This is a genomic window from Chryseobacterium gotjawalense (assembly GCF_030012525.1).
Taxonomy (GTDB): Bacteria; Bacteroidota; Bacteroidia; order Flavobacteriales; family Weeksellaceae; genus Kaistella; species Kaistella gotjawalense.
Genome location: NZ_CP124855.1, coordinates 2,306,512 through 2,364,182, shown reverse-complemented (window position 1 = coordinate 2,364,182; position 57,671 = coordinate 2,306,512). Strand labels below are relative to the sequence as shown.

Here is a 57,671-nt window from a genome sequence, read left to right as displayed (position 1 = left end):
AATATCTGATGAACTTCGGCTCCGAATTTTTTGAGTCGGTTTTCACCTTCCAGATCTTTTAGACCGATTAAGAAACTGAACTGCGAAACAATTCCGCCTTGCTTTTGAACTAGATGTGCTGCCGCTTCTGTTGTTCCTCCGGTGGCCAATAAATCATCGTGAATCAGAATTCTTTGTCCGGGTTGCAATTGCCCGGTCCGCATTTCTATTTCTGCTGAACCGTATTCCAGGTCATACTTCTGACTTACAAATGGTGGCGGCAGTTTCCCCTGTTTCCGGATCAAAATAAAAGGCACATCCAAGGCCACGGCAATGGCAATGCCGAAAAGATAACCACGGCTTTCGATCCCGCACACGGCGTCGATTTTACCACGGCTGAAATTCGCCAGGTCAGCAATGACCTCTTCATAGAGTTTTGGATTGAGAAATATCGGGGTAATATCTTTAAACTGAATTCCCGGTTGCGGAAAATCTGGAACATTCTGAATGGTATTTTTTAAATCCTGAACAAGTTGCTGATTCATTTTAATTGATTTTATAACTTGAAATTTTCCAGTCGCCATTGACATTTTTTAATCCAAAAGTCACCTGTACGGCTGTTGTTCTGCCTTCTTTATCGGTAATATCATAAGTGGCATTTACGCTGGCTGCATTTGCACTGGCATTGTTGGTCGTCATATTCTTCACCGTAATACTTTTCACCCCACCAAAACCTGAAGTAGGATTAGAGAAAGTTTCATAAGAACCCCAGTTCGGATTATCGGCCACATCATAAGCGCCCCGAAGATTCTGAGCAGACAGATTGTTTAAAAATTTTGAAACGCTCGCTTTAGGATCAGCCGCAGGCACTTTGGTTTCTGGAATGACTCCGGAAGCGTCTGGTGTTATAACCTGATCCTCAATGACTTCATTTGCAGGATTATCCGCTGGATTTCCGGCAGGCATTAACAATGCTTTAGGGTTTACCGGTACTCCTATTTTTGACATTTTAAAGGTTTTCTTTGTCGTTTTTACCGTCACGGTAATATCAACACTTTGGTCGATAATTTTTTGTCCAGGCAGTGACGCAAATCTCACATTAAATCCTTTGAAGTTGTTATCCAACATCAGGTTCTTTGCAGTAGAAATACGGTTGCCGCCGCTGGAAACCTCCAGAATGACTTCTAAAGCGGCGCCTTCAAAGACAATTGGTTGCCCTTTAGCATCTAATAATCTTGGGACAACCTGCAATGATTGTGGACCTAAAACGGCATCATTTCCCATGCTGTTCACATCAACACTCAAGGAACTTGCCTGAATGTCGTTCGCATCGAATTCTTTGGCCTGATCATTTCCGAAGATATTCATATTTCCTAAAGAAGGAGGTCCGGTGCTCGACCACTCGACTCCATTCTTTTGAGCCACCTGATCTGCGAGTGAAAATATTTCGGGAACTTTCTTTCCGTTGATTAGAACGCCCAGCGCTTTCAGTTCATTGGCTTCTCCCTCGGCCTCAACACCAAAAGTCTTTAAAATATAAAGCGCTTCATTGAATTTAACCTGCTGCAACGTATTCAGGCCAGAAGCCATATCATTGATACTGGACTGCAGAGTCTGTGTTGTAGTAGCATCGACGGCGTCTTTTTTGCAGCTCACAAAAAACAGCAATACCGCGAACACAAAAAATCTGCTTATTTTAAAAAAAGAAGTTTTCCCGGTTGTATCTTTAGTTCTATTCTTACTCATACTTATGTTTTGGTTTCGAACAAATTTATAAAAAAATCCCGACAAAGACGGGGATTCCATTTAAAACTAAGCCTGATACCCCAGTAATTTTCTGATCTGATAAAAGAAACGTTCAATCAATCTTAAATCTCGGATAACTATTTCAGCATATCCTTTAAGGCAGGCCAAAAAGTTTTTCACAATTTTAGGCCCCAAAACTAAAAAAACCATCTAATTCTTTAAGAAAAATTGTTGAAGATTGGGTCGCACTGTATACCTGTTTTTTTATCAATTACTTTAATAATTACTCTTAATTAACATCCAATCTTTAGCATATCGGTATTGTCTGTCAAAAGCGGGCTTAGCTTTTAATTTATTTTTGTCATATGCTTCAATAAATTTTAAAATATCTGGATTACCTTTCAAAGGCGGAAAAAAAAGATATCTGACACCACCTTTAAAACCGGTTTCGGTATTGATTGATTCACCAGTTTTTGTAAAATCTAGTATTTTAAAGGTCATAAAATAAATTAATGGAATTGCAAATGCCAGAAGATATTTTTTACTAAAATTAAAGTTTTCCAAACCTTTTGCCATAATTATTAAAACCAATAAATAAGGCACTAAATGAAAAACATAAGAATCTGATACATCATGTTTTAGAATAAAAAAAGCATAGGGCAGAATTGCAATAATAAAATACTTTTTAAATGGCACTTTATTTAAGCCACGAATGATAAAGTACGTGAAAAACAAGAAATTATACAGTAAAAAAACTAAATTTCTTCCTAAACTTTTTATAAATGTTTTAAAATCTAAATGAAAAAAAGAAGAACCCCACGCATCATCTGTAAAAATTGCAGTAAAACTATTTTTTCCCTGAATTACCGGAATCAGAAGAACTGAAAAAAGTACAGTGGGTATAAGAAGACCTTTTATAATATTCATTTTATTACTCTTGAAGTTTTCGTATAAAAAATACAAATAAAAAGGCACAAGCAATATGGTTTGAATGTGAATCAAGAACATTAAACCGAATAATATGGAGCTCCAGTAAAAATTAATACTCCTTTTCTCTTTTATAAATAAAAAAAATTGGTGTAAAAATAATATAACAAACAATAGGTAAAAACTGTAAACCTCCGTAATAATAGAAATTCTCCAAAAGGTGAAAGAAAAACCGAAAAATAAAATTACAACGTCTACAATATCTTCCTTAACATCAAATAAAAAAAGAAATTTTCTTAAAAAATACAATGTTAATATTGAACATCCTATACTGAAACCTACAAATAAATAATGTGGATTAATAAAAGGAACTATCTTATGTAAAACCGCCAGCGAATTAATGTACAGAAAATGATTTGTAGCATTTGTTGCTAAATCGAAACCCTTGGAAGCCACTACGGTAAAGGCTAAGCTATCGCCCAATATCGGATCAGGTCCTATAGAAAAAAGATAGATTAGGAGAAAAATAAAAAGAAGTAAAACATTTTTATTCATGCTGTTATTAAGTTTTTTAAGCATACTTATGCATAGTTAGTTTTCTAGTTTTTGTATATAATTTCTAAATTATTAGTCACAAACAAAAATATAATAACTTTTGTATTTAAAACAATATCGTAGTTCCAAAGGATTACCAACTTCCTATAGAATTTTTACCCAAAAAAAGGCGCTCATCCTGAAACCCATCCACTTGCTCAAAAAACAATCACAAAAAAAAGTCCTGACAATTAAATGATCAGGACTTTTCTATTTATTTAAACCTTTAAACTTTAGAAAGGATATTCGTAAATTTTAGATTCGTGTAAGAAAGGATTTCCTTCCGGAATTAATTTCAGTTTAGCCAATGTTGTCATTACAACAAAGATGAAAGATCCTAAACCAAACAACACGGCACCAAGATTGGTTAATAAACCGGTGATGTTTTGCCAGAAAGGTCCTACTGTACCAGGCATTACCATATTATAATACACCAACCAGTGTCCGGTAATAACAATTACTGCCATCGTAGTCATCACGGTGTAATTTCTCTTGATACTTGAACTTACCATTACCGCTAAAGGAATTGCAAAATTGAATAATAAGATTGACCAGAAAGCCCATGAATAATATTCAAATCTACCGTAGAAATAATTTACTTCTTCAGGAATATTGGCGTACCAATACAACATGAACTGCGCAAACCAGGTATAAGTCCATAACATTGTAGATGCAAAAAGGAAAACTCCTAAATCGTGCAGGTGGTTATCATTGAACTGAGGTAAAAATCCTGCTTTCTTCAGATAAACACTGATCACCATAATTACAGCAATCGACGTTGCCAACGCACTTACCATCGCATACCAGATATACATCGTAGAATACCAGTGCGGGTCAATAGACATCAACCAGTCCCACGCCCAGGCTGCCGAAGCGAACCCGAAGAATGCAATATAGCCAACGCTCCAGCTGTAATAGCTTGCGTATACTTTTCTGCTTTTTGTTTCATCAACTTTTTTAGAAAGTGATTTCAGTTTCCAGGCAAAGAATGATGCTCCCAACACATAGATAAGCGTTCTTACAACATAAAAAGGAATATTAAGGAAAGTCTTCTTTTCAAAAAGAATCGGATCAAAATTAACGCTTTTCGGGTCAGTTAATTCAGGATCCATCCAATGGAAAAGATGTCCGATATGACTAACGTTCAACAGCATTATAATAATAATAACTGCACCTGCCCAAGGGATAAATGACGCGACCGCTTCCATAACCCTAAGGATAATAATGGACCATCCTGCGTGGGACGCGTTTTGAATACTGTAGAAAAACAATGCACAGCAACTTAGAGCAAATAGGAACACTGCAACCGTATGAACTGCTGCCAAAGGCTGATTTTTGAACTGCATTGTAGCATGCTCCAAATGCGCTGCGTGATCTTGTGGCCCCAACAATTCGCTGGAATTGGAGGGAGTATTATTTCCGCCGGCATGAACCGCCTCCATCATATGTTCAATCTGGGCATCATCAGCTCCACGGTTCATAAAGTAACCTGCTCCAAAAAGAACTGCTCCCAGGAGAATGAATACGATTGAATATAATCTTAATTTAGGTGAAAAACTATACATTTTTTTACTCTTTTTTATTTTTTAGGACTCGTACTAGGTTCTGCTGTTTTCGCAACGGGTGTCGCATTTTCGGCAACTGCGGTTGGAGCAGCAGTAAGCCCTCCTTTAAATTCATTCATAATATACAGGGAGACTCTCCATTGGTCGCCTGGTTTTAACTGACCAGCATAAGATCCCATCGAGTTTCTGCCGTGTGTCAAAACATAATGTACTGAACCTATGGTAATTTCTCGATCTGCATATTTCGGAACTCCTGAATAAGCACCACTTGCAACGATGGATCCTTGTCCATCACCACCGGTACCGTGACAAGCCGAACAGGTTTTATTGAAGAGATCTTTCCCTCTTTCTAAATCTTTTGCCTGATTCGCAGGATCTAGTGGAGAAGCAGTTACTAATTTAGAAGCATCATATCCTTCATTATATTCAAGCACAGTCATTGCGGTATTTGCGGCTGCATCTGCAAGTCCTTCCGGGTTTTGTGCTACCGTTCCGTCTACAGGTCCTAAGCCCGTACCACCTTCTTGTTTAACAAATGCCGGGATTTCGTTCTCATGGTCAGAATAGGCAATGTCAGCTTTCATCAGGGGGTCATAAGCAACCGGAAAATACATGTCGGGGAAATAGACCAAAGGTGGATTTCCCTTGCTGCAAGAACTTAAAGCAATTGCGGCAAATCCTAAGACAGCTGTAATTTTAAATATATTCTTTGTCATTTTAAGCATCTTTTACAGTTATTTCTTCAACTCCGGTATCAATCAGAATTTGTTTTACTGCATCTACATTATCGGTAACAAATTCCATCATAAATTTATCATCGGTTGTTCTTGGATCAGGATTCTGAGGAGGACAGCCGGGATACATTTTATTTCTCGCCAGGAAAGTAAGCGACATCATGTGCGCTGCACAGAATACCATTAACTCAAACATCGGTACCACGAATGCCGGCATATTGGTTCCCCATTTGAAAGCGGGTTTACCTCCGATATTCATCGGCCAGTCATGGTTCATGGTATACCAGGTCACCAAAATTCCAATTGTTAAACCGTATACTGCATAAATAAAAGCAGCATCAGAAAGTCTTGTTTTTCTTAGACCTAAAGCAGTGTCCAGACCATGTACAGGAAACGGCGTGTAAACTTCGTTTATTGCAATTCCTTTATCATTGAACGCTTTTACGCCATCTAACAAATCATCGTCATCGGCATAAATACCGTATATTATTTTAGTGGTGCTCATCTTCTTCTTCTTTTGCTTTATAGGTTTCACCTGATATTTTCAAGATAGTCTTCAATTCAGCCTGTGCAATGACAGGGAATGTTCTTGCGTATAATAAGAACAGTACTCCGAAGAAACCAATTGTTCCTAAATAAACACCTACATCAATGATGCTTGGTTTAAACATAGTCCATGAACTTGGCAGGTAATCTCTCGCGATGTTGATAACGATAATATCAAATCGTTCAAACCACATTCCGATATTAATAATTAAAGCAATGATAAAAGTTGCCATAATATTTGTTCTCACTTTCTTGAACCAGAATAATGCCGGTACTACTAAGTTACAAATAATCAATGCCCAGAATGCCCACCAGTACGGACCAGTTGCTGCTCCTGGAGAAAGATATGTAAAGTCTTCATATCTTGAACCGGAATACCATGCGATGAAATATTCAGTTGCATAAGCTACCGTTACCATACCACCTGTTACGATAATTACAATGTTCATAATTTCGATATGATACATGGTAATATAATCTTCAAGGTGAGCCACTTTTCTTGCTACCAATAAGAGCGTCTGAACCATTGCAAATCCGGAGAAAATTGCTCCTGCAACGAAGTACGGTGGATAAATAGTTGAGTGCCATCCTTTAATTACTGAAGTAGCAAAGTCAAAGGATACCGTTGTGTGTACCGAGAATACCAGTGGTGTTGCTAAACCTGCCAAAACCAAAGATAATTCTTCAAATCGCTGCCAGTGTTTTGCTTTTCCACCCCAACCGAAGGAAAGGAAAGTATAGATTCTTTTGGTCCAGGGTGTTTTTGCCCGGTCTCTGATCATCGCAAAATCCGGAATCAATCCCATAAACCAGAATACACTGGATACTGAGAAATAAGTGGAAATTGCAAATACATCCCAAAGAAGCGGCGAGTTAAAGTTGGTCCAAAGTGAACCGAACTGGTTTGGTAAAGGGAATACCCAATATCCTACCCAAACTCTACCCATGTGAATAACCGGGAAGATGGCTGCCTGAACTACCGCGAAAATGGTCATCGCCTCAGCAGAACGGTTAACAGACATTCTCCATCTTTGTCTAAATAATAAGAGTACCGCAGAAATAAGAGTACCGGCGTGACCGATCCCTACCCACCATACGAAATTGGTGATATCCCAACCCCAGTTGTTAGTTCTGTTTAGACCCCAAGCACCAATACCGGTACCGATGGTGTACGCGATACAGCCGAATCCATAAATGAATAGAGCAAGTGCGATCCAGAAAGAAACCCACCATAGTTTTCCTGCTCTTTCTTCTATAGGTCGCGCGATATCGTTTGAGATATCATGATAAGTCTTGTGACCAATTATTAAAGGTTCCCTTATCGGAGCTTCGTAATGTCCTGACATTTTTTACCTATTTATTATTTAAACAATATTTTCTTTTCTATTTCTCACTTTGGTATGGTAGAATACGTTTGGTTTAGTACCAATTTCTTCCAGCAAAGTATATCTTCTGTTGGTGCTGAAAAGCGCTCTTACTTCAGAACTCTTATCATTCATATCACCAAATTTCATTGCTCCTGTAGAACATGCATCCACACAAGCGGTAGAGAATTCACCGTCTCTGATGACTCTTCCTTCTTTCTTAGCTTCCAGAATCACATTCTGTGTCATTTGAATACACATAGAACATTTCTCCATAACCCCTCTTGTTCTGACAACAACATCTGGGTTCAAAACCATTCTTCCTAAATCATTATTTTGATTAAAGTCGAATTTATCATTGAGGTTATAAGTAAACCAGTTGAATCTTCTTACTTTATAAGGACAGTTGTTGGCACAATATCTTGTACCGATACATCTGTTATAAGCCATTTGGTTCTGTCCCTGCTTACCGTGAGAAGTTGCTGCCACAGGGCAAACAGTTTCACATGGAGCATGGTTACAGTGCTGACACATTACCGGCTGGAAAATTACATCTGGATTAGTAGCAGGATGGTTTAATATTCCACTTTCTTTGTCCATGAAATGACCATACATTCCCGGTACGTTAAGGTCTGCAGTAACAGCTTCTTCCTGAGAAAGTTTACCGTCTTTATTTAAATCAATATGAGCAGGAATATCAGTCGTATAGTAACGGTCAATTCTTAACCAGAACATATCTCTAGACATTCTTACTTCATCTTTACCAACAACAGGTACGTTATTTTCTGCCTGACAGGCGATAATACATGCACCACAACCCGTACAGGAGTTTAAGTCGACTGATAAATTAAAGTGAGGTCCATCGGTATCATCAAAAGCATCCCAAAGGTCAATTTTACCGGCAGCTGTAGCTTCTCCTCCGATGGTATGATATTCCAATGGTTTGTTCCATCCTAGTTTTTCGTCATCAAATTTTACGTTTAAGAAAGTATCCAAAAGAACCTCTCTCGCGATTTCATAACGACCCATCAGGGTATTTTGAAGCTGCATTCCTGCAAACTCATGCTCTTTGCCAGTTTTCTCAATTTTAACATCTGATAAAATTAAGTTGGAACCGTCAAATATAGGATATGCATTTACACCGGTTTCGGCAACTTTTCCTGAATTCTTTTTACCGTATCCTAATGCAAGTCCCACTGCTCCATCAGCCTGACCCGGTTGGATATACACAGGAACATCTTTAATGGTAACACCGTTTACAGTAAGGTTGACCACCGAACCATCCAGCTGCATTCTTCCGTTAAGATCGTTTTTGATTCCTAATCTTGCAGCGTCTTTTGGGGAAATGGTTAAGTAATTATCCCAGGTCATTCGGGTAATCGGGTCAGGCAACTCCTGTAACCAAGGGTTGTTCGCCTGAGTTCCGTCTCCTATTGCTGTTTTGGTGTATAATACCAATTCTAAATCAGAGGCTTTGAAACCAGTCAATTCAGAAATTGCTTTTGCAGCGTCTCCGCCTGCATAAGAAAGCGTTGTGGTATTGCCGCCATCGACAACACCGCTATAAAGCGCTTTATTGAAAGGAGTACCGCCAATTAAAGTAGCGGCATTTGCCTTCAAATAGTCATAATAATTATTGTCCGGGCTGTCTTTTCCATTCATCCAAACCAATAGAGATTCTTCAATCTGTCTTGATTTAAAGATTTTTTGAATAGTCGGCTGCATCAAAGTATAAACACCTGTTTGAGGTGCCATATCTCCCCAGCTTTCCAACCAGTTTGCTACAGGAATAACAGCTTTCGCTGCTTTGTACATTTCGTTCTTCTTATCGGCTACTGCGATAACATAAGGTACTTTTTCCAGAGATTTTCTGAATTCTTCTCCCTTAATATTAGAATAAATCGGGTTTACATTATTGGCGATCAATACACCAACCTGTCCCGAATTCATCCATCCTAAAAACTCCTGATATCTTGCACCGTCAAACTCTTTTAAGAAGTTCGCTTTTCCGGTGAAAGCATTGGAAGCTAATTTTTGATTAATTAAATTGGCTAAAACATGAGCTGCTTTGGAACCGTCAGCAAAAACAACAGCGTTGCTTCCTTTTGCCTGTAATTCTTTTACAATCTCTCCAGCTTCTTTGCTTACGCTACCACCATTAAGTCCGTTATAAACTTCTACTAAAACTTTATTTACAGCACTTGGCTTTAATCGAACTCTTGTATCAGCATTGGCTCCGGTCAAAGTCATGTTGGACTCCACCTGAATGTGTCTCAACATATCCGGACCTGGTTTTCTTGCTGCGGCGTAAGAAGTTTCTAAAGAACCTCCATTAAATTCACCTAAGAAATCCGCCTGGAAAGAAACCACCAATTGGGTTTTCGATAAATCATATACCGGCAAAGTTCTCTGTCCGAATACTTCCTGCGCTGCATCTAAAGCCGCACTGTGTGGAATCGCATCGTACGTTACGAGTTCTGCCGTTGGATATTTTGCTTTGAAATCACCAAATAACTTTTTGAAAGTTGGTGAAGGGAATGAATGCGATAAAACAACGATTTTCTTTCCTCCCGCTTGCGCTTCAGTTAAACCCTTTAAAACGAACTCATCAACTTTATCGAAAGTCTCATCTTTACCGTCAAATTTTGGCTGTTTAACTTTATCGTTATCATATAATGAAAGAATTGCAGCCTGAGCTCTTGCACTTGTTTTACCTAAATCTTTTGCAGACGGATTCGGTTCAATTTTAATTGGCCGGCCTTCTCTGGTTTTAACTAAAACACTGGCAAAATCGAAACCGTCGAAATAAGTGGAGGCATAATAATTAGGAACCCCCGGAATAATTTCGTGTGGCTTTACCACATAAGGAATCGTTTTAATTACCGGCGCTTCACAAGCTGCTAATGTTACCGCCGCCGTAGAGAATCCTAAAAGCTTTAAGAAATCCCGTCTTGAAGGTCCTGATTCAGTTGATTGATTTCCGCCCGGCTTTTCACCCACCGGAATTTCAGTCTGAAATTCTTTTCGAGCCAACTTACCGTTTAAACTCGGATCCTTCAGTTCTTGAATACTTCTGAATTGTATTTTATTTGAAGCCATTGATACTTCTAATTTTTGTTATTAATAATGACATTTACCACACTCAAGACCTCCAATTGCATCTACAGTGATTTTCGCACCTGACCCATACTGTTTTTTCAGTTTGTCATGTAGATTTTTGAAGTACTCTTTATTATAACCATTGTTCATATCTACCTCCGTAGTTCTGTGACATTCTATACACCATCCCATGGTGAAATCATTGGCCATCTGCACCACATTCATGGTATCAACCTGTCCGTGACAAGCTTTACAAACGATATCTATTTTCGCATTAGGATTTTTCTGGTTGTAAGAATTAAGGATGGCTTGTTCTCCTACCACCACGTGTTGAGCGTGGTTAAAGTAAACAAAGTCCGGCATATTGTGAATTCTCGTCCATTCTACAGGCTGTGTTTTACCGGTATATTTCTGCGAAGAAGGATCCCATCCGGTCGCGGCGTAGATTTTCTGTATCTCTCCATCGTAGAACGCTTTGTCTTTTCCTGGCTCCATATACTTTCCGTTATATTCGGAAATCGTTCGGTGACAGTTCATACACACATTCATAGAAGGAATTTCGGAAACCTTACCGTATTTCGCGGAAGAGTGACAAAGCTGACAGTCAATTTTGTTTTCACCTGCATGGATTTTGTGAGAGAAATAAATCGGTTGTTCCGGTTTATACCCTTTGTAAACACCAATCCACATCAACCAGTTCCACAATCCGTATGCAGCAAATATGCCTAAAAGCACTAAGATTCCTTTACCGATGTAATCATATTTTCTGTAGAGATCCCCGAAAGAAACCGCACGGGTCGCATTCAATCCTGTTAATTCGTCTGTTTGTTGCAGCTTAACTAATTGTTTCAGTTTCAAAAGCAGCCAAATCAAAAGACCGCCAATCGCCAAAAGGGAAAGCAGAATAATTTTTGAATTCATCGACTGCATTTTTGCCGCCTCTAAAGCAGCAACCGAATTGGTATCTACCGCTCCTGCTCCAGTCGCTTCTGCTGCTGGTTCCGGCGCCGTTGGATTTGAGGTATACGCTAAAATATCATCAATTTCCTGATCCGTCAGATTAGGAAATGCTGTCATTTCAGTTTTATTGAATTTTTCGAAAATTTCGTTTGCGTACTTATCGCCTGATGCTCTTAAAGCTTTATTGTCTTTAATCCACTTATGTAGCCAATCAGTGTCTAAATTCTGCTCCTTTTTAATCAAGTCTACTATACCTCCTAAAGCCGGACCAACAAGCTGTTTGTCCAGTGCGTGACAGGCGGTACAATTTGCTTTAAAAAGCTTTTCACCATTCTTAGCATCTCCTTGAGCGTAAATAGAAGCACTGGTCGACAGCAATAGACCTATTGCGATGAGACCTCTTTTGTAATGCTTTCTCCAACTAATCATTTATAAAATCTTGGGTTAGTAAATTATATTGAGTTTACTTTCAACTTGGCAAAAATAAGGTTTTTAAGATAAATTTAACAGCCGTTGTAATTGCCATTATGTCATTTTGTCTAATTTGTAATGCTTCTAAATAACAAATGTTGGTATAATTTTTATTTGTTTTAAATTTGCTGAAAATAATATTTAATGAAATCATTTTTTAAAATAATTGCGCTCTTTACCTTATTGTCAACAAACATCTTTGAAGCACAGCAAGTTGTGACCAAAGATACCATCTCCGGAACACCCCTTTCCATCATGATGGACCAGAAAGTAAGTGATTTATTGCGAAGTGTTGAAGATAAGTGCACCACCAATACAAGCGCATCCCCGACAAATTCGGAAAACGATTACTCCGATAATTCTGGAAAAACAACAATTCCAAAAATAGCGGTACCCGAAAAGGAGCTTACCAACGCAGAAATCTGCCGTAAAAACCCAAGAATCATGGGTTTCAAAATTCAGCTCGCAGTCGTGAAAAGCAATGAAGAAGCCAGAGAAGTCGGAATGTTTTTCAGAAGAAGATTCCCGAATATGAAAGTGGAAACAGATGCTTCTTTACGACCAAACTATAAGGTGCTTGCCGGAAGTTATTTCACTAGACAAAGTGCCGCCGGTGATCTGGCACAGATCAAAAAGTTTTTCAAAGACGCAGTAGCGGTTCAGTACCGCGTTTTCTGTGTAGAAGCAAAATAACATGATTACAATAAAAAAAGCCGCTTTCAATAGAGAAAGCGGCTTTTTTTATTTAGAAAGGTTTTCACACCAGTCCGGTGTTTGTATTTAGTTCTTCACCAACAAACGGAATCCTTCTCCGTGTACGTTGATGATTTCTAAACCATCGTCTTCTTTCAGCAATTTTCTAAGTTTGGCAATGTAAACATCCATACTTCTGGCGGTGAAATAATTTTCTTTCTTCCAGATTTTTCTTAAAGCCAAATCTCTCGGCATAAAATCATTTCTGTGCTGACAAAGCAATTTCAACAGTTCGTTTTCTTTTGGCGAAAGCTTGTACTCATTGTCATTCACTCTTAATTGACGCAACATCGAATCGAAGAAAATATTACTGATCTTAAACTGTTCCTGCTCATCATTTTCTGCCGTAGCACTTCTCTGCAGAATCGCTTTGATTTTATATAATAAAAGCTCTGTATCAAATGGCTTCGTGATATAATCATCAGCGCCCAACTGATATCCTTTCAAAATATCTTCACGCATATTTCTTGCGGTAAGGAAAATAATCGGTATGTTTTTATCGATTCTTTTGACATCTTCTGCCAAACTAAATCCATCTTTCTTCGGCATCATCACATCGAAAATACAAATATCGAATTCGTTTTCCGTAAATTCCTTTAGACCCTGTTCGCCATCTGTAGCCAAGGTTACTTCAAAATTATTTATCGATAAATAATCTTTTAAAACCGCACCAAAACTTTGGTCGTCTTCTACTAATAAGATTCTGTTGCTCATAATTTTTTGTATTTACTGTTCTAAGGTTCTCACCTCAATTTTTTTTTTAAGAATATCCTGCTGAGTTTATATGTATTTTAAACATTCATCGGCAGTTTTATCGTAAAGGTACTTCCCTTATCTTTTTGAGAATCTACGATAACAAGGCCTTTGTGTAATTCCACTATTTTTTTCACGTAGGAGAGGCCAAGCCCCTGCCCTTTCACATTATGAATATTGCCGGTTTCTTCCCGAAAGAATTTTTCGAAAATCCGCAACTTATTCTCCGTTTCCATTCCCATTCCTTTATCAGAAATTTCAATCACGTACCAGTTGCCCTCATTTCTGGTCATTACTTTAATCTCAGGAGCATCAGGCGAATATTTATTGGCATTATCTAATAAATTGACCAGCGCATTGGAGATATGAAACTCATCAATTCTGAACTTGTACCGTTCGGCATTAAATTCCTGGGTTAAGGTTCCGTGTCTCTGAGCCACGATCAAACCAAAAGACTCTGTTGTTCTCTTGATTAAGGCCCGGACATCAGTCTCCTTTAAAAATAAATTGACTTCATTCCGTTCCAGTTTCGACATATTCAAAACGTTCTCGACCTGCTTTTTCATCCGCAGATTTTCTTGCTTGATCAGACCGGAATAGTATTTTACTTTATCGGGATTGGTCGCAATTTTATCGTTCGCCAAAGAATCAGTCGCCACAGAGATTGTTGCCAAAGGAGTTTTGAACTCATGCGACATATTATTAATAAAGTCAGTTTTGATATCTGCAATTTTTTTCTGCCGCATCATATAATTAATAGAGATAATATAAATCCCCAAAATCGTCAGCAAGGACATAAAGGTCCCCAACAGCATGGGTAAATTATTTTTCGCCAGGGAATAGTCTTTCCGCGGGAAAACTACTGCCAAAGTATATAACGGCCTTTCCTTACTATCCGTAAAAAGTGGATAGGTATAATTGTTTTTTTCTTTTTGATCAGCGAAAGTAGCATTGACAACTTTTGTCATTTTATTGTTTCGATCCATCACCGCAAATCCAAAACTCGTATCGAGACCATTTAATTTCAACTCTTTGGCCAAAACAGAGTCTAAGGTTTTTGCATCAACCCTTTTATCAATCGGCAGATTCGAGGCACTCAGTTTTGCAAATTCCCGTAAAGCGTACGTATTATTATTAATATCCTTGCTCATCTGCGCCGTGAGCGGCTCTGAGCTGTTCGGCCCTTTATTGATTTTCAGAATCCCTTCATCGGTGTACAGTTTCGTTAATTTCAAACTGTCGCCTTTCTGCGAAATGGGAAAGTTTTGATTTTCTACAATGCTTTTCTGAAATGTAAGAGTTGACGTATTGGCAGAATCAGAGTTCTGCTGAATATAGGTTTGGGTAGGCTGATTGCTACTGTCAACAACATTTTTACCGAAATTTTTAAAATCCTGGTTCAGATATTTATCTACTTCAAGCTGCGAAACTTTTAAGGCAGAAGATTCCAAAGAAGAATATACCTTATTGGAAAAATCCTGATTGAGCGCGCTGTATAATTCCTTGATCCAATACAATTGCAAAGTGACGAAGACGATCATCGAAATGGTCATCAATACAGATATGAATGGAATAAACTTATTGTTCATTATTTCTTTTTAAAAATGAATTGTTAAAATTAGTCATTTTATGAATATAATAACAAAAGAAAGGCCAAAATATTGTGTTTAATTTCACAAAACACTTTTATTTAACGAAATATACTGAATCCGCTGTTTTCTATTCCATTTCACGGCTTTTCTATTAAAAAACAATATATTTGATAAAAATCAAATAATGAAAACGAAAATAATTTTTAATAAAGATGACAATTCTGCTTCCATTTATATCATGAAGATTTTTCATACATCTGTTGATAAAGTCTGGAATCACTTTACGCAGGCCGAATTACTCGATCAATGGTGGGCGCCAAAACCCTGGAAATGCAAAACTTTGAAAATGAATTTTCAACAGGAAGGAATTTGGAACTACGCGATGATCAGTCCAGAAAATGAAAAAAGCTTCAGTGGAGTGCAGTTTCATGAAATAAATTTCCACCGCTGCTTCGACTATTCTGCTTTTTTTACTGATGAAAATGGATCGGTAAACAGCAGTTTCGCGCCAAGCAATTGGTTAATCGGTTTCACCGGCGTGGAAGAAGGAACGAAATTAACGGTAAATATTCATTTTAAAACCACGAAAGACATGGCAGCCCTTTTAGAAATGGGTTTTGAAGAAGGTTTTAAAATGGGACTTCACCAATTGGAAGAATTATTAAATAAGAAAGACTGATTTCAAAAACCAGTCTTTTATTTTTTTTAAAAAAGTTCTTCGTCAATAAAATATTGAATAATCGCTTTCTTCATGAGGATCTGTTGCTCATTCGGTTTTAAGTCGGGAAGCGGAGCAACTTCATCGAAATGCGGATATCCATCATCGTCATAATCCCTGAACTTGTAGTAACCAAAAGGCTCCAATAAACGGCAAACTGCTATATGCAGAATGTTCAGTTTATCATCTTTCGTATATTTCTGCTGGCCGCTGCCCAATTCCTGAACCCCGATCAAGAATAAAATCGTGTCGATCTGCGGATGTTTATCGGTATCGAAAGTTTTTACGAAAAACTCTTCGACTTCTGTCCAAAGCTGGCTCTCTGATTTACTTTCCATCAATTTTATTTTCTAATTTCATTAAAAATGCATATTCAAAAGCGTCTTCTTTTAAAGATTCAAACCTTCCGCTGGCTCCACCGTGACCGGAACTCATATCGGTTTTGAAAACCAGCATATTGTCATCGGTTTTCAGTTCCCGAAGTCTGGCCGTCCATTTTGCAGGTTCCCAATATTGAACTTGCGAATCGTGAAGACCCGTTGTAATTAAAATATGGGGATACTGCTTGGCCTCAATATTATCATAAGGCGAATACGATTTCATATAATGGTAATATTCCTTCTCTTTTGGATTTCCCCATTCATCAAATTCACCGGTGGTTAAAGGAATTGTTTCATCTAACATGGTGGTTACCACATCCACAAATGGAACCTGCGCCACAATTCCGTTGAAAAGTTCCGGCTCCATATTGATGACCGCTCCCATCAAAAGTCCGCCGGCACTGCCGCCCATCGCATAAAGATGTTTTTCAGAGGTATAATTTTCTTTCACCAGAAACTTCGCAGCATCGATAAAATCAAAAAATGTATTTTTCTTTTGAAGCATTTTCCCGTCTTCATACCACTCTCTACCCATATATTCTCCACCGCGGATGTGGGCAATCGCATAGATAAAACCACGGTTCAGAAGCGAAAGCCGCACATTTGAAAAGCTGGCATCGATGGTAAGTCCATAACTTCCGTAGCCGTAAAGCAATAAGGGAGTTTCTGAAGATTTCACGGTGTCTTTATGATAAACCAAAGAAATCGGAACCTTTTTACCGTCTCTCGAAGGTGCCCAAATTCTTTCTGAAATATAATTTTCCGGTAAAAAATCACCGCCCAAAACTTCCTGCTGTTTCAGGAGTTTGGTGGTTTTTTCTTTCATATCATATTCGAAAGTAGAACTTGGCTGAGTTAAAGAGGTATAACCAAAACGCAGTTTCTCGGTATCGAATTCCAAATTCAACCCGATATAAGCCGTATAAGTAGGATCTGAAAAAGGCAGATAATGGAAATCATTATTATGGGTATCGATAATTTTCAGTTGCAAAAGTCCTTCGATCCTTTCTTCAAGAACCAGATAGTTTTTGAAAATCTCGAAACCTTCCAGCAAAACTTCTTCCCGATGCGGAATCACTTCAATCCAGTTTTCAATTCCCGGATGAGCAACTTTAGTTTTTACAATTTTAAAGTTGGTTGCTTCATCTGCATTGGTAATAATGTAAAACTCATCTTCAAAATGTTCTACCGAATATTCCAGATCATCAATTCTCGGCTGAATAATCTGCCAATCAGCCATGACATCATCTGCAGGAATAAACCGCTGCTCATCAGAAATCGTGCTTGAACTGGAAATGAAAATATATTCTAAAGATTTGGTTTTAAAAACATTCACATCAAAAGTGTCATCTTCTTCGTGAAAAATCAACACATCCTGTGAAGAATCGGTTCCCAACTGATGCAGAAAAACCTGGAAAGCGCGCAAACTCTCATCTTTTCTAATATAGAAAATATGCTCGTTATCATTGGCCCAAACTGCTTTTCCTGTCGTATTAGGAATTTGATCCTGCAGGATTTCGCCAGTTTCCAGATTTTTGAAATTAATAGTATAAATTCTTCGTCCCATATTGTCAGAAGAATAACTCATTAATTTATTATTCGGAGAAACTGCTACACTGCCAACTTCGAAAAATTTTTGACCTTCTGCCAAAACATTTACATCCAGCAATAATTCTTCTTTATTTTCTAAAGTCTGAAATTTTCTGGTAAACAAAGGATGTTCTTTTCCTTTCTCATATCTTACGATATACCAGTATTCATTAAAAAAATAAGGAAGCGATTCATCATCTTTTTTATATCTGGCTTTCATTTCATCAAAAAGCTGCTGCTGAAAATCTTCGGTGTCTTTCATCACCGCATCAGCATAAGCATTCTCTTCTTCCAGATACTGTATCACTTCGGGATTCTCTCTTTCGTTCAGCCAAAAATAGGGATCGTTTCTCAGGTCATTATGGATTTCCAGAGTTTTCGGTATTTTTTTAGCTTTTGGAGGAAGCCTGCTTGCGGGGATTTGTTCTTTATTGATAGGATCAGGATTGCTCATCGTAAGTTTTCATTAAAATATAAAAACCGACTTAATCTTAGAAAAAGGCGGTTTTTTGATTATGTTATTTAAATCAGAAGAAATTATTTCTCCAAATTTCTGATGTATTTTTCAATTGCCATGGTCATTGATGGCGTTTCTTTGCTGGGCGCCATTACATCAACTCTTAATCCTGCGTCTTTTGCTGCTTGCTCTGTGGTTGCACCGAAAACAGCAATTTTTGTTTGATCTTGTTTAAAATCTTTAAAGTTTTCTCCTAAAGATTTGATTCCCTGGCGGCTGAAGAAGACCAACATGTCGTAATCGGCAATGTTAGTTTCACCCAGATCACTGCTTACTGTTTTGTACATGGTGGCTTTGGTCCAGTCAATTCCAGAAGATTCTAAAACCTTCTGAATGTCGGGGCTCAGAATATCCGAAGCCGGCAAAAGATATTTCTCAGACGGGAACTTCTTGAAAAGTGGCAGCAGGTCGGCAAAACTGCGCTCACCAAAAGCAATTTTCCTTTTCCTGTAAACAATATGTTTTTGCAGATAGTTGGCAATTGCCTCAGACTGGCAGATATACCGCATAGAATCAGGCACCGCAAAGCGCATCTCTTCCGCAAGACGGAAATAATGGTCGATCGCATTTTTACTGGTAAAAATTATACCGGTGTATTGCGACAGATCAATTTTCTGCGTTCTAAGTTCTTTCGCATCTACTCCTTCTACATGAATAAAAGGCTTAAAATCTATTCTGATTTTTTCCTTTCGGGCAATTTCAAGATATGGAGAAGATTCATTTGGTGCGGGCTGTGAAACCAATATAGATTTAATTTTCATCATTAAAATTTCTTAAAAAAATAATACTTTCCATAGAACCAAAACAGGCGCGAATTGGAGGGTGCAAATATACAAAAATTTATAATACCACTTTTCCGGTAACAGATGTCGGGGAGAGAGCAGGTAAAAGAAAATTTTAAATATAAAAACACCGATAAAACCTGTAAAACAATAATCAAACAACTGTAAATCATTCACTTCATAAAAATACTGATAAACACACAAAGCCATTAATACAAATGAAAGTGTAAAATAAAACTTCGATGCGGTGAACTGAAAAAGAGCCCATCTTTTCATACTTCCGGTACCGGCATAAAAAAGATAGGATAAAGCACTTTTAAGACCATAAAATACAATCATCGAAAACAGGGTGAATCCAAATTTATTCAGTTCATAGCCAAAAAAATGAATATCGCTGATCCGTTTCGGAACAATGGGAACCGATCTCGATATCAGCACAGCAAACAAAAGTGTAAAAACAACACTGATAATAAGCCAACTCAAAAAATTATTAGAAGAATCTTCATATTTCTGCATCAAAAAAACCCGCACCGAAGAATCACGGTGAAGATATAAAAGCATGAAAACATAAAGTAAAATACATCCGACGAGGATAAAAACCACCCAATCGTTTTGTTGCACAATTCTAACCAAAAGTAAATTTTTGCAAAAATAAGAATATTAAAGGAGATGTTCAGAAAAATTAAGCCGATTTAATTTGGAATTAATCTTGCTGCTGTAAATCAGCCATTAATAATAACGGCGGAAAAGTTTATCTTTGCACCTTAAATTTTAAGATGAAAAAACTCGTCATCATTCCAACTTATAATGAGAAGGAAAATATTGAAAATATAATTTCTGCTGTTTTTGCGCTGAAGGAGGATTTTCATGTCTTGATTGTAGACGATTCATCACCCGACGGAACGGCAGAAATTGTAAAAAAACTGCAGAGCACCTATCCCGACCAACTCCATTTAATCATAAGAAAAATAAAAGATGGTCTGGGAAAAGCTTATATCCATGGATTCAAATGGGCTCTGCAAAACAACTATGATTACATTTTCGAAATGGATGCCGATTTCTCTCACAATCCGGCCGATCTAAAAAAATTGTTTGAAGCCTGCAAAAATGCGGACATGAGCATTGGCTCCAGATATTCAAAAGGGGTAAATGTCGTCAACTGGCCGATGGGAAGAGTACTGCTCTCCTATTTTGCCTCAAAATACGTTCGGATGATTTTGGGAATTCCCATTCATGATACCACCGCGGGATTCGTTTGCTTCTCGCGAAAAGTATTGGAAGAAATTGGTTTGGATAAAATCAAATTAAAAGGCTATGGCTTTCAGATTGAAATGAAATTCCGTGCGGTTAAAAAAGGATTTAAAGTTACAGAAGTTCCTATCACATTTACCAACAGAGAATTAGGCGTAAGCAAGATGAATGGCGGAATTATCCATGAAGCCGTTTTCGGTGTTTTAAATTTAAAGTGGAAATCGATGATCGGCAAATTATGAGAAAAGGAATAGTGGTGATTTTTTCATTTTTAATGATGGCTTGTTCAGAACTCATCGACAAACCGAAAAATCTTGTGCCCAAAGATACCATGGCCGAATTGCTGGCCGAATTTGCAATGAATGAGCAACTGGGTGTAGTTGCAGAAAATGTTAATTTAGATAACGCAACACGCTATGCGCTTCAACAAAAGAAAATCAAAGGAAATGATTTTGTTGAAAGCTATAAATACTACACCGCCACCGGAGAAATAGAAAAAATAGTAGACAACGCTCAGGATATCGTTTTAAACAAAGATCCTGCCGCGAAAATCTATATCGAAAAGAAATTAAAAGAAAATAAAAACTTACCTGCATTTGCAAGATAATATGAAGTCCCCATTTTTCGAAATCAACAATACCACGACCGGTAAAGCAAGAGCCGGCACCATCACAACAGACCACGGCACGATAGAAACACCGATTTTTATGCCGGTAGGAACAGTCGCCTCCGTAAAAACCGTTCACCAGCGGGAACTAAAAGATGACATCAAAGCGCAGATTATTTTAGGAAATACCTATCACCTCAATCTTCGCCCGAAAATGGACATCATGCAGCAGGCAGGCGGTTTACATAAATTCATGAACTGGGACTTACCCATTCTCACCGATTCTGGCGGTTATCAGGTGTTCTCTTTATCAAAATCAAGAAAATTAAATGAGGCCGGTGTGAAATTTAAATCCCACATCGACGGAAGTGCTCATTTTATCTCTCCCGAAATTTCAATGGAAATCCAGCGACAGATCGGCGCAGATATTTTCATGGCTTTTGATGAATGCACTCCTTATCCCTGCGAATATAATTTAGCGAAAAAGTCAATGGAAATGACACACCGCTGGCTAAAAAGATGCATCAAATGGACGGACGAAAACCCGGAAATTTATGGGCACAAACAACACCTTTTCCCAATCGTACAAGGTTCCACTTACGCTGATTTAAGAAAAAAATCCGCAGAATTTATTTCGGAACAAAACGCTGTAGGAAACGCAATTGGCGGACTTTCTGTAGGAGAGCCGGAAGAAGAAATGTACAGAATCACCGACATTGTAACCGATATTTTGCCCGTAGAAAAACCGAGATATTTAATGGGCGTCGGCACACCATGGAATATTTTAGAATCAATCGGTTTGGGAATCGACATGATGGATTGCGTAATGCCTACCAGAAACGCCCGAAACGCAATGTTATTCACCTGGCAAGGCGTGATGAACATGAAAAACAAAAAGTGGGAAAGTGATTTTTCGCCTTTGGATGAATTCGGAACAAGCTATGTAGATTCACATTATTCGAAAGCGTATGTCCGACATTTATTTGTAGCAAAAGAATATTTGGGAAAACAAATTGCATCGATTCATAATCTGGCTTTCTATTTGGATCTGGTTCGGGTTGCCCGGCAACACATCATTGCTGGTGATTTCTATGAATGGAAAACTTCTATCGATCCTATCCTCAGACAACGACTTTAAAAAAAATACGCACCGGATTTATGAAAATAATCGACCTCTATATCATCAAAAAATACCTCGGAACTTTTGGGTTCATGTTGGGGTTATTAACGATTATTATTTTGGTCATCGACGTACAGGCAAAAGCACCAAGAATTGAGTCTAACGGATTTACCGTAACTGAATTCCTGATAGATTTTTACCCTTATTGGATTGTCAATCTGATCATTACATTCATGTCGATCCTGGTTTTTATTTCCGTCATTTTCTTTACTTCAAAAATTGCCAACAATACAGAAATCGTTGCCATAATTAGTTCGGGAGCGAGTTTTCATAGGTTTGCCCGACCTTATTTTATAACGTCTGGTATTATTGCGGTTGCCGCGTTGCTGATCAATCATTTTATATTACCGCTGGCCAACATTAAAAAGAATGAGTTAGAACCTTATACTTATAGTGCGAAAAACCGCGAAGAATTTACAGGAAATGCAGAAGTTGCCACACAACTCTCCAAAACAGAATACATCTTTATTAAAAGCTATAATAAAAAAGAGAAACGCGGTTCTGGCTTTTTCTACCAGAAATTCGATAAAGACAGAAAGTTAATTTATCAGCTGAATGCGGCAGACTTTTACTGGGAAAAAGATAAAAAGCAATTCTTGATGAACAATTATCTTGAAAAAACTTTTCTTAAAAACGACACTGAAAAATTAGCCCAGGGAAACTCAATGACCAAAAATTTCGGGCAAACACCTGAAGAACTTTTCCCTGATGTTTTATTAGGCCAAAACAAAACAACGCCGGAACTCATCAAATTCATCAATCGGGAAAAAGAAAAAGGAAATGCGAACCTCAATAACTATCTGAATGAATTGTACCAACGCACTTCGATGCCGTTTTCGGTCATTATTCTCACCGTTTTAGGATTGGCACTTGCCTCCCAAAAAAAACGCGGAGGACTGGGAATGAATCTCGCCATCGGAATTGCACTGGCTTTTGTGTTTGTATTTTCATTTGAAGTACTGAAGGTCGTTTCAGCGAATAAAACACTGTCTCCATTGGTTGCCATGTGGCTGCCCAATCTGATCTTCGGACCGCTTGCTTTATACCTTTATTTCAAAAGAGCCAATCAGTAAAGAAGCGCAATCTCTTTATGGAAGAATTTCTGCAATCCATCATTTTCTAACTCCACCCAAAAAAAACCCTCTTTATCGACCATTCGAATGATGCCATTTTGTCTCGATTGACCAATTTCAAAAACAGAGATTAAATCCTTTCGGAATAACCTTTCATTCAGCTTTTCCAGCACCGATTCTTCGGAAACTTCCTTTGTTAAATTTTCAACAAAATACTCATGAAGCGCTTCCGTTACCATTTCAAGACCGAATTTAATTCCGGTTTGAGTGAGGAGTGAGCCCGCTTTTGGAAGATGTTTAAAGTTTTCTCCCAAAATATTGAGGCCAATTCCGATCAGGAAATAGGATTTCCCTTTAATCATTTTCTTTTCAATTAAAATCCCGGAAACCTTTTTGTTTTTAATGATAATATCATTGGGCCATTTAATTTCAACGGTATGCTTTGTCAGAATGGCAAGAAAATCAGCCAATACTTCAGCGGTATGAAAATTGAATAAATGATTGGGTAATTTAATGAGTTCATCGGGAACCGCAACAGAATAAGCGAGACTTAAATTGTGGCCGGATTCCCAGGAATTACCATACTGTCCCTTGCCTTTGGTTTGATTAAAAGTGTAAACGGCTTGTATATCTAGAGTGTCATCAGAAATAAATTTCTCAATTTCATCATGGGTGGAAGAACATTCTTTAAGGTACAACAAGCACATCATTTATGAAAACTTTAAGAGTTAGATTTGGTAAATTTGAGACTATTTAAATAAAAAAACAATAAATTTGCAGATTATACAAAATTTTTAATGAACAAAATCACAGAAAAGCAGCTACTAATCGACAAAATTGTAGAGGCAATACAAGATACAAAAGGGGAAGACATTATGATCTTCGACTTATCAAACATCGAAAATTCGGTAGCACAAACATTCGTTATCTGCACCGGAAACTCTAATACCCAGGTTTCAGCTATTTCAGGAAATATCCAAAAAAAGGTTCGGAATGACTTACAGGACCGTCCTTGGCATGTAGAAGGAAGTGAAAATTCACTTTGGGTTTTACTGGACTATGTCTCCGTCGTGGTGCATGTATTCCAGCGGGAAACCAGAGAATACTATGATATAGAGGAACTTTGGGGAGATGCAAAAATAACCAAAATCGAAAATTAATTACGGATAGTTGACGAAAACAATTTTTCGCCAAAACTTTTATAAAAAGATATGAACAACAATAAAGGATTTAACTGGTTTTTCCCAATCGCGATTATAGCCATTTTACTCTTTTTCTTTTCGAATATGAATGGGGATTCCTCAGCAAATTCATTAGACGAAGAAGGGTTCTATACCTTAATGGCAGAAGGAAAAGTTCAGAATGTACTCATTTATAAAGATACCGAAAAAGCTGATGTTTTTCTTACACCAGAAGCTAAAAAAGCATTAGATGCGAAGCAGGTTGCAAAAGAAAGAAGTCCTTTTTCAGCATTTGACTTTTCTCCAAAACCAGACTATACAATCAGTTTCGGAGATTTACAGCTTTTCCTGGAAAAATTCGATAAAATCAAACAGGATAACCCGGCGATTGTAACTAAAAAAGACTACGGCATCGGCAAAAACCCGATGACCGAGTTACTGTTTACCGCAATATTCTGGATCGCAATCATGGCGCTTTTCTATTTTGTGATTTTCCGCAAAATGATGGGCGGCGGTGGCGGTGGCGGCGGCGGCCAAATTTTCTCCATCGGAAAATCCAAAGCAAAACTTTTCGACGAAAAAGATAAAGTGCAGGTTTCATTTAAAGATGTTGCAGGCTTAGAAGGCGCAAAAGAAGAAGTTCAGGAAGTGGTAGACTTCTTGAAGAACTCTGAAAAATACACCAAATTAGGTGGTAAAATTCCAAAAGGAGTATTGTTAGTTGGTCCTCCGGGAACAGGTAAAACCCTTTTAGCAAAAGCTGTTGCAGGGGAAGCGAAAGTTCCTTTCTTCTCTCTTTCAGGATCTGATTTTGTGGAAATGTTTGTAGGAGTTGGAGCGTCCAGAGTAAGAGATTTATTTGCTCAGGCAAAAGCGAAATCACCGGCAATTATTTTCATTGATGAGATTGATGCCATTGGTAGAGCCAGAGGAAAAGGAAACATGACTGGTGGAAATGATGAAAGAGAAAACACATTAAACCAATTGCTTACCGAAATGGATGGTTTTGGAACCGATACCAACGTAATCATCATGGCGGCAACCAACAGAGCAGATATTCTGGATAAAGCATTGATGAGAGCAGGTCGTTTTGACCGTTCGATTTATGTAGATTTACCGGAATTACATGAAAGAAGAGAAATTTTCGATGTGCATTTGGCAAAAATAAAATTGGAACCCAATATCGACAGAGAGTTTTTAGCAAAACAAACTCCCGGATTTAGTGGCGCTGATATCGCAAACCTTTGTAACGAAGCGGCATTAATTGCAGCAAGAAATTCACACGAAGCAGTTACCAAGCAAGATTTTTTAGACGCTGTTGACAGAATCATCGGTGGACTGGAAAAGAAAAACAAAGCGATTAAACCATCAGAAAAAAGAAGAGTCGCTTATCATGAAGCAGGACACGCAACAATTTCCTGGCTGGTAGAACATGCAGCACCATTGCTGAAAGTCACCATCGTACCGAGAGGCCGTTCATTAGGCGCAGCCTGGTATCTGCCGGACGAAAGACAATTGACCACCACTGAGCAAATGAACGATGAACTGTGCGCTACTTTGGGCGGAAGAGCTGCCGAGCAGACCATCTTCGGAAACATTTCTACAGGCGCGCTTTCTGATCTGGAAAGAGTAACCAAGCAAGCACAGGCAATGGTAACTATTTATGGTCTGAATGAGAAAGTCGGAAATATCTCCTACTATGACAGTACCGGGCAATCTGAATACAGTTTCGGAAAACCTTACTCAGAGCAGACTGCGAAAATGATTGATGAAGAAATTTCTAAAATCATTGAGACTCAGTATCAAAGAGCATTACAAATTTTAAGAGATAATAAAGATAAGTTGGATGCGCTTGCCACAAAACTTCTCGAGAAAGAAGTGATATTCCGCGAAGACTTAGAAGAAGTATTCGGCCAGAGAGCATGGGATCCGGAGTTAACTGAACATCCTGTTTCCAACAGCCACAAGGCGGTAAATCCTACGGAGGATGCAGAGGTTATCGCACCGGAATCCAATACGCAACTTTAATAAAATTAAATCCTGATTAATTATATTCATATAAATAATCAGGATTTTTGTATTTAATTGATTAAGTAAACAAATATTTTCTATTTTTGTAGAACAATCGCATAATTAAGAGGAATTGAGTCTATTTAAAAAATTGGTCGGAAAAATACTGAATCAACCTGAAGAGGATGACGGGCAGGATTTGATTAAACTTGGAGATCAGTTGAAAAACGCTGACCTTGACTACAAGTTTGCTCAATTATTCACCCATTCCGGTGGTTTTTTCAACTATTGTGCAGACGAAGCAGAGGCGCTGCAGACTTTGAATCATATTCTCAAAATAGAAGGCGTAAAATCTGTTTTCTGCTGGGACAATGATTTGAAAAATTTCCTTGATGTAATTAATGCCCCTTATACTACCGAACTCGAACTTTTTAATGACTGCGCTTTTATCACTTGCGAATATTTAATCGCTTATGATGGCCGGATCATGCTTTCGCACAATAACATTCTGCATTATCACTCGTCGCGGTTACCGGAAAAAGTAATCATCATGGCGAACGTGTCCCAAATTGTGACCAACCTGAATGACGCGATGAGCAAAATCAAACGCAACGGAAATATTAGAAACCTTACTTCGATCAGTGGAAGTAATTCTAAATTAGACACTCCGAACAAAGACAATACAAAACTTTTCTTACTTTTGCTCGAAGATTAAGCTCTTCAGATAAAGGATCTTTTACAATGCATATTTTCATCAATATTTAATCACATCAATTTTGGATAAAAATTTAGTGCTGCGACTTTTCGGTGGCCTTTTATACGGCTTGGTCGTTGTTCTCTGTACCACCTCGCTGGGTGCAGAATTCATTAATGGTTTCTCGCCGGGTCTTGTTCAGCAACAGAATCTTTATTACGGTTTAATCACTTTTTTCCTATTCATGGGCGCATGGGAATGCGTGAGGATGATGAAATTCGATCCGAAAGGCTGGGAGAAATGGGTAGTTTTTCCACTGATTCTTTTTGTATTTTATCAGTTATTTTCAAAAAGATATTTCAATCACGGCTTTTATTTCAATTTTAATTTATCTGAAATTTTGGCCATCGTACTTATAATTATTGCGGTTGTCACCTTATTTCGTTTTCCTAAAGAACTTTATTATGACAGCGGGAAACTTATTTTTACCGTTATCTACACTGCACTTCCGTTCGGGTTCGCGCTAGGGTTACCCAAATTTTCTACCGTAGAACAGACCTTTACTTTAGAAGTGTTTTTCCTGTTCGTCTTAATTTGGAGCAGTGACTCATTTGCCTATTTCACAGGAAAATTTTTGGGAAAACATAAAATGGCTCCAAAAATTTCACCGAAAAAAACCTGGGAAGGATTTGCTGGCGGCGTTTTCTTCACCATCATTCTTGGCTATTTTATTGAATTGAACTACCCTGATTTAAGAGGGAATTATATCATCGTCGGATTTTTAGTTTCCGTTTTTGGTCCTTTAGGCGATTTGGTTGAAAGCCAATTAAAGCGCACTTTCGGCGTGAAGGATTCGGGAAATGTAATTCCGGGGCACGGCGGTATTTTAGACCGGTTAGACAGTTTTATTATCTGCGTACCTGTCGTATATTTGTACTTTATTTTAGAAAAATTAATATAACATGAAACTACACAAAGAATCCAAAGGAACCATAATCGTAGCGAGTCTACTTTTTGCAGTTATTGGTTTACTGTCCATTTATTTCTTAGAGATATGGAGTTTGGCCATCATCATTCCTTTGCTGATTATTTACGGATTGATCTTTTGGTTTTTCCGCGTTCCACATCGGGATATCCTGAATCATAAAGAAAATGTAATCGCTCCGGTAGACGGAAAAGTTGTGATGATCAAGGAAGTAGATGAAGATGAATTCATCAAAGGAAAAGCCATCCAGATCTCGATTTTTATGTCACCTTTGAATGTTCATATTTGCCGCTACCCCGTTTCTGGCGAGGTCATTTATAAGAAATACCATCCCGGAAAGTACTTAGTCGCCTGGCATGAAAAATCCTCCACAGAAAACGAAAGAACAACCATAGCCATAAAAAGCTTAACCGATCATACCGTGGTTTTCCGCCAGATTGCAGGTTATGTGGCAAGACGGATTGTATTTTATTGTAATGAAGGGGATCAGGCAAAAGCAGGCCACGAGTTCGGTTTCATCAAGTTCGGTTCCCGAATGGATATCTTCTTGCCAATCGATACAGAAATCAACTGTAAAATCGGCGATAAAACAAAAGGAGGAATTGATGTTATCGCAAAAATGAAAGAATAATTCTCCAGAAAAGACACCACCTACCATCCCGGAATTTTTAATTTCGGGATTTTTTTTATACTTTTAAAGTCAATCATAAATTTGTTCTAAATGAAATCCCTTATATTATTTTTGTTAACGTTCACTTTAATGCTGACTTCCTGTAATAATCCCGAACAGGAAAACCAGTTAAAAGAGCGGGAAGCAGCCCTTCTTGTCAAAGAGGAGAAATTTGCTGAGAAAGAACAGGATTATGAAGCTTTGAAAATGATGCGCGACAGTTTGGAACGCCTCCCAACTGACACTATAATTCCAGTAAAAATTCCCGAAAATATCATCGGAAAGTGGAACGGCAAAATGATTTGCACCGAGTCTAACTGCTCCGAACACGTCATCGGAGACCTAAGAAATGACCTTTGGGAATTTACCGCAGAACATTTGAAAATTACGAATAAAAGCGGCGGTGAAAAAATATATACCGGAAAATACAATGGCTCCGAATTAAAATTAACTTCAGAAAACAATTCTGCGTCCACCAGCCAGTCTGTCATCACTTTGCAGCTTTCCAGTCAAACGACGGGCAGAATAAAAGGCAGCCGTGAATTTACCGGTAATAACTGCACTTCGAAATTCTCCGTAGAATTAGAAAAAATCAAAAACTAAAATATGCTCACTCTCTTAAAAGTGTCTCAATTCGATCTTCCGTTAGAAGATCCGGTTCTTAAGTTTTTGGTCGTTTTAATCATCATTCTTTCGGCCCCTCTTTTACTGAATAAAATCAAAGTCCCTCACCTTCTGGGACTGATCATCGCAGGAGCAGTTGTGGGCCCGAATGGTTTTAATATCCTCACGCGGGACAGCAGCATTGTGGTCACAGGAACCACCGGATTACTGTACATTATGTTTCTCGCCGGACTGGAAATTGATTTGGCAGAGTTTAAAAAAAACAAATACAAAAGCATGGGTTTTGGTGCTTATACATTTATCATCCCTTTTATCATCGGAATCGCCGCGGCACATTTTATTATGGAATATAACTGGCTCACTTCCTTTCTGTTTGCCAGTATATTTTCTTCTCACACGCTTATTTCGTATCCCTTGGTCAGCAAACTGGGAATTGTTAAAAACCGGGCAGTGAATATTACCGTTGGAGGAACCGTAATTACAGATATTCTTGCCCTTTTGGTTTTAGCAATTGTAGTGGGAATGACAACCGGAGAAGTAAACGCCGCATTCTGGACCAAACTTTCTGTGGGTATCATCATTTTTGCACTGATTGTTTTAATAGGATTTCCAATGATTGGCCGGTGGTTTTTCAAAAAAGTAAGCGACAAAATATCACAATACATCTTCGTATTGGTCATGATTTACTTCGCAGCACTTCTGGCAGAGCTGGCGGGGATTGAAGCGATTATTGGCGCGTTTCTGGCGGGACTGGCACTCAACAAACTGATTCCTCATTCCTCTTCATTAATGAACCGCGTCGAATTTGTCGGAAATGCGATTTTCATTCCTTTCTTTCTAATAAGCGTAGGAATGTTGATTGATGTCACCGTCTTTTTCAAAGACCTGGAAACGATCAAAGTCGCCCTGCTAATGATTACCATCTCCATTGGCGGGAAGTATCTGGCCTCCATTGCAACTCAAAAAACCTTCTCCTTTACCAAACCTGAAGGTGGAATTATTTTCGGACTAAGTTCAGCTTCCGCGGCGGCTACTTTAGCTACAGTAACAGTCGGTTATAATATCATCATCGGTGAAACAGATTTAGGCGAACCCATCAGATTACTCGATGAAAGCGTTCTCAACGGAAGTATTCTTCTCATCTTGATTTCCTGTACGATTTCCTCTTTCGTAACCCAGAAACACGCGGAAGAGTTGGTAAAAGCCGATAACGAAAACACCATTTCAGACAGCAATCCCGAAACAGAAAACATCTTACTGGCGGTAAATCATATCAATACCGTAGATCCGATGACCAATCTTGCCCTGTTGATTAAATCCAAAAAAACGGCCGCAAATCTATTCGCTTTAAATATTATCAATGAAGAAAAAAATGACTCTTCGAAGAAAAACGCGGAAACTTTATTAAACCAAACGGTCGAAACCGGTGCTTCTGCAGATGTGAAAATAACGCCCATAACACGTTATGACACTGATGTTATTGATGGAACCAACAATGTGATTAAAGAATATTCGATCACCGATTTAATGATCGGCATCGATGAAGAAAAAGGGTTCTCGCCGGGTTTTATTTATAACTTATACAGTGGATACCTAAATAACAATGCCACCAATATTCTAATTTATCAGGCCACACAACCTGCATCGACCGTTCAGAAATATCTGGTTATATTTCCGGAAAATGCGGTAAAGGAACCCCATTTTTTTCATTCATTATTAAAGGTTTGGAATCTGGCGCGAAATTCCGGTTCCAAAATAGAATTTTACGGAAACGATGCAACCATTGCGATGCTCGAGAAAATTAAAAAGAAAGTAAATATCGATGCCAGTTTTATTATTTTCAATGACTGGAATGAGTTGCCGAAACTCTTTAATAAAATGAAGGACGATGACGCTCTCATATTATTTATGGCACACCGCACGATGGTTTCTTACCAACCCGAAATGCAGCTGGTTCCGGATTACCTGAATACTTATTTCCGCAAACGGAATTTCCTGCTGATATTCCCGGCTCATGAGGATGAAATAGAATATCGAAAAGACACGCGGGATATCGGTAATGCCAATGATTTCGTAGAAATAGGGAAAATTGTTGGAAAATTATTTAAATAGGAAGCTAGAATTTATACACTTTCTTCTTGGTGGGTGCTTGCGGAAGCTTACCCCGCAACGGCGTTAGCAAATCCATCAGGCCATTCATTTTTATTTCGTAAATGGTTGAAAGTTGCATTCCTAACTTTCCGGGTGGCATTCCCTGACGTTGAAACCATTCTAAATAATTGATGGGTAAATCTACCAACAGAACTCCCTTATGTTTTCCAAAAGGCATTTCGGTTTTACAGATTTCTTGTAATATTTCGGGGCGGAGTTCAGGAATCATAATCTTATTTTAGAAAGATTTATTAAATATTTAAATCGATTTTCTTTTCAATTTCTTTGGGTTCAGGCATGATAATCTCGCGGTCGTTTTCTGAAAACTCATCGCGGTAAACCTGGATTAATAAAATGGTAATTGAAATTAAGATCGGCCCGAAAATCAAGCCCATAAAACCAAAAAGATTGATTCCCATAATAATTCCAAATACGGTATTAAGCGGATGAATATTTTCAAGCTTCTTTAATAATGTAAATCTCAGCAAATTATCAGTTAATCCGACAATGACCAAACAGTACACCGCCAATCCTAAACCCGGGCCTACATTGCCTTCGGCAATCATGAAAATACAAACCGGTATATAGACAATTGCAGCTCCCACAATCGGAAGCATAGAAGCCACACAAGTCAATGCAAATAATAAAATCACACTTGGAGCACCAAAAATCAGATAACCAACTAAGGCGATCAAACCTTGTCCAATCGCGACAACCGGAATCCCAATTGCGTTAGCCATAACCATTTTTTGAATTTTCTCACCCAATAAATTCACGTTTGCTCTCTTTAAAGGCGCTGAACTTTTCAATAATTTTTCAAAAAGAAGCGGCTTTTCCAACATAAAATACAGGATAAAATACATTGAAGCGACCACCGTTAAAGTATTGAATGTCCCGCTTAGCGCGGAAGTAGAAAATTTAGCAACATTATCTTTAAGTTTGGTTAAATTTTCATTGCTCAGGATATCAACATTGGTTTTAGCATAAATAAAATCATGAATCTTATCGATGAAAATATTGAATTTCTGCATGTAAACGGAAGCATTCCCCAATTTTTCGATAAGCAAACCGCCGATAAAATAGATGGGCAGAATCAGGACCAACAGCGTCCCCATGATAATAACCATAGAAGCTACCCAGGGTTTCCACTTCAACTTTTCCTGTAAATATACATTATACTTTCTCGTAATGACATAAAGTGTAATCGCACCAAGAAGCGACGGCAAGAATAAGGATAAATGAAAACAGATCAAGCCCGCAAGTACAACAATCAACACAAGCAAAAAAAACTGCTTGATTTTCACTTCACTGATTTGATGTTTTTTATTTGGCATAATTCGGTATTAAAAAAAGCAACGGTTACAAACCATTGCTTTCAAATGTACAGATATTATTTAAAATATCGAAGCTTAATTTAATTTTTGAGCGATTGGTCGCGGTCTTCCACAGAAAGCACAATAAGCGGAATACATGACCACCAGATAAAACAGCAACGTGAAAATTATTCCGATTCCACATAGAAAAATGCCCGCAACACTAATTAAGAGTCCAAGAAAACTGGCTCCCAAAAATGTTCCGTAATTCTCTTTTGCAATAGAAAATGACTTGCCCAGTGCCTGCGAAAAACTGGCGTTTTCAAATAATAAAATTGGATAACCTAACAGAAAAAAAGGCAGGATAAAAAATACCGGCAAGAAACACATCATCGCTGAAATGAACATCAAAATGCTGGTTATCAAAGAATATAAAATAATATTTAAAAAATTTTGTCTGAATCCGATAAACAAATCAGAGAAGCTTATTGATTCCTGCAGATTGTATTTATTGGTAATGTAAATAAGTCCTACATACAGCGGTGTAGAAAGCAAACTTACCAAACCTGAAAGGCCAGAATAAATTCCAAATCTTGGTATCGACCATAAATTTGGAAAACCACCTCCCGAAGATTTTATTTCTTCCATCATATCTGTGGAGTTAAAGCCTGAAACTGGCTGCACCAGAAGTGAAACGGCAAACGAAATCAGAACCGCTGCAATTGCATAAAGAAATACGCCTTTATACATTTCAAAGGCATGGGAAATAATCGCTCCCGCCGATTTTTCGGGTCCGGTTGGTTGATCAAATTCGTCAAAAGTATCCATAGTTTTTATTTTTAATGTTCTCAAATTTATCATTAAAAATTTATATGGTCAAAATTTAGCAAAATATTCTACTCATTTTCTTTAAAAAACTGCTGATATAAAGTATATATCATCGCATGCCAAAAAGGAAAGGTGAGCAAAAACCCAAATCCGAACAGCAATATTCCGGATATGCTGAATAATACGGCAATTATCACCGAAATGAGAATTGTTGTGAAGTCCTGCTTTAATCCTTTGAAGGTTAACTTAATTCCTTCAATGGTATTTACATTCATAAAAAACATCAGCGGAATTGAGAAAAGAGTAAGAATAATCCAGACAAGTCCAAGGATTAATAATGAGTTCGCGTATGAAAAGACAATCATCCAAAAAAGGTAAAATCCGAAAAACTTGAAGAAATCAAAACCCAGATAACCTGCGAATAAATCATTCAAACCTACTTTTTCCTTCAGATCTATTTTTCTGTAAATTTTATAAAACCCGACATTTAAAGGATTTAACAAAGCAAAAAGAAAGAAAATTCCTAATAGAAAACCTTGAGTTTGCGGTAACTTTGCAATATCTTCCATCTTTTTATTAAACGCTGGGAAATCGGTTTTCATCAATTCACTGTATTGGCTTACCTCATCCCACAATCCGAAATATCTGAACAGATAAAAATATCCTAGAAAAAACAGTGAAAAGTACAGCAAGCTAAACGACAATTGGTAAAACAAAGTGCTGTTCCAGTACGTAAATGCCGTTTTTAAAATCTTCTGTATGCTGACCTTTTGAGGGTAATTATTTTCCATGCTGCAAAAATAAGCAAAACCTAAAGATTAACTCCTAAAAAGAGTATTTTTGCCCAATGCTAAAAAACAATCATCCCAACTTTGATAAAATGGATGAACTTTCCCAACAGAAAGTTCCCTTCTTTTTTATGGTTGATTTTTTAGTAGAAAACGTTCTGGTTTTTACGGAAAACGAATTAAAAAAAAACAGCTTATTTATTGATTTCCAAAACAATACAGGCGCACCTCATCAACAAGAGAACAAAACCAATATTCAATTAAAATCATTTCCAGAAAGTGAAGAGGTTTATAAAAAAGGATTTGATAAAGTCCTGCAAAATCTCAAATTGGGAAATTCTTATCTCACCAATTACACCTGTAAAACTGAAATTGAAATCAACCTCAGTTTAGAGGAAATTTTTCATCGGTCGAAAGCAAAATACAAAGTTCTTTACCATGATCAGTTCGTCTGTTTTTCTCCTGAAACTTTTGTTGAAATAATTGATAATGAAATCTTTACACATCCGATGAAAGGAACAATTGATGCCTCCACGGAAAATGCAGCTGAAGTTTTGAAAAACGACCGTAAAGAAAAAGCAGAACATTATACCGTGGTCGATTTACTCCGGAATGACCTGAGCATGGTTGCTGATGAAGTGAAAGTGAATGAATTTCAACGAATGCATTTCATTCAAACCAATAATAAAGATTTGTACGCGATGAGTTCAGAAATTTCAGGCAAACTGAAACCTGAATTTCAAAACAAAACAGGAAGCATCATGAAAAAATTACTTCCTGCCGGCTCTATTCTCGGGGCGCCAAAACCGAAAACTTTAAGCATCATTCTGGAAGCAGAAAATCACAAAAGAGGTTTCTACACAGGCGTTTGCGGCTGGTTCGACGGTAAAAACCTGGATTCCTGTGTGATGATTCGGTTCATTGAAAAAGAAAACGGAAAACTTTACTTCAAAAGCGGTGGTGGAATCACTCATTTGAGTAATTTTGCAGACGAATACAAAGAAATGAAAAATAAAATTTATGTCCCAATTCATTGAAAGCATTAAGGTAGAAGACAAGCAGATTTTCCTACTAAATCACCATCAGAAACGCGTCAATGATACGTTTTCTAATTTTGGCAAAGAAGTCACCATCAATTTAGACGAGATCTATAAAAGCCTGGAACATGATGAAGATGGTCTCTATAAATTTAAAATCGTTTACGATCTAACAGGCAAATACAAAACACAGATGATTCCGTATGCGATGTCTGAAATTGCCGATTTCAAGTTAGTTGAAAATAATTCCTGTGATTATTCCTTCAAATTTGAGGACCGGAAAGAACTCGAAAAAATGAAAATTTTATCGAAAGCCTCGGAAATTATCATTGTAAAAAACAATCACATTACCGATTCTTCTTATTCTAATCTTTTATTTAAAAAAGGGAAAGACTGGTTTACGCCAAAAACCTATTTATTAAACGGAGTTCAGAGACAAAACTTACTCCAGTCAAAGAAAATTAAAGAAGCGGAAATTACCCTGCAAAATCTGAGCGAATATTCTCATTTTCAAATCATTAATGCAATGAATACTCTGGACGACAATTGCAGCTATCCGATAGAAAAAATAAAGAATTTACCCAAACAGTCTGAACAAATCGAACTGTAAATCCATTAGGATTTCAAAAATTCGAAATAGCCTTTTAAAACCTCAGCATTTTCAATATTCGAAGTGTCAACTTCCAGGATTTTCGGCTTCTCATCCTGTTTAAAGAAATGATCTAAAACCCGCGAAAGCGTGTCCTCATCATCAACTTTAGTGTAAGCAAATCCAAAATGTTTCGCTAAATATTCTGCGTTTTTGTGATGCTTTGTCAAAATAAATTCGTCCAAAGCGTTTGTAGAACTTGGTCCCGGAATAATTTTGAAAATATCTCCGCCGCCATTATTAAAGATGATAATTCTGGTATAAGGCGGAATATAATTGTTCCACAAACCATTGATATCATAGAAGAAACTTATATCTCCCGTTACCAGAACAGTTTGCTTTTGGGATTTCATTGCAAAACCCATCGCGGTTGAAGTCGAACCGTCGATTCCGCTGGTTCCGCGGTTGCAGTAAACGTTATTTTTCTGAAAATCAAAAAGTTGCGCATACCGGATCGCCGAAGAATTACTGAGATGCAGATTGATTTTTTCCGGTAATTTTCCAGAAAGCAGTTCAAAAAGTTTAAAATCGGAAAAGCTTGTTTGCTCAGAATATTGTGCGTGTTTCAAATCTCTTTTATCACGCAGAACATCCCACAGATTGAAGTACGGACTAGGTTCCAGTGAAACGAATTTTAATAATTGAGCAAAGAATTTTTCAGGAGTTGCTTTTACTTTTTCAGTCAGTGCAAAGAAAGTATCCGGGTGCCAAACCTCATCAATATGCCAGTGACATTTTGGATTCGCTTTTCGCAGAAACTGTTTTACTTTTTTGGAAACTACATTTTGGCCGACCGTAATTAATAAATCCGGTGCATAAGTTTTGAAATCCGCCTCATTAAAATTAAAAATATACCGGTCGATATGCGCGAAAAACTTATGGTGCTTCAAATTGGAATTGGCTTCCTTTAAAATAACAACACTATGATTTTTAACCAATTGCGACAACTGCATTTCGAGTTCTTCACTGTAGTCTCTTGTTCCGACCAGAATCATAATTCTTTTTGAAGTATTCCATTCCGCGATAATATTTGAAGACAATTCATAAGTAGTTTCGCGGATGGTTTTTTCTACCGGTGGAAAATTCGGAAGTTCCGAAACCACATTGTACAAAGGTTCTTCCAGCGGAATATTGATATGAACCGGCCCCTGTTTTTCAAAACAGACCTCGATGGCTTTTTTAATTAATGCGAAATTATAATCCCCGGCATTTTCTTCTGAATCTTCCAACAACTGAAAATCTCCGTAGGAATGTTGCCGGAAAAGATCTTTCTGACGGATGGTTTGTCCATCGAATATATCTACAAAATCAACTGGGCGGTCTGCTGTCAAAATTAAAAGCGGTGTATTTGAATAAAAAGCTTCCGTAATCGCCGGATAATAATTGGCTGCAGCAGAACCACTTGTACAGGTTATTGCTACGGGTTTTTTTGCACTTTTCGCCATTCCCATTCCCACGAAAGCCGCACTTCTCTCATCTACAATACTGTAACAGTTCAATTCATCAATTTCTGAAAAGTGAATGGCCAACGGCGCATTCCGTGATCCGGGGGAAATGACGATATCGGAAATTCCGTATTCTTTTAATAAATAGGCAAGTATCTGAATGCTTCGTTTGGATGAGAATTGTTTCATAATCTAATGGATTGTGGCAAATTTACTGATAATTAAAATTTTAATCTAAAAAAACTTAAATTTGCAGACGAATTCTTAATCAAACAAAATGAAACAGATCCCAAGTGTGGATTTGCGTGATTTCCTTTCGGGTGAACCGGAACGCAAACAAAAATTTGTAAATGAAATCGGAAAAGCATACGAAGAAATTGGCTTCGTTGCGCTAAAAGGTCACTTCTTAGACGACCGGTTGGTTGATGAACTTTATGGCGAAGTAAAAAAATTCTTTGATCTGCCTGTAGAAACCAAACAGAAATACGAAATCCCCGGAATCGGCGGACAGCGTGGTTATGTAGGTTTCGGAAAAGAAACCGCAAAAGGTTTCAAAAAAGGAGATTTAAAAGAATTCTGGCATTTCGGACAGTATCTGGAAGACGGCTCAAAATACGCAGCTGAATATCCGGATAATGTAGAAGTTACAGAAAATCCCAAATTCAATGTTGTTGGAAAAGAAGCTTACCAAATGTTGGAAAAAACCGGCGTTTATGTTTTGCGGGCTTTGGCTTTGTATCTTGGTTTAGATGAGTTTTATTTCGACAAATTTGTCGCTGAAGGAAACTCTATTTTGAGACCAATCCATTATCCGCCGATTACGCAGGAGCCGGACAATGCAGTTCGAGCAGCTGCCCACGGCGACATCAATTTGATTACGCTTTTGATGGGCGCTCAGGGAAAAGGACTTCAGGTGATGAATCACGATGGAGAGTGGATCGATGCTATTGCACAACCAGACGAACTGATGATCAATGTTGGCGATATGTTGTCAAGACATACCAATAACAAACTGAAATCTACAATTCACCAAGTGGTAAATCCGCCGAGAGAAATGTGGGGAACTTCCCGTTATTCCATTCCGTTTTTTATGCATCCGGTGAGCGAAATGCCGCTGAATGCTTTAGAAAACTGTGTGGATGAGAACAACCCGAAATTGTATGAAGACACTACGGCAGGAGAATTTCTGCAAGAAAGATTGATTGAACTCGGTTTGATCAAAAAATAAATTAATCTTTTATTAATTTAAGGAACGGGCATTTTTGTCCGTTTTTTTTATAGCCGTGCAACAAAAATGGCGCAGTTTTCTGTTATTTTAAATTTTGCAAAACTGTGGTTAAATCTTCGTATTTTTGCAAAGTTTTAAACAGCATTTTCCAGACATCTTAAAAATGCTGAAATGAAGAACCACAATTAAATAATTTCAACGTATGTCTTTAATAAAATCGATCTCAGGAATCCGCGGAACCATCGGTGGGAAAGTTGATGAAAATCTAACTCCACTTGATGTGGTAAAATTCACGTCAGCTTTTGGGACTTGGCTTCAAAATAATAAAAACAAAAAAGATTTAACCTTAGTCGTTGGTCGTGATGCCCGTATTTCCGGAGCAATGGTGAATTCATTGGTTACTGCAACTTTACAGGGGTTGGGAATTCACGTAATTGATTTAGGTCTTTCTACAACGCCAACTGTTGAGGTAATGGTTCCGGAACTCAACGCAGATGGTGGAATTATTTTAACCGCTTCTCACAATCCAAAACAATGGAACGCGCTGAAATTATTAAATGAGAAAGGCGAATTCATTACCGGTGAGAATGGCACTGAAGTTTTAGCATTAGCGGAAAGTCAGGATTTTGAGTATGCCCAGGTTGATGATTTAGGAAAATACGAAACCAGAGACGATGCTTTCGATATTCATATTCAAAAGATTTTGGATTTGCCGATGGTTGATGCCGAAGCCATTAAAGCTAAAAAATTCAAAGTCGTTGTAGACGCTGTAAATTCTACCGGCGGAATTGCCATTCCTCAGTTGTTAGAACATTTCGGGTGTGAAGTCGTGAAATTATACTGCGAACCAACCGGCCATTTTCCACACAATCCGGAACCGTTAAAAGAACATTTAGGAGACATTTGCGAACTGATGAAAGCCGAGAAAGCCGATGTCGGAATCGTGGTTGACCCAGATGTTGACCGCTTGGCTTTGGTGGATGAAAACGGTGAGCTTTTCGGTGAAGAATACACTTTGGTTGCCGTTGCAGATTATCTTTTGAAAAATAAAAAAGGTGTGGCGGTTTCTAATCTTTCTTCGAGTCGCGCTTTAAGAGACGTCGCACGTACGTTGGGTTCCGAATATTTCGCAAGTGCTGTGGGAGAAGTCAACGTGGTTACTTTAATGAAAGAAAAAAATGCGGTTATCGGTGGCGAAGGAAATGGAGGAATTATTTACCCTGAACTTCATTACGGCCGGGATTCTTTGGTGGGTGTGGCTCTATTTTTGACGCATTTGGCAAAAGAAAACAAAACGGTTTCAGAACTCCGGGCGACTTATCCAAGTTATTTTATGGGTAAAAAGAAAATCGAGTTAACTCCTGATATTAATGTTGACGAGCTTTTAACTAAAGTGGAAAAAGAGTATCAAAATGAGGAACTTTCAACAATTGATGGTGTGAAGATCGATTTTGAAAACAATTGGGTACATTTGAGAAAGTCAAATACAGAACCGATTATCAGGATTTATACCGAGGCATTTTCACAAGAAGAAGCCGATCAATTGGGAGATCAAATGATCGAAAAGATTAAAAGTTTGATTTAAAAATGAAAAGATAAAGTCCGAAGAAAGATGTTTTCCGAAGATTTTTGATTTTTCAGATATAAATTATTAATTTTATTAAAATTTTAAAAAATACCATCTCAATCGATCCGAAAAACAAAAAAGAAATTGTCAAAAATCAGTAATGTTCTTAAAGCTGTCGGAGTATATTTTGTTGAGAATGGAGAATTTTACGGTAAAGATTTTGTAAAAAAATTAAAAAATCTAGACAAGAGATAAAAAGAGGGGAAACCCAAAAAATTGCTCTTGAAGATTTATAGAAATAAAAAAGGATAGTATTAATAAAAGAAAAAACTTTTTCAAAAACTACAAAGTAATTTTAGCAATTGAAAAAAGATAACAAATATTTTGGAAGAATTTTTTGAAAATGAACTTGTAGAAAAGTTCGAAGCAATGGTTGAGAATAATGATGAATTCTACTTCGAAACCGAGGAGTATGAAGAAATCATTATTTATTACCTCGAAATGGGGGATATCTCCTTCGCCGATATGGCAACGAAATATGGGTTGAAAATTCACCCGAACTCCCTTGATTTAAAAGTGAAACAGTTCGAGGTTCTTTTGGAACTGGAAAAATATCCTGAAGCCAAAGAACTGATGAATGAACTGAAGGAATCCTGCATGGATAATACAGACTTTCTGGTTTGCTGCGCCAAATATTATTCCAACCTTGGTAATCCAAGACGCTCGATAGAATATTGCGAGAAAGGGCTGGAACTGGAAGAAGAAGAAAATTTCCTGCATAATTTCATCGCCGATGAATTTGTCAATTTGGAGGATCCGTTTAAAGCCTTGAAACATTATAAACTGGCTCTGAATTTTGATCCGCAGGATGAGTATTCCTTAGAAAACGTGATGTCCTGTTATAACCAATTGAAAAGAAGCGATGAAGCCATCGAGTTTCTGAACGGTTATCTGGATAAATTTGCGTTCTCAGAAACCGCTTGGTACGAATACGGACAGTTTTACTTTAACAGGAAAAACTACGAAGAAGCGATTAAAGGGTTCGATTATCTTTTGGCAATCAATCCTCAGTCCGTGGGTGTTTACGCCAACAAAGCGGCCTGTTTCGAAGCGATGGGCGAATGGTCGAAAGCCATCTCGGTTTACGAGGAAATGTTGGCGTTGGAATACACGAAATCATTTACTTTTTATAAAATTGGACTGTGCTACAAAGAAAACAAACAACCGGTTTTGGCCTTGAACTCTTTTCAGAAATCATTGCGGGACGATCCCCAGTTTTACCTCTCGATGATGGAGCAATCCTACGTTTATGAAGAAATGGGTGCAATGAAAGAAGCCCTGCATTTTGCAAAAGAAGCGGTTTCCCTGAACGAATCCAATTTGGATTATCAGAAAAGACTGGCTTTTCTGTACATTGAAGGTGGCAAGTTTGAAGAAAGTTTAGTCTGCCTGAAAAGATTGGTAGATTTGGAACCAGAGCGTTTCTATAATTGGTATGCCTATTCAGAAGTATTAATGCTGATTGGCGAATTTGAAGAAGCCGTAAATGTCCTGGTAGAAGCGACAAAATCCCATATCAGAGCCGAACTGTTCTATCAGTTAAGCAACTGTTATTTCCAGCTGAACAGCCAGAAGAAAGGCAGGGAAGCATTGGCAACCGCTTTAAATCTCGATCCTCATTTGCTGGAAGATATGCAGCAAAAATATCCTTTCCTTAAAGAGGAAGTCGATAAGGTAAAAACCAAAAAGAAATAATTTTTTTTTAAATAAAATTAAAAACGCATTTTTTAATGCGTTTTTTTTTGTTTTAAAACTGAACTGAAAAAACGGCTATAGAATTATCGATAATACATTCCCAGAAAATCAAAAAACTCAGCCATTCTGAAAATGTTATTAATGATCAGGTAAAAGAACAGAACAGAAACAGTACCATACAAAAACGACAGCGTTTTCGGCGAATCTTTATAACCATAAAACAGCCAGCCCAGAAGCAACGGAATTACAAATATAAAGTGACCACCGTATATATAGGAAGTGTGCAGTCCGAATTTTAAAATACAGTGAATGACAATATCCACCAAAAAAGAAATCATCAGAATCTGAACGAATTTATTTTTAAGGTTTCTGGCAAAACTCCATAAAACAAGTATTAAAATCGCTGCCACAAAAAGATACGGAACCGCAGAGGAATAAACATCCATAAAAAGCGCTTTGTACTGGAATCCCTTTTTATTGTGATAATCGCGTAAAGCAAAACTGCTGAACAGTATATTGCCGCCAAAAAACCAGGACACCATCATGTCCCAAACCGGCGTTACTTTTGGGTTAGAAAACTTTTCGTATTGTTCACCGGATTTATTTAAAAAGTTTAAAAACTTAAAATCCAAACGGTACAAAAACAATAAGACAAATACAGAAACTGAAATTACAACGCGCAAAACAAGATTTCCAAATTTTCGCCAGTTCCGGAAAACCTTCTTTTCAAAAAGAAGCGGAATATATACTTTAACTATATTCGTTACCGTTAATCCACCGATAGCAACTCCTGCCAAAGCCAAAGCCGCAGCGGGAATTTTTTCTTCCTTTCTTAATTTTAAAGCGGCATAATAATTAAACAAAACCAGAAACAACAACGTGTAGGTGTAGGTTTCCGGGGTGAAGGAAAGTAAAATCGGAGTGGTGAAAAAAGAGAAAAAGAAAAGAATCAGTAAAGAAATCTTTTTGGGTAACGCAATAATATTCTTTAAATATTTGTAAATCTGAATTAAACTTAAACTCACCGCAAAGTTGCTGCACCACGCCAATACCAGTCGGAAGGTTCCATCTTTCTTTCCATGAGAAAACAAGTATGCAAACTCCCGTATCCAGTTGAAAAAATAGTTTGCTAACGGATGTCTCTCAAATCCGCCACCCGTCATGACAATTGCCCGGTTATCAAAACTAAAATAAGCGTCCCAGGGAATTCGGTCATCAAAAACAATTCGGTAATTCAAAGCAATTGTGGTTCCTAAGAACCCATACGCTGTAAGGAACAGTAGAAATAAAAACAATTCGAATTTTGTTTCCGGGAAAACAGTTTTCAGAAAACCGGTCAATTTTTGTTTCAGATTCAAGGTAATAAATTTGCGCAAAAGTAAGAAATTTTAAGAACTGCAGGAAAGTGTAGAACAACCGGTTTGTCCATCATATTGCGGCGGTCGTTTTACAGAAAACTCAGGGTAGATTTCCTGGTAAGGATTTTCTAAGGCAGTAAGTATTTTGTTCAGTAATTCTTTTTTTCCTTCATTCAGTTCATTGATGCATTCAAAAAGCAGATAATTTCTAAGGATGAACTTAGGATTTGTTTCTTTCATCATCATTAAAGACTCCGTTTTTGAAATTGAATTTTTCGCTAACCGACTTTGATAAAGACTGAGGAATTCTTTTAATTTTTCAAATTGCTCTTCTGTTGTTTTTGAATAGAAAACCTCCTTAAAGTGGATTTTGAAATCAATATTTTCCGAGTATGCTTCCAGTTGTTTAAAAAATAAAGTATAATCAATTTCTAAATCCTGCATGAGTTGTTGTGCTTTGGTGAATAATTCGTCATCACCTTGCTGCAGCTTATCAAGACCGAATTTTCTGGCCATCATTTCGTCATGCTTGATCCAAAAGTTCCTGTTGAAATCATTCAGGGTTTTTTCTAATTTCTTTTCATCTTTAATTAAAGGAAATAACGCATTTGCCAGTTGCCAAAGATTCCACTGTGCGATTTTTGCCTGATTTCCAAAAGCGTATCTGCGACCGGGTAAATCCGTCGTATTTGGGGTGAAATTCAAATCATATTCATCCAGGAAAGAAAACGGACCGTAATCAGTTGTTAAGCCGATAATCGACATATTGTCGGTGTTCATCACGCCGTGAACGAATCCTACGCGATACCATTCTACAATCATATCGGCAGTTTTATGGGCGACTGCTTTAAAGAACTCGGCATATTTCTCCGGACTGGTGCTGTCGATCTCAGGGAAGTAATTTTCGACCGCAAAATCAGCGAGTTGTTGCAAAGTTTGATTTTCACCTTGGGCAGAAAGCAATTCAAAATGTCCAAACCTTAAAAAACTCGGCGCGGTTCTGGTCATGACGGCTCCTTTTTCATAAGCGGCATTCCCATCATATAACATGTCCCGAATGACTTGTTCACCGCTAAAAGAAAGGGATAACGCACGTGTTGTCGGAATTCCCAAATGATACATCGCCTCGCTCATTAAATATTCCCTAACGGAAGAACGGAGAACGGCCCGACCGTCTGCGTGACGGGAATACGGAGTTGCACCGGCACCTTTCCATTGTATTTCGGTGTTTTCACCTTGGGCATTTTTAATCTCGCCAGCAAAAATAGCACGGCCATCTCCCAATTGTCCCGCCCAGTTGCCGAACTGATGCCCGGCGTATGCCGTTGCGTAAGTTTTCATATCGCTGGGAAGAGATTTTGCGTTTAAAAAATCTTCATCGGCTTGGTTTTCAATTTTCTCTAAACCGATTTCGACGGCAAGTTTTTCATTAAATATAATCAGTTCAGGGTTTTCAAAACCGGCAATTTCTACGGTAGAAAATACGGCTTTTGGTGTTTGCCTTTGCATGGGATTTCCAGAAAGATCACCGGGAAAAAGCGTTAAGTATTGTTGGGTAATTTGATCTAAATTCATGATTCAAAGTTCGTTAAAAAAAACATCCTTCCAAAGATTGAAAGGATGTTTTCCATTTATTGTATAGATGGTCGTTATTTGTTAAAATCGATATCGTCGCCGGTATTGATATTTTCATTAACGTTATCTTCTTTTCTTGCCGACGGTTTTTTGGTGTTGTTCACCGGCTCTTCTGTCTTTGGATTCTTGATTTCATCGATGGTTTGCAAACCGCCATCGTCACCATAGCCGCCAAGTCCATTCAGATCGCCGCAGTTTCCGGTCCAGTTAGACGGTTTCACGAATTTATCTTCGGGAGAAATTCCCAATTCTTTATCTGCCCAAACTTTTTTCATATAAATCGCCCAAATCGGTAAGGCCATTTTAGCACCCTGTCCTTCACCGGTTCCCCGGAAATGCGTCGCCCGGTCTTCCCAGCCGACCCAAACGCCCGTTGCCAGATTCGGGGTGATTCCCATAAACCAACCATCGGAGTTATTTTGCGTTGTTCCCGTTTTACCTGCGATTTCGATTCCTTTCGGAACTCCTCTTCGCCCTAATTCTCCAGAAGCTGTTCCGAATTCTGTTACGCCTTTCATCAAATCAATCATGGTGTAAGCGTATAATTCGTTCATCACTTCCCTCGATACAGGTTTTACTTCTTTAATGACTCTTCCGTTGGCATCTTCAATTCTCCAGATCATTTCGGGTTTAATGTAATTTCCGTAATTGGCAAAAGTACTGTAAGCGCCCAACATTTCGTATATCGTAATATCTGAAGAACCTAATGCCACCGCATATTCGTTTGGAATTTCTTCGGTTACTCCCAGATCGCGGGCAGTTTGTATGACACTTTTAACGCCCGTCATTTCAATTAACCGAACCGCTACGGGGTTTTTAGAATGCGCAATCGCATCTCGTAAGGTTAAATTCCCACCTGACCCCAGCACTTTCCAACTTCCTTTGACGTAAGTAGCATTAGAAACGGTAGAACAAGGCGTCATTCCTAATTTCATAATTGCGGTGGCATAAACAAACGGTTTAAAGGTTGATCCCACCTGTCTTTTACCTTGTTTAATGTGGTCGTATTGAAAATGCTGCCAATTAATTCCTCCTACCCAAGCTTTAATTTCACCTGTTGCGGGAACCATCGACATCAACCCTGCCTGTGCAATTTGTTTATGATAACGGATAGAATCCCAAGGTGACATTTCAACTTCTTCTTCACCAGCCCAAGTAAATCTCGAAGTTTTAATTGGCTTTTTAAAATCGAGCATAATTGAATCTTCCGGCACACCCGCATTCTTTAATTGCTTGTATCTTCCGGTCCGCTTCATCGCACTGAGCATGATGGAGTTGATCTGAGTATCATTAATTAAATAGAAAGGTCTTTGTTTTCTGCCTCGCTGTTCGGCATCAAATCTACTTTGCAGATCGGTTAAATGTTCTTTAATCGCCTCTTCAGCATAGGTTTGCATTTTCGAATCCAGCGTGGTGTAAATTTTTAAACCATCTTTAAATAAATTTAAAGTTTTACCGGTATTCTTTTCGTAATCTTTTATATAGCTCTCGATTTCTTTTCTCAGATAATACTTATAGTAAGCCGAATAGCCTTCATCAATAGATTTAACGGGATGAAAATCAACATCGATAGGCGTTGCCACCGCTTTTTCATAGGTTGCCTGATCGAGATAACCTGTTTTCAACATTTGATCCAGCACCACATCTCTTCTGCGTTTTGCCCTTTCCGGATTTCGCATGGGATTATTTGCTACCGGCGCTTCAAGCATTGCTACAAACATTGCAGCTTCCGGCAAAGTGAGTTGATTTGCTTTTTTATTAAAATAAATTCGGGACGCCATTTCAATTCCGTTGGCATTATTTACAAAATCAAATTTGTTGAAATAAAGGGTAATAATTTCTTCTTTGGTATAGCGCTTTTCTAAACTTACTGCTACGACCCACTCCTTTAACTTCTGAAAAGATCTTTGGACACTGTTTTGCGATGCAGCTCCTGTAAATAAGAGTTTCGCCAATTGCTGGGTAATGGTGGAGCCACCACCGCGTTTTCCGCCAAAGGCAACCGCACGGGCAACCGATTGCAGATCAATTCCCGAGTGCTCTTTGAATCGCTCATCTTCTTTTGCCTGTAAGGCATAAATTAAAAAGGGTGGTAATTCCTTATAGGTAATAGGTTGGGTTTTTTCTTTTTCAAACTTACCCAACATTTGTCCATCTGAAGAATAAATTTCAGAAGCCACATAAATATCTGGATTCTCAAGTTCTTTTACATCGGGCATGTCACCAAGAAAACCTTGCGACACGGCAAAAAATATTGCTGCGATTCCCACGATGAGGAGAATGAGTGCAGTCCAAACAAATTTCACCCATTTTTTCCAGCCCGTGTTTTTGGCTTTTTTTGGAGGAAGCGGAAATTTTTGTTGCGGTTTACTTCCTTTGTTCTGTGTGTTTTCCATAAATAAGTTTACGGTTGTGCTGTTTCTATTTTTACGCCAATATCTTCAATTCCAGGCAGGTTATCATTTCTCATCGCTTGAATAATCCCGATGGAATACTCCCCATTGGCCGGAAATTTATAATCTAATTTATATTGAAAGAGGGTTTCTTTGGTATCGCCGAAACCTTTTCCTATCCACCTTCCGTTGGGTTCTACCAAAATATAATTCAGGGTATCTGTACTCTTCTTTTTCGTCTGCCCATCGAGGAAATTAACAATCAACCTGATATTGCTGTAAGGATAATCGTTGTTATTTCTTACAACAAATATAATATTTTTTGCTTTTTGAGCATCTGTTACTTTAAAGTCAAATTTCTGTTCTGCTTTTTTGTCCCATTTTCCGTTGAGATTATTCACAAACACCTGTTCAGAATCTTTACTGCAACTGGCAAGAAAACACAGAACGAAAAAAGCACCCATTATCTTATGCATTGTCATCACGTTTTGGCTGAGGCTTCTTTTTAAAGTTTTTCGGCTTTTGTTGAGGCGACTTTGCATTTGGCTGTGCTGGTTTATTAACAGGCTTTTCAGCTGGTTTTTCAGAAATTCTCTTTCTTTTTTCGCCTTGATTTACCGCCGGTTTGTTCTCTGACTTTTGCTGGTTGTTTGGCTTTCTTTTATTTTGATTTTTACCTGTGTTTTTATTCCTTCTTTCGAAGCGGTCCATATTATTTTCCTGGATTAAATCTACTGATTTCACAGGAATATCGTGAACTTTTACGTCTTCTAAAGGTGGTGCTTTCTCGCCTTTTTTATTTTTGGCGATCATTTTTTTCACATCCTGAACATCCAAATCATACCATGCCATTGAATGATCCGCATAAGCGAACCACATTCTTTTTTTGAAAACATCAATTTTAATACAGAACGCTTTTCCTTTTTCGGTGTCAATCGTTGTTGACGATGGCGGGAAATCGCTTAGCGCATCCAAATAACTGTCGAGTTCATAGTTAAGACAACATTTCAGTTTTCCACATTGGCCGGCTAATTTCTGAGGATTGATGCTCAGTTGCTGATACCTTGCTGCATTGGTATTTACAGAACGGAAGTCTGTCAACCAGGTTGAACAACACAATTCTCTTCCGCAAGACCCGATGCCTCCGACTTTTGCTGCTTCCTGCCGGAAACCGATTTGTTTCATATCAATCTTGGCGCGGAATAAAGAAGCGAATTCTTTAATCAGCTGGCGGAAATCCACGCGGGTTTCTGCGGTATAAAAGAAGGTAACTTTCGTGCCGTCACCCTGGTATTCCACATCGGTGATTTTCATTTCTAGATTGAGTGCATAAGCAATCTTTCTGGCTTGAATTTTTACGCTTTCTTCTTTTCCACGGGCATCTTGCCAAACCTCAATGTCTTTTTGGTTGGCTAAGCGGTAAATTTTCAGAGGGTTTTCTTCAGAGACATTTTTCTTTTTCATCTGAATTTTCACCAATTCTCCTGTAAGGCTTACTACACCTATATCGTGACCCGGACTAGATTCTACTGTGATAACGCTTCCCATATGAAGCGGTAATTTATTGACGTTTTTATAAAAAAATTTGCGATCGTTCTTGAATCTTACTTCCACAAAATCTGTTTGAGATTGAGATGGATTGTTAATATTCGAAAGCCAATCGAAAACACTTAATTTATAGCTATTCCCGCAAGTATCTACACTTCCACAGCCATTCGCGGATTTTGTTCCGCATGAATGGGACGAATCGCCGGATGTTTTACATCCACAACTCATATTTATATTTTTATTATATGTTGCAAATTTACTATATTTTTTTTTGTATATTTCAATGAGAGTGAATTTAACAGTGTAGATTTTTTAATTACGCATAAATAAGTCGGTATTTTGTGAATTACTTAATGTTCCTTGAAATACTATGCAAATAATATAATTTAAAAATTAAAATTAATTTCGCCATTATTGATTTCATTTAAATTAAACAGTAACTATTTTTATAGATAAATAATTTTAATAATCATTATTAATAAAGGCTTTTCAAGCTTCAACAGATGACGATCCAAATTAAACATTAGGCATATAATAGCATTTGTTTAAAATAATTTAAGAATAATTAACATTTGTTTAAAAATTAATTTTATATTTGGAACATTAATAATGATTTTATGAAAAAAATAGTTTTAACAACAGCATTGTTGGCTGGGGTTCTTGCTCACGCTGGAGGCTTTAGAGTTTCTTTACAAGGTGTAAAGCAATTAGCAATGGCTCACACAAGTGCACATGCGGAGGATGCGAGTGTAACATTTTTCAATCCTGCAGGAATGTCTTTCATCCCTTCTAAATTAAGTGTTGCAGCTGGTGGTTTTGGTGCCAAATCAATTGTAACGTACCAAAATTCATCTACTCTTCAATCTTATGAGACGAATAATCCTCTTGGAACACCGGTTTATGCTGCGATCGCGTATAAAGTTTTAGACAATGTTTCTATTGGATTTAATTTATCTACACCGTTCGGCAGCACTATTGAATGGCCTGCTGACTGGGCTGGCCGCGAAATCGTACAGCGTTTGGAGTTGAAAGCTTTTTATTTTCAACCCATGATTTCATTTAAATTAGCGCCTTGGGCATCTGTGGGTGGTAGTTATATCTATGCAAAAGGAAGTGTAAACTGGGACAAAGCGGTGACTCAGCCAGGCGCAACCCTCAATCTAACAGATGATAAAGCGTCTGGAAGCGGTTTTGGCGTCGGTTTTTATTTTCAGCCTGATGAAAAATGGGACATAAGCGTAGCTTACCGCTCACCAATAGATATGGAAGCCAAAAACGGAAAAGTAAGCTTCGACATTTCTCCGGCTTTATATCCTTCTTTAGGTCTGGATGCTGCCGGAACAGATTCTTTCAAAGCAACCCTGCCTTTAGTAAGTGAATATACCGTAGGCGTTACTTACAAAGTGACTCCGAAATGGTTGGTTTCTGCAGACTTTAATTACAGTGGTTGGGATCGATACAGCCAGCTTACTCTGGATTTTGCAAATGCACCAATCGGAAATCAACCCAACGATCCAACAGTTTTGGTAAGCCCGAAGAATTTCAAAAGCACCCAGACCTGGAGAGTGGGAACTCAATATAAAATCAATGATATGATTGCAGCACGCGCTGGATATTATTATGATCAATCGCCATATACGGATGAGAATTTCCAGGCGGAAACACCATCTTTTGACTCTAATATTATTACTGCCGGTTTAGGATTTAACCTTGCTAAAGGCTTTGGAGTAGATGTCGCAGGAGCAATTGCATTTCCAAAAAGCAGAGAGGTGAAAAACTCTTTTAACAACTTCTTCGGACAGGCGAAAGCGAAAGCGTATTATTTCGGTTTAGGTCTCTCATATAACGTATTTTAAGATTTAAATTTAATTATGAAAAAAATATTAATTTCAACAATCGCTGTTTCAGCATTATTTTTTACAATAAGCTGTGAAACAGATTTTGATACCGATGTAAGCAGCATCCAGGTTACTAATGGAGAAGCAAACTTTTCTAAATATGTTTCACTGGGAAACTCTTTGACTTCGGGATTCAGCAACAACGCTCTGTATATTGACGGACAAAACGATTCCTACCCAAATATCATGGCCCAACAAATGAAGCTTGCCGGTGGCGGAGCTTTCGTGCAACCATTAATGGCGGATAACAATGGTGGACTGGTACTTGGCGGTACTGTAATACAGGCGACCAAATTATATATTAAATCATTTACAAACGGTGCTCCTGATATTTTAAATATAAATGCGACTCCAACTACCAATGTTGCTACAAAAATTACAGGCTCACTAAACAATATGGGAATACCTGGTGCGAAATCCTTTCACCTTGTCACTCCTGGATACGGAAATATTGCAGGCGTCTCAACAGGAACAGCAAATCCATATTATGTAAGATTTTCTTCAAGCGCAACCTCCAGAGTGTTGGATGATGCGATTGCTCAAAAACCAACTTTCTATTCTTTGTGGATTGGAAACAATGACGTTTTAAGTTACGCTACAACCGGTGGAATGGGTACAGACCAAAAAGGAAATACCAACCCAGCGACTTATGGTCCAAATGATATCTCTGATCCGGCCGTTGTTGCAGGGTCAATTCAAACTATTTTAGAAACTTTTAAAATGTCCGGCGCAACCAAAGGAGTTATTGCAAACATTCCTTCTGTTACTTCAATTCCTTACTTTACTACTGTTCCTTACAATCCGCTAACACCGGCTGCTTTAGGAGCAAATCTGAGTGTTTTGAATGCCAGCTTGTACACCCCATTAAAACAAGCGCTTACCGCTTTTGGGGCTGGAAATAGAATTAATTTACTTTCTTCTACTTCTACAAACCCGGTTTTAATTAAAGATGTGTCTTTAACTAATCTGTCTGCGGAACTTACCCTTGCATTAACTCCATCATTAGGAGCAGCAACAGCAGCAGCGTTTGGTCAGATTTATGGTCAGGCAAGACAAAGCACCGGAGGGGATTATATCCTGTTGCCTACGAAATCAGTAATTGGTTCTACGGTATCGGGAGCACCTGCTTCTATCAATGTTTATGGTATCTCATATCCTTTGGAAAATCAACATGTTTTAACAGCAGCAGAAGCAGCTAAAGTAAAAGCAGCAGTTGATGCATATAACGCTTCCATAAAATCGCTCGCCGATAGCTATGGATTAGCTTTCGTAGATGCAAATGCGAAAATGAATGAATTGAACGGCCTTTCCGGGATTCAGTTTGATGGCGTGAAATATACCGCAAAATTTGTTACAGGAGGAACTTTCTCTCTGGATGGAGTTCACCTAACAGGAAGAGGATATGCAATTGTCGCCAATGAATTTTTGAAAATGATTAACCAAAAATATAAATCCACTTTGCCAATGGTAGAGGTGAATAGGTATCAAGGAGTAACATTCCCAAAATAAAATAAAATAAAATCATTAAACTTAAAACCACTTGAATTCTTCGAGTGGTTTTATTTTTTTAAATTTGCACATCTAAAAAAAAGTAAAAATGGCTGATCAGGCAAGTTATTTATTCTCTACCAGAACGAGCAAAGTTTTGGCGGAAAAAATTGCTCAATTTTATGGGCAAGAAATGGGGAAAATTAATTTCCAGGAATTTAGTGATGGGGAATTCGAACCCGTATTGGATGAATCTGTTCGTGGTGGGCGGGTTTTTTTGATTGGATCCACTTTTCCACCGGCAGACAATCTTCTTGAGTTACTGCTCATGATTGATGCAGCCAAAAGAGCATCTGCAAAAAGTGTCACGGTAGTTTTGCCTTATTACGGTCTGGCAAGACAGGATCGAAAGGACCAACCAAGAGCTCCAATCGGCGCAAAACTGGTTGCAAACCTACTCACCGCAGCTGGCGCAACCCGTGTGATGACCATGGATTTACACGCAGACCAAATCCAGGGATTTTTTGAAATTCCGGTAGATCATCTCTATGCCTCTACGATTTTCATCGAGTATATCCAGCAGTTAAAGTTGGAGAATCTTACCATTGCTTCACCAGATATGGGCGGTGCAAAAAGAGCAAAAAACTATGCAAGTCATCTTGGGGCAGATGTGGTAATCGCCTACAAAGAAAGAAAGAAAGCCAACGTTATCGAAGAAATGTTTTTGATTGGCCACGTAGAAGGAAGAAATGTAATCCTTATCGATGATATGATTGATACGGCGGGAACCCTCTGCAAAGCAGCAGATATTCTGATGGCTAACGGAGCGAAAACTGTCCGGGCAATGGCAACACACGGTGTCCTTTCGGGGAAAGCTTATGAAAACATTGAGAACTCCAAACTTTTAGAAGTGATTGTTACCGATACAATTCCTATCAAAACAGAATTATCTTCAAAAATAAAAGTATTGTCTTGTGCAGAACTCTTTGCAGACGTGATGAAAATGGTTCATGAACACAAATCGATAAGCGATAAATTCATTATTTAAAAAAATAATTTATATCTTTGCAACCTTAAAATTTTTTAATATAATTATAATGAAATCAATTACAATTCAAGGTACAAAAAGAGAAAGCGTAGGCAAGAAGTCTACTAAAGCCTTACGTGATGCTGAATTAGTTCCTTGTGTTGTTTACGGAGGCGCCGAAACTTTAAATTTTTCTGCAGAAGAAAAATCTTTCAAAGGTTTGGTATATACTCCTGAAGCACACACGGTATCTATTGAGGTTGACGGAAAAACCATTCCTGCCGTACTTCAGGACATTCAGTTCCACCCACTGACAGACAAAATCCTACACGCTGATTTCTATCAGTTGTCGGATGACAAACCTGTAGTGATGGAAGTTCCTGTAAAACTTATAGGACGTTCAAAAGGTGTTGTTGCTGGTGGTGCAATGAGACAGTCTTTCAGAAAACTGAAAGTGAAAGCAATCCCTGCAAACTTGCCAGACGAAATCGTGGTAGATGTTACTCCACTTAAAATTGGTAGCAAACTTTATGTTGGCGATATCAAAACAGAAGGATTCACTTTCATGCATCCTGCCAACGCAGTAGTAGTTGCTGTTAAAATGTCCAGAACTGCAGCCAAAGGTGGCGCGTCTGTTGACGAAGATGAAGAAGAAGAAACTCCAGCAGGAGACGTTCCAGCTACGGAAGAAACAAGTGCAGAATAAATCTACACCCAGTGATATAAAGTCCCGCCCAGCAATGAGCGGGACTTTTTTTATAATTCTGATGAGCCGTTTTATTTGGGCAGCTTAATCCGCCCTCCACTCCCGCTTTTTTCACGCCACTCCGTTTTGTGAAAAAGAGCTCCGTTCAGGTCGGGCTGCAGGATTTGGCGTTTTCTTGAAAAACCTTTCTTACCTTGAAAAACTGTTTCTAACTTCAATAACAAAACTTCTCATTTATTTTAATTATTTTTACTTTACAAAAAAAATTGTTGTGCTCACAAAACGGCTAAGTTTATTTTTTCTCCTGATTTTCTTTTTTTCTTCTGCTCAGCAGAACGAAGAATTTAAAATGGTGAAAAACTATTTTGATTATCAGCGTTCCATGCTGAACAGTGAATTCCGGAAACGATTCGATAGTGAAGTTACCACCGCCGATAAAATGACGGTTGAAAAGGATTTTCACGAGTTTATGCAGAAGCTCGACAGTCTTCAGAATAACGCTTTGATTCACGCTTTAGTAAGGGTCAAAATACGGGAAGATTTAAACCATTTTCAAAAGCAGGCACCATCTTCCGGTAATAATCCGGAAAAAGCTAAAGTAAGCAGCAATGCAGATTACCCGGGCGGTTTCAATATCATGCGCCAGCAGATCGCAGAGCATTTTTATACCAATGCCGTTTTAGCTGACCATAAAATGATGAGAACAGAACTGCTCTTTATTGTTGAAAGAGATGGGTCAATAACTTCAGTAAAAGCAGAAGGAGATAATTTCACTTTTAACCGCCAGGCCGAAATCGCACTTTATCTTCTCCCGGAAAAATTTGCTCCGGCTTTTATTAATGGAACAGCGGTGCGATACCGTTTCAGACTGCCTTTGTCCATGAATTTCGAATAGCTTAAAAAATTTAATTGCAATAACATTTCGTATTGGAATTAACTTTATATTTGATAAAAAAAAATATGAAAAACTATTTACTGATTGCCTCTCTCCTCTTTGCACTTAGCGTTCAGGCACAAAATACTGCTGACCAAAGACAAAATGACATTATTATCAGTCCGATTGAATTAATCGCAGGACCGGCTTTGAATTTATCTTATGAAAGGCTGCTGAATAAAGATTCCGGTATCGGTATTAATGCCTTGGTTCTTTTAGATAACAAAAACAATGGAGATGGTTTGCAATCTCAAATTTCACCTTATTACCGAATGTATTTTGGTAAAGGATATGCTTCTGGATTTTTTGTGGAAGGTTTTATACCGATCACCACATCAAATGATTCCGCGTACACTACTTACTTTGGTTCCGGTGTTTATTCTCCTTACACGTATCAGAAGAATACGACCATAGGAGCCGGAATTGGTTTTGGGGGAAAATGGGTTGCCAGAAGAAATATTGTTTTCGAAGCAAGTATGGGAATTGCCAGGAGATTTGGGATGAAATCTGAATATTCTGATACGCCGGTTACAGGAAAAGGAATGCTGGGAATTGGTTATCGTTTCTAGTAAGATCAATATTTTTAGAAAAAGGTTTAGTTTTGTACTGAACCTTTTTTTGATTATAAGTATCCTTTAAATTTACAACAGAAATCCATCAACAATCTATTAATTATGTTTACCGACGAATACTATATGAAAATGGCGCTCCAGCAGGCGCAGATCGCTTTTGAAAAAGAGGAGGTTCCTATTGGCTGTGTCATCGTTTCCAATGACCGGATATTGGCCAAAACCCACAATCTGACAGAGACTTTAAATGATGTTACTGCCCATGCGGAAATGCAGGCGATTACCTCGGCAGCAAATTACCTCGGCGGCAAATATCTGCAAAACTGTACGATGTATGTGACGCTCGAGCCCTGTGTCATGTGCTCTGGAGCTTTAATCTGGTCGCAGATTTCTAAAGTCGTGATTGGTGCGAGAGATGAACAGAGAGGTTTTATCAATAAACATTTAAACCTGCATCCAAAAACAGAAATTGTTGTAGGCGTTATGGAACATGAATGTTCGGTAATTGTAAAAGAGTTTTTTAAAAATAAAAGATAGAGAATCCCTTCGGGTGAATTCTTTCAGCTCAATTTCTTTCGGTAAATTTTCAATGGAGTGGATTCCTCGCACGACTGCTTTTGGAATAATTCACTTTGTTCACTATTCACCCTAAAGCGATTCGCTATTCACATTTATAAATTTTTTCCCAAATAATACAATCCTTTCAAAGTATGCAGTCGGTCCGCAATCTGAATTTTGTCCGTTAAAGGTTTGTAAACATGGGAAACTCCGCCGGTTGCGATCACGAAACATTCATCTTCAACCTCATCATTAATACGGTCTACAAATCCTTCAACCATACCTAAATAACCATAAACCATCCCGCTTTGCATGCAGGAAACAGTATCTAAGCCCAAAACGGATTTCGGTTTTACCAATTCGATTTCAGGCAATTGTGCGGTATCGTGAATTAAAGAGTTTAGTGCGGTAATAATTCCCGGAGCGATAATCACTCCGAGGGTTTCTCCACTTTCATTAATGCAGCTCGCCGTTAATGCTGTACCGAAATCGAAAATAATTTTCTTTTTACCGGCAGGATAAAGATGATGTGCGGCGACCAAGTTGGCATAAATATCGGTACCCATTTGTTTTGATTTTGGCTGAACTTCTGACGGAGTATTTCGATCAACAACAGTCGGTTTTTTACCGTGAATTTTCTGAATCGCTCTTGAAACATCGTAAGTGAGTTGAGGAACTACCGATCCAATAATTATTTTGTCGATATTTTCAGCTTCAATTCTATGCGTTTGATACATCATCATAAACTGCATCTGCATTTCATCGCTGGTTCTGTACGGTTTAGTATTTAAAATCCAGGATACATCGCAGTTGTCGTCATTAAAAAGTCCGAATCGGATGTTGGTGTTTCCTATATTGATTACGATGGAATTCATTTCTTCTTATTTTCGCGCAAGTTTCACGGATTTTCTGTTGAACGTTGGTTTCTCTTCGTCGTTATTTTACTTCTACCAAATTATCTTCCAGATTCACATCTGCTAACCGTTGAGAAAAATCAATTCCCAAGGCAGAAATCTGTGATTTGGTATAAGGAATTGTCAGCGTATATTCTTTCTGAGTCCATGGCCAATAAGCTTCGGTTTTGAAATCACCGTAAATATCTTTGGTTTTCCAGGTGTGCGTCATATTTAAAGGAATCTGGTAATTCACGACTTTTTTATCGGTCGTCAAAATTGAAAAATCAATAGGCATCGGAATTGTTCCTTTATTTTCTAAAATAATGGTGGTTGAGTTTTCGTTATATTTCACCTCTTTAATTCCGTAATCAATGGTTTTGGTGGTATTAATCCAATAATTGAGGAACCATTTCAAATCCATGCCCGAAACTTTCTGTGCAATATGCATGAAATCCCTATCGGTTGGATGTTTCAAGTGCCATTCATCATAAAATTCTTTCATAACCAAAGCCAGGTTTTGTTCTCCCATAATATAGCCCAGCTGCACCAAAAAGA

General features: G+C 38.0%; 53 protein-coding genes (2 of these 53 only partly in view). 25 read left to right on the top strand and 28 right to left on the bottom strand.

The window, feature by feature from the left end; translation table 11 throughout:
* The 9 genes from QGN23_RS10800 to QGN23_RS10760 all read right to left on the bottom strand — a co-directional run.
* A protein-coding gene (locus tag QGN23_RS10800; protein ID WP_282904311.1) for an adenine phosphoribosyltransferase crosses the window boundary here: on the bottom strand, positions 1-524 show its 5' portion. It extends 10 nt beyond the left edge of the window; only the first 524 of its 534 coding nucleotides appear in the window; it begins with the start codon at positions 522-524; its stop codon lies off the left edge, out of view.
* A 1-nt stretch (position 525) separates the two neighbouring features.
* Positions 526-1,725 (bottom strand): hypothetical protein, encoded by a 1,200-nt coding sequence (locus QGN23_RS10795; RefSeq protein WP_282904310.1) that lies wholly within the window; start codon positions 1,723-1,725, stop codon positions 526-528.
* Between the two features lie 276 nt (positions 1,726-2,001).
* Positions 2,002-3,207: a M48 family metalloprotease gene (locus QGN23_RS10790; protein WP_282904309.1), complete on the bottom strand. Its 1,206-nt coding sequence runs from the start codon at positions 3,205-3,207 to the stop codon at positions 2,002-2,004.
* Positions 3,208-3,479: 272 nt separating this feature from the next.
* Positions 3,480-4,811, bottom strand: coding sequence for a quinol:cytochrome C oxidoreductase (locus QGN23_RS10785; RefSeq protein WP_282904308.1), 1,332 nt, complete (start codon positions 4,809-4,811; stop codon positions 3,480-3,482).
* Positions 4,812-4,825: 14 nt separating this feature from the next.
* Positions 4,826-5,536, bottom strand: coding sequence for a c-type cytochrome (locus QGN23_RS10780; protein ID WP_282904307.1), 711 nt, complete (start codon positions 5,534-5,536; stop codon positions 4,826-4,828).
* On the bottom strand, positions 5,529-6,050 hold the full coding sequence (locus QGN23_RS10775; RefSeq protein ID WP_282904306.1) for a DUF3341 domain-containing protein: 522 nt from the start codon (positions 6,048-6,050) through the stop codon (positions 5,529-5,531). Before QGN23_RS10775 ends, QGN23_RS10780 begins: the two co-directional genes overlap by 8 nt.
* The gene (gene nrfD, locus QGN23_RS10770) at positions 6,037-7,437 is read right to left on the bottom strand and encodes an NrfD/PsrC family molybdoenzyme membrane anchor subunit (RefSeq protein ID WP_133439117.1); all 1,401 of its coding nucleotides are present in this window, start codon (positions 7,435-7,437) and stop codon (positions 6,037-6,039) included. The genes QGN23_RS10775 and nrfD overlap by 14 nt, the downstream gene beginning before the upstream one ends.
* Before the next feature lie 18 nt (positions 7,438-7,455).
* Positions 7,456-10,554, bottom strand: a complete 3,099-nt coding sequence (locus tag QGN23_RS10765) for a TAT-variant-translocated molybdopterin oxidoreductase (RefSeq protein ID WP_282904305.1) — start codon at positions 10,552-10,554, stop codon at positions 7,456-7,458.
* Between the two features lie 21 nt (positions 10,555-10,575).
* Entirely contained in the window at positions 10,576-11,943 is a 1,368-nt protein-coding gene (locus QGN23_RS10760) for a c-type cytochrome (protein WP_282904304.1), read from the bottom strand.
* 186 nt (positions 11,944-12,129) lie between these two features.
* Here QGN23_RS10760 and QGN23_RS10755 point away from each other — a divergent pair, with 186 nt between their 5' ends.
* Positions 12,130-12,678 carry an SPOR domain-containing protein gene (locus QGN23_RS10755; RefSeq protein ID WP_282904303.1) on the top strand — a complete coding sequence of 183 codons (549 nt, stop codon included), beginning with the start codon at positions 12,130-12,132 and terminating at the stop codon, positions 12,676-12,678.
* Between the two features lie 87 nt (positions 12,679-12,765).
* On the opposite strand, the gene QGN23_RS10750 is transcribed toward QGN23_RS10755, so the two are convergent.
* The gene (locus QGN23_RS10750; protein ID WP_282904302.1) at positions 12,766-13,452 is read right to left on the bottom strand and encodes a response regulator transcription factor; all 687 of its coding nucleotides are present in this window, start codon (positions 13,450-13,452) and stop codon (positions 12,766-12,768) included.
* Between the two features lie 77 nt (positions 13,453-13,529).
* Entirely contained in the window at positions 13,530-15,080 is a 1,551-nt protein-coding gene (locus QGN23_RS10745; protein ID WP_133439122.1) for a sensor histidine kinase, read from the bottom strand.
* A gap of 187 nt (positions 15,081-15,267) precedes the next feature.
* On the opposite strand from QGN23_RS10745, the gene QGN23_RS10740 reads away from it, so the two are divergent.
* Positions 15,268-15,762: an SRPBCC family protein gene (locus tag QGN23_RS10740; protein WP_282904301.1), complete on the top strand. Its 495-nt coding sequence runs from the start codon at positions 15,268-15,270 to the stop codon at positions 15,760-15,762.
* Positions 15,763-15,788: 26 nt separating this feature from the next.
* Here the strand turns inward: QGN23_RS10740 and QGN23_RS10735 are convergent, their stop codons facing one another.
* The 4 genes from QGN23_RS10735 to QGN23_RS10720 all read right to left on the bottom strand — a co-directional run bounded on the left by QGN23_RS10735 (position 15,789) and on the right by QGN23_RS10720 (position 19,703).
* Positions 15,789-16,139 (bottom strand): hypothetical protein, encoded by a 351-nt coding sequence (locus QGN23_RS10735; RefSeq protein ID WP_282904300.1) that lies wholly within the window; start codon positions 16,137-16,139, stop codon positions 15,789-15,791.
* Positions 16,129-18,225, bottom strand: coding sequence for a S9 family peptidase (locus QGN23_RS10730; RefSeq protein ID WP_282904299.1), 2,097 nt, complete (start codon positions 18,223-18,225; stop codon positions 16,129-16,131). Before QGN23_RS10730 ends, QGN23_RS10735 begins: the two co-directional genes overlap by 11 nt.
* 83 nt (positions 18,226-18,308) lie before the next feature.
* A complete protein-coding gene (locus tag QGN23_RS10725; RefSeq protein ID WP_282906395.1) occupies positions 18,309-19,049 on the bottom strand; it encodes a uroporphyrinogen-III synthase in 741 nt (246 codons plus the stop codon).
* Between the two features lie 12 nt (positions 19,050-19,061).
* A complete protein-coding gene (locus QGN23_RS10720) occupies positions 19,062-19,703 on the bottom strand; it encodes a DUF4271 domain-containing protein (RefSeq protein WP_282904298.1) in 642 nt (213 codons plus the stop codon).
* Between the two features lie 143 nt (positions 19,704-19,846).
* Between QGN23_RS10720 and QGN23_RS10715 the strand changes: the two genes are divergently transcribed.
* Genes QGN23_RS10715 through QGN23_RS10700 form a run of 4 tightly spaced genes read left to right on the top strand, consistent with a single transcriptional unit; the run spans position 19,847 to position 23,181 of the window.
* The gene (locus QGN23_RS10715) at positions 19,847-20,563 is read left to right on the top strand and encodes a polyprenol monophosphomannose synthase (RefSeq protein WP_282904297.1); all 717 of its coding nucleotides are present in this window, start codon (positions 19,847-19,849) and stop codon (positions 20,561-20,563) included.
* Positions 20,560-20,928, top strand: a complete 369-nt coding sequence (locus QGN23_RS10710; RefSeq protein WP_282904296.1) for a DUF4296 domain-containing protein — start codon at positions 20,560-20,562, stop codon at positions 20,926-20,928. Before QGN23_RS10715 ends, QGN23_RS10710 begins: the two co-directional genes overlap by 4 nt.
* A 1-nt stretch (position 20,929) precedes the next feature.
* Positions 20,930-22,066 carry a tRNA guanosine(34) transglycosylase Tgt gene (tgt, locus tag QGN23_RS10705; RefSeq protein WP_282904295.1) on the top strand — a complete coding sequence of 379 codons (1,137 nt, stop codon included), beginning with the start codon at positions 20,930-20,932 and terminating at the stop codon, positions 22,064-22,066.
* 20 nt (positions 22,067-22,086) lie between these two features.
* Positions 22,087-23,181 carry an LptF/LptG family permease gene (locus QGN23_RS10700; protein ID WP_282904294.1) on the top strand — a complete coding sequence of 365 codons (1,095 nt, stop codon included), beginning with the start codon at positions 22,087-22,089 and terminating at the stop codon, positions 23,179-23,181.
* On the opposite strand, the gene QGN23_RS10695 is transcribed toward QGN23_RS10700, so the two are convergent.
* Positions 23,175-23,888: a biotin--[acetyl-CoA-carboxylase] ligase gene (locus QGN23_RS10695; RefSeq protein WP_282906394.1), complete on the bottom strand. Its 714-nt coding sequence runs from the start codon at positions 23,886-23,888 to the stop codon at positions 23,175-23,177. The genes QGN23_RS10700 and QGN23_RS10695 overlap by 7 nt on opposite strands.
* Before the next feature lie 90 nt (positions 23,889-23,978).
* On the opposite strand from QGN23_RS10695, the gene rsfS reads away from it, so the two are divergent.
* From rsfS to QGN23_RS10660, 7 genes are all read left to right on the top strand, one after another.
* Positions 23,979-24,341: a ribosome silencing factor gene (rsfS, locus tag QGN23_RS10690; protein WP_133439131.1), complete on the top strand. Its 363-nt coding sequence runs from the start codon at positions 23,979-23,981 to the stop codon at positions 24,339-24,341.
* Between the two features lie 51 nt (positions 24,342-24,392).
* The gene (gene ftsH / locus QGN23_RS10685) at positions 24,393-26,390 is read left to right on the top strand and encodes an ATP-dependent zinc metalloprotease FtsH (RefSeq protein ID WP_282904293.1); all 1,998 of its coding nucleotides are present in this window, start codon (positions 24,393-24,395) and stop codon (positions 26,388-26,390) included.
* Positions 26,391-26,505: 115 nt separating this feature from the next.
* A complete protein-coding gene (locus QGN23_RS10680) occupies positions 26,506-27,087 on the top strand; it encodes an LUD domain-containing protein (RefSeq protein WP_282904292.1) in 582 nt (193 codons plus the stop codon).
* 61 nt (positions 27,088-27,148) lie between these two features.
* The gene (locus QGN23_RS10675; protein WP_282904291.1) at positions 27,149-28,027 is read left to right on the top strand and encodes a phosphatidate cytidylyltransferase; all 879 of its coding nucleotides are present in this window, start codon (positions 27,149-27,151) and stop codon (positions 28,025-28,027) included.
* Position 28,028: 1 nt separating this feature from the next.
* The gene (locus tag QGN23_RS10670) at positions 28,029-28,682 is read left to right on the top strand and encodes a phosphatidylserine decarboxylase family protein (protein WP_282904290.1); all 654 of its coding nucleotides are present in this window, start codon (positions 28,029-28,031) and stop codon (positions 28,680-28,682) included.
* Between the two features lie 90 nt (positions 28,683-28,772).
* Complete coding sequence (locus QGN23_RS10665; RefSeq protein ID WP_282904289.1) at positions 28,773-29,324, top strand: hypothetical protein; 552 nt, start codon at positions 28,773-28,775, stop codon at positions 29,322-29,324.
* Between the two features lie 3 nt (positions 29,325-29,327).
* Complete coding sequence (locus QGN23_RS10660; RefSeq protein ID WP_282904288.1) at positions 29,328-31,457, top strand: cation:proton antiporter; 2,130 nt, start codon at positions 29,328-29,330, stop codon at positions 31,455-31,457.
* A 4-nt stretch (positions 31,458-31,461) separates the two neighbouring features.
* On the opposite strand, the gene QGN23_RS10655 is transcribed toward QGN23_RS10660, so the two are convergent.
* The 4 genes from QGN23_RS10655 to QGN23_RS10640 form a co-directional block, all read right to left on the bottom strand.
* Positions 31,462-31,725: a DUF3820 family protein gene (locus QGN23_RS10655; protein WP_282904287.1), complete on the bottom strand. Its 264-nt coding sequence runs from the start codon at positions 31,723-31,725 to the stop codon at positions 31,462-31,464.
* A 22-nt stretch (positions 31,726-31,747) separates the two neighbouring features.
* A complete protein-coding gene (locus QGN23_RS10650; protein ID WP_282904286.1) occupies positions 31,748-32,830 on the bottom strand; it encodes an AI-2E family transporter in 1,083 nt (360 codons plus the stop codon).
* Positions 32,831-32,905: 75 nt separating this feature from the next.
* On the bottom strand, positions 32,906-33,637 hold the full coding sequence (locus tag QGN23_RS10645) for a beta-carotene 15,15'-monooxygenase (protein ID WP_282904285.1): 732 nt from the start codon (positions 33,635-33,637) through the stop codon (positions 32,906-32,908).
* Positions 33,638-33,705: 68 nt separating this feature from the next.
* The gene (locus tag QGN23_RS10640) at positions 33,706-34,428 is read right to left on the bottom strand and encodes a hypothetical protein (RefSeq protein ID WP_282904284.1); all 723 of its coding nucleotides are present in this window, start codon (positions 34,426-34,428) and stop codon (positions 33,706-33,708) included.
* Between the two features lie 56 nt (positions 34,429-34,484).
* Here QGN23_RS10640 and QGN23_RS10635 point away from each other — a divergent pair, with 56 nt between their 5' ends.
* Together QGN23_RS10635 and QGN23_RS10630 are read left to right on the top strand one after the other, a co-directional pair.
* Positions 34,485-35,462 carry an aminodeoxychorismate synthase component I gene (locus tag QGN23_RS10635; protein WP_282904283.1) on the top strand — a complete coding sequence of 326 codons (978 nt, stop codon included), beginning with the start codon at positions 34,485-34,487 and terminating at the stop codon, positions 35,460-35,462.
* Positions 35,446-36,072 carry an aminotransferase class IV gene (locus QGN23_RS10630; RefSeq protein WP_282904282.1) on the top strand — a complete coding sequence of 209 codons (627 nt, stop codon included), beginning with the start codon at positions 35,446-35,448 and terminating at the stop codon, positions 36,070-36,072. The genes QGN23_RS10635 and QGN23_RS10630 overlap by 17 nt, the downstream gene beginning before the upstream one ends.
* A 5-nt stretch (positions 36,073-36,077) precedes the next feature.
* Here QGN23_RS10630 and menD read toward each other — a convergent pair whose 3' ends face one another.
* Entirely contained in the window at positions 36,078-37,745 is a 1,668-nt protein-coding gene (gene menD / locus QGN23_RS10625; RefSeq protein ID WP_282904281.1) for a 2-succinyl-5-enolpyruvyl-6-hydroxy-3-cyclohexene-1-carboxylic-acid synthase, read from the bottom strand.
* An 88-nt stretch (positions 37,746-37,833) separates the two neighbouring features.
* On the opposite strand from menD, the gene QGN23_RS10620 reads away from it, so the two are divergent.
* The 3 genes from QGN23_RS10620 to QGN23_RS10610 all read left to right on the top strand — a co-directional run bounded on the left by QGN23_RS10620 (position 37,834) and on the right by QGN23_RS10610 (position 42,106).
* Entirely contained in the window at positions 37,834-38,784 is a 951-nt protein-coding gene (locus tag QGN23_RS10620; RefSeq protein WP_282904280.1) for an isopenicillin N synthase family dioxygenase, read from the top strand.
* A 202-nt stretch (positions 38,785-38,986) separates the two neighbouring features.
* Entirely contained in the window at positions 38,987-40,369 is a 1,383-nt protein-coding gene (glmM, locus tag QGN23_RS10615; RefSeq protein ID WP_282904279.1) for a phosphoglucosamine mutase, read from the top strand.
* Positions 40,370-40,735: 366 nt separating this feature from the next.
* Positions 40,736-42,106 carry a tetratricopeptide repeat protein gene (locus QGN23_RS10610; protein ID WP_282904278.1) on the top strand — a complete coding sequence of 457 codons (1,371 nt, stop codon included), beginning with the start codon at positions 40,736-40,738 and terminating at the stop codon, positions 42,104-42,106.
* An 83-nt stretch (positions 42,107-42,189) separates the two neighbouring features.
* Here QGN23_RS10610 and QGN23_RS10605 read toward each other — a convergent pair whose 3' ends face one another.
* From QGN23_RS10605 to QGN23_RS10585, 5 genes are all read right to left on the bottom strand, one after another.
* Positions 42,190-43,482 carry a DUF6080 domain-containing protein gene (locus tag QGN23_RS10605; RefSeq protein WP_282904277.1) on the bottom strand — a complete coding sequence of 431 codons (1,293 nt, stop codon included), beginning with the start codon at positions 43,480-43,482 and terminating at the stop codon, positions 42,190-42,192.
* A 12-nt stretch (positions 43,483-43,494) separates the two neighbouring features.
* Positions 43,495-45,039 (bottom strand): protein adenylyltransferase SelO, encoded by a 1,545-nt coding sequence (locus QGN23_RS10600; RefSeq protein ID WP_282904276.1) that lies wholly within the window; start codon positions 45,037-45,039, stop codon positions 43,495-43,497.
* A 74-nt stretch (positions 45,040-45,113) separates the two neighbouring features.
* Positions 45,114-47,495 carry a penicillin-binding protein 1A gene (locus QGN23_RS10595; RefSeq protein WP_282904275.1) on the bottom strand — a complete coding sequence of 794 codons (2,382 nt, stop codon included), beginning with the start codon at positions 47,493-47,495 and terminating at the stop codon, positions 45,114-45,116.
* Between the two features lie 8 nt (positions 47,496-47,503).
* On the bottom strand, positions 47,504-47,968 hold the full coding sequence (locus QGN23_RS10590; RefSeq protein WP_282904274.1) for a gliding motility lipoprotein GldH: 465 nt from the start codon (positions 47,966-47,968) through the stop codon (positions 47,504-47,506).
* On the bottom strand, positions 47,961-49,268 hold the full coding sequence (locus QGN23_RS10585; RefSeq protein WP_282904273.1) for a PSP1 domain-containing protein: 1,308 nt from the start codon (positions 49,266-49,268) through the stop codon (positions 47,961-47,963). Before QGN23_RS10585 ends, QGN23_RS10590 begins: the two co-directional genes overlap by 8 nt.
* Before the next feature lie 389 nt (positions 49,269-49,657).
* On the opposite strand from QGN23_RS10585, the gene QGN23_RS10580 reads away from it, so the two are divergent.
* The 7 genes from QGN23_RS10580 (at position 49,658) to QGN23_RS10550 (ending at position 56,199) form a co-directional block, all read left to right on the top strand.
* Positions 49,658-50,896 (top strand): OmpP1/FadL family transporter, encoded by a 1,239-nt coding sequence (locus QGN23_RS10580; protein WP_282904272.1) that lies wholly within the window; start codon positions 49,658-49,660, stop codon positions 50,894-50,896.
* Between the two features lie 15 nt (positions 50,897-50,911).
* Positions 50,912-52,447 carry an SGNH/GDSL hydrolase family protein gene (locus tag QGN23_RS10575; protein WP_282904271.1) on the top strand — a complete coding sequence of 512 codons (1,536 nt, stop codon included), beginning with the start codon at positions 50,912-50,914 and terminating at the stop codon, positions 52,445-52,447.
* Between the two features lie 88 nt (positions 52,448-52,535).
* Positions 52,536-53,474: a ribose-phosphate pyrophosphokinase gene (locus QGN23_RS10570; protein WP_282904270.1), complete on the top strand. Its 939-nt coding sequence runs from the start codon at positions 52,536-52,538 to the stop codon at positions 53,472-53,474.
* Positions 53,475-53,523: 49 nt separating this feature from the next.
* Positions 53,524-54,159, top strand: coding sequence for a 50S ribosomal protein L25/general stress protein Ctc (locus tag QGN23_RS10565; RefSeq protein ID WP_282904269.1), 636 nt, complete (start codon positions 53,524-53,526; stop codon positions 54,157-54,159).
* 349 nt (positions 54,160-54,508) lie between these two features.
* Positions 54,509-55,054 carry an energy transducer TonB gene (locus QGN23_RS10560; protein WP_282904268.1) on the top strand — a complete coding sequence of 182 codons (546 nt, stop codon included), beginning with the start codon at positions 54,509-54,511 and terminating at the stop codon, positions 55,052-55,054.
* 65 nt (positions 55,055-55,119) lie between these two features.
* Positions 55,120-55,662, top strand: coding sequence for a DUF3575 domain-containing protein (locus QGN23_RS10555; RefSeq protein ID WP_282904267.1), 543 nt, complete (start codon positions 55,120-55,122; stop codon positions 55,660-55,662).
* Between the two features lie 105 nt (positions 55,663-55,767).
* Positions 55,768-56,199, top strand: a complete 432-nt coding sequence (locus QGN23_RS10550) for a nucleoside deaminase (RefSeq protein ID WP_282904266.1) — start codon at positions 55,768-55,770, stop codon at positions 56,197-56,199.
* Positions 56,200-56,333: 134 nt separating this feature from the next.
* Here the strand turns inward: QGN23_RS10550 and QGN23_RS10545 are convergent, their stop codons facing one another.
* Together QGN23_RS10545 and QGN23_RS10540 are read right to left on the bottom strand one after the other, a co-directional pair.
* The gene (locus tag QGN23_RS10545; RefSeq protein WP_282904265.1) at positions 56,334-57,095 is read right to left on the bottom strand and encodes a type III pantothenate kinase; all 762 of its coding nucleotides are present in this window, start codon (positions 57,093-57,095) and stop codon (positions 56,334-56,336) included.
* A gap of 61 nt (positions 57,096-57,156) precedes the next feature.
* A protein-coding gene (locus QGN23_RS10540) for a M1 family metallopeptidase (RefSeq protein WP_282904264.1) crosses the window boundary here: on the bottom strand, positions 57,157-57,671 show its end. It continues 1,330 nt past the right edge of the window; only the last 515 of its 1,845 coding nucleotides appear in the window; its start codon lies off the right edge, out of view; the stop codon is at positions 57,157-57,159.

What these genes read in the sequence shown, in the direction of transcription:
- QGN23_RS10795 (WP_282904310.1), bottom strand. Translation starts at nt 1,725, where the DNA reads ATGAGTAAGAATAGAACTAAAGATACAACCGGGAAAACTTCTTTTTTT.
- QGN23_RS10790 (WP_282904309.1), bottom strand. Translation starts at nt 3,207, where the DNA reads ATGAATAAAAATGTTTTACTTCTTTTTATTTTTCTCCTAATCTATCTT.
- QGN23_RS10785 (WP_282904308.1), bottom strand. Translation starts at nt 4,811, where the DNA reads ATGTATAGTTTTTCACCTAAATTAAGATTATATTCAATCGTATTCATT.
- QGN23_RS10780 (WP_282904307.1), bottom strand. Translation starts at nt 5,536, where the DNA reads ATGCTTAAAATGACAAAGAATATATTTAAAATTACAGCTGTCTTAGGA.
- QGN23_RS10775 (WP_282904306.1), bottom strand. Translation starts at nt 6,050, where the DNA reads ATGAGCACCACTAAAATAATATACGGTATTTATGCCGATGACGATGAT.
- nrfD (WP_133439117.1), bottom strand. Translation starts at nt 7,437, where the DNA reads ATGTCAGGACATTACGAAGCTCCGATAAGGGAACCTTTAATAATTGGT.
- QGN23_RS10765 (WP_282904305.1), bottom strand. Translation starts at nt 10,554, where the DNA reads ATGGCTTCAAATAAAATACAATTCAGAAGTATTCAAGAACTGAAGGAT.
- QGN23_RS10760 (WP_282904304.1), bottom strand. Translation starts at nt 11,943, where the DNA reads ATGATTAGTTGGAGAAAGCATTACAAAAGAGGTCTCATCGCAATAGGT.
- QGN23_RS10755 (WP_282904303.1), top strand. Translation starts at nt 12,130, where the DNA reads ATGAAATCATTTTTTAAAATAATTGCGCTCTTTACCTTATTGTCAACA.
- QGN23_RS10750 (WP_282904302.1), bottom strand. Translation starts at nt 13,452, where the DNA reads ATGAGCAACAGAATCTTATTAGTAGAAGACGACCAAAGTTTTGGTGCG.
- QGN23_RS10745 (WP_133439122.1), bottom strand. Translation starts at nt 15,080, where the DNA reads ATGAACAATAAGTTTATTCCATTCATATCTGTATTGATGACCATTTCG.
- QGN23_RS10740 (WP_282904301.1), top strand. Translation starts at nt 15,268, where the DNA reads ATGAAAACGAAAATAATTTTTAATAAAGATGACAATTCTGCTTCCATT.
- QGN23_RS10735 (WP_282904300.1), bottom strand. Translation starts at nt 16,139, where the DNA reads ATGGAAAGTAAATCAGAGAGCCAGCTTTGGACAGAAGTCGAAGAGTTT.
- QGN23_RS10730 (WP_282904299.1), bottom strand. Translation starts at nt 18,225, where the DNA reads ATGAGCAATCCTGATCCTATCAATAAAGAACAAATCCCCGCAAGCAGG.
- QGN23_RS10725 (WP_282906395.1), bottom strand. Translation starts at nt 19,049, where the DNA reads ATGAAAATTAAATCTATATTGGTTTCACAGCCCGCACCAAATGAATCT.
- QGN23_RS10715 (WP_282904297.1), top strand. Translation starts at nt 19,847, where the DNA reads ATGAAAAAACTCGTCATCATTCCAACTTATAATGAGAAGGAAAATATT.
- QGN23_RS10710 (WP_282904296.1), top strand. Translation starts at nt 20,560, where the DNA reads ATGAGAAAAGGAATAGTGGTGATTTTTTCATTTTTAATGATGGCTTGT.
- tgt (WP_282904295.1), top strand. Translation starts at nt 20,930, where the DNA reads ATGAAGTCCCCATTTTTCGAAATCAACAATACCACGACCGGTAAAGCA.
- QGN23_RS10700 (WP_282904294.1), top strand. Translation starts at nt 22,087, where the DNA reads ATGAAAATAATCGACCTCTATATCATCAAAAAATACCTCGGAACTTTT.
- QGN23_RS10695 (WP_282906394.1), bottom strand. Translation starts at nt 23,888, where the DNA reads ATGTGCTTGTTGTACCTTAAAGAATGTTCTTCCACCCATGATGAAATT.
- rsfS (WP_133439131.1), top strand. Translation starts at nt 23,979, where the DNA reads ATGAACAAAATCACAGAAAAGCAGCTACTAATCGACAAAATTGTAGAG.
- ftsH (WP_282904293.1), top strand. Translation starts at nt 24,393, where the DNA reads ATGAACAACAATAAAGGATTTAACTGGTTTTTCCCAATCGCGATTATA.
- QGN23_RS10670 (WP_282904290.1), top strand. Translation starts at nt 28,029, where the DNA reads ATGAAACTACACAAAGAATCCAAAGGAACCATAATCGTAGCGAGTCTA.
- QGN23_RS10665 (WP_282904289.1), top strand. Translation starts at nt 28,773, where the DNA reads ATGAAATCCCTTATATTATTTTTGTTAACGTTCACTTTAATGCTGACT.
- QGN23_RS10660 (WP_282904288.1), top strand. Translation starts at nt 29,328, where the DNA reads ATGCTCACTCTCTTAAAAGTGTCTCAATTCGATCTTCCGTTAGAAGAT.
- QGN23_RS10655 (WP_282904287.1), bottom strand. Translation starts at nt 31,725, where the DNA reads ATGATTCCTGAACTCCGCCCCGAAATATTACAAGAAATCTGTAAAACC.
- QGN23_RS10650 (WP_282904286.1), bottom strand. Translation starts at nt 32,830, where the DNA reads ATGCCAAATAAAAAACATCAAATCAGTGAAGTGAAAATCAAGCAGTTT.
- QGN23_RS10645 (WP_282904285.1), bottom strand. Translation starts at nt 33,637, where the DNA reads ATGGATACTTTTGACGAATTTGATCAACCAACCGGACCCGAAAAATCG.
- QGN23_RS10640 (WP_282904284.1), bottom strand. Translation starts at nt 34,428, where the DNA reads ATGGAAAATAATTACCCTCAAAAGGTCAGCATACAGAAGATTTTAAAA.
- QGN23_RS10635 (WP_282904283.1), top strand. Translation starts at nt 34,485, where the DNA reads ATGCTAAAAAACAATCATCCCAACTTTGATAAAATGGATGAACTTTCC.
- QGN23_RS10630 (WP_282904282.1), top strand. Translation starts at nt 35,446, where the DNA reads ATGTCCCAATTCATTGAAAGCATTAAGGTAGAAGACAAGCAGATTTTC.
- menD (WP_282904281.1), bottom strand. Translation starts at nt 37,745, where the DNA reads ATGAAACAATTCTCATCCAAACGAAGCATTCAGATACTTGCCTATTTA.
- QGN23_RS10620 (WP_282904280.1), top strand. Translation starts at nt 37,834, where the DNA reads ATGAAACAGATCCCAAGTGTGGATTTGCGTGATTTCCTTTCGGGTGAA.
- glmM (WP_282904279.1), top strand. Translation starts at nt 38,987, where the DNA reads ATGTCTTTAATAAAATCGATCTCAGGAATCCGCGGAACCATCGGTGGG.
- QGN23_RS10600 (WP_282904276.1), bottom strand. Translation starts at nt 45,039, where the DNA reads ATGAATTTAGATCAAATTACCCAACAATACTTAACGCTTTTTCCCGGT.
- QGN23_RS10595 (WP_282904275.1), bottom strand. Translation starts at nt 47,495, where the DNA reads ATGGAAAACACACAGAACAAAGGAAGTAAACCGCAACAAAAATTTCCG.
- QGN23_RS10590 (WP_282904274.1), bottom strand. Translation starts at nt 47,968, where the DNA reads ATGCATAAGATAATGGGTGCTTTTTTCGTTCTGTGTTTTCTTGCCAGT.
- QGN23_RS10585 (WP_282904273.1), bottom strand. Translation starts at nt 49,268, where the DNA reads ATGAGTTGTGGATGTAAAACATCCGGCGATTCGTCCCATTCATGCGGA.
- QGN23_RS10580 (WP_282904272.1), top strand. Translation starts at nt 49,658, where the DNA reads ATGAAAAAAATAGTTTTAACAACAGCATTGTTGGCTGGGGTTCTTGCT.
- QGN23_RS10575 (WP_282904271.1), top strand. Translation starts at nt 50,912, where the DNA reads ATGAAAAAAATATTAATTTCAACAATCGCTGTTTCAGCATTATTTTTT.
- QGN23_RS10570 (WP_282904270.1), top strand. Translation starts at nt 52,536, where the DNA reads ATGGCTGATCAGGCAAGTTATTTATTCTCTACCAGAACGAGCAAAGTT.
- QGN23_RS10565 (WP_282904269.1), top strand. Translation starts at nt 53,524, where the DNA reads ATGAAATCAATTACAATTCAAGGTACAAAAAGAGAAAGCGTAGGCAAG.
- QGN23_RS10560 (WP_282904268.1), top strand. Translation starts at nt 54,509, where the DNA reads ATGGTGAAAAACTATTTTGATTATCAGCGTTCCATGCTGAACAGTGAA.
- QGN23_RS10555 (WP_282904267.1), top strand. Translation starts at nt 55,120, where the DNA reads ATGAAAAACTATTTACTGATTGCCTCTCTCCTCTTTGCACTTAGCGTT.
- QGN23_RS10550 (WP_282904266.1), top strand. Translation starts at nt 55,768, where the DNA reads ATGTTTACCGACGAATACTATATGAAAATGGCGCTCCAGCAGGCGCAG.
- QGN23_RS10545 (WP_282904265.1), bottom strand. Translation starts at nt 57,095, where the DNA reads ATGAATTCCATCGTAATCAATATAGGAAACACCAACATCCGATTCGGA.